Below are 56,499 nucleotides of genomic sequence, written 5' to 3' on the forward strand. Positions count from 1 at the left end.
CCGCGCAAGCCCGTGGACGCAGCGGCCCAGTCAAGCACATCGGGCAAGCGGCTGAGCATGGCGGGGCTGGAGATCAACAGCGCCGGACCCGGTTGTGACAACTGCGCCACCAGTTCCTCCGGGTAGCGCGCGAACTCCACGCCCAGCAACCGCCCCGCCGCCAGCGGCCACAGCACGCGAAACAACAGGCCGTAGATATGCTGGTGCGACACGGTGGCCAGCGTTCGCAGCCCTGGCGCATCCGCCATGGTGCCGAACACGGCCTGCAGCGCATGCACTTCGGCATCAAGCTGCGAGAGGTGTTTGACGATGCGTTCGGGCACGTCCGTAGAGCCCGATGTGAACAGCACCACCCGCGCGTCGCTCAGGGACAAGGGCCGCAGCGCCGCCGCATGTGCAGCGGCTTCCTCCGGCTGCACGGCACCAGGCAACAGCCCCGCGCAGGCCTGCACCTGGGGCAACAAATGCGCCAAGGTGTGCGGCTGCAGGTCGCTGGCGAGCACGGGCGTCTTGCCCGCATGCCAAGCGCCCCAGAGCGCGGCAGCAAACGCCAGCGGGTCATCGAAGTACAACCCGACTTCGCTGCCCTCTATCTTCTGGAACGCCGCGCACCAGGACTGCACTGCACGCACCCAGTCCGCATGCGATACCGTGCGTCCACCGATGGATGCCACCACATGCACAGCAGTACGTGCCTGCGGCAGGGCCACTTCGGACAGCGCTGAGAACGTTTTCACCTTGCTCGATTCCTGATTGTTGGAGTTGTTGGACAGGGACGGAAAAACACCCAATGTCAGGCCACGGCATCACGCCGCTTGACCCACTGGCGCACCAGCCACTCGCTGCCCATCAAGCAACCCATCAGCACATAGGCAATGAGTCCGTTGTACAGCGCCCAGGCGGCATCACTGCTGAATGCCGCGGTGTAGGCCGCTGCAGCGCCGTTAGCCACAAAGAAGATGCACCACACCACCGTCACCTTGCGCGTATAGCGTACCCCGGACGGGGGCAGGTCGGGCTCGCTCAGACGGGCCAACCGCTCGACCGCCGAGGGCGGGTGGCGCAAGCTCACCGCAAACACCACAAGCAGCACGGCATTCACCAACACCGGGTAGAGCTTGACGGCCAGCGCATCGCCCTGCCACCAGGCGGCCAGGGCCAGCACCGCCGCGCCGGAGGCCACGGCCCACCAGAAGCGCTGGCGCGTGGCCACGGCACGCAGCACGGCCAACATGACCAGCAGCACCGCCAGCCACTGTGGCGCTACACGGCCCATGGCCAGGTACACGCCCAGGGGGTACAGCACCGTCAGCACCACCAGCACGGCGGTCACGAGCTTGTGCATGGTGGTTCGTTCACCCCTTCTTAGGCGGCAGGGGCAGCGTCGTTCACCAACTGGTGCAGCGCATCGACCACGTCTTGCACGGTGCGCACCGACTTGAAGGCGTCAGCATTCAGGCGCTTGCCTACCCAGGGTTTGAGCTGCACGATCAGGTCCACCGCATCGATGCTGTCGATGTCCAGGTCGTCGTACAGGCGGGCCTCGGGCGTGATGCGGCTGGCGTCGATTTCAAACGTCTCCTGCAAGATGGCGACGATGCGTTCGTAGATGGCTTCTTTGTTCATGTGAGGACTTCCGTGAATGCAGCCCGGCTCAGTGTGTGCGGCTGGCAGCCACAAAGGCGGCCAGCGCCTGCACGCTGCCAAAGTGCTTGCGCGTCTGCTCAGAGTCGGCCGACATGCTCAATCCATAGCGCTTTTGCAGGGCCAGGCCCAGTTCCAGCGCGTCAATGGAATCAAGCCCCAGGCCTTCGACGAACAGCGGCGCTGCGGGGTCGATGTCCTCGGGCGCAATATCTTCGAGCGCCAGTGAGGAGATGATGATTTCTTTGATTTCTTGCTCAAGTTGAAGCACAGGCAGGCCCCTTGAAAAGTTGTTCGGACAGGTGCTCGGTCACATAGCGCGCAGCCAGGGATTCGCTGGCAGCCGAGGCGCAGAATTCTTCCACCGCAATGTCCGGTCGCACCTCAATGGTGAAGTGCGGCTTGCGCACAGGAACCTTCCACCACGGCGTGCCCTTTGTCAGCATAGGCAGGCTGCTATGGATGTGCACAGGCGTGATGTCGATGCGCCCACGCACCGCCACATGGGCGGCCCCGCGCTGCAGCCGGATCGCGCCCTGCAGCGGGGTGCGCGTGCCCTCGGGAAAGATGATGAGATTGTTGCCACCTTTAAGCGAGCGCACGCAGTCCTCCAGCAACTCCGGGCCATCGCCGTTGGTGATGAAGCCCGCCGCCCGAATGGGTCCGCGCGTGAACGGGTTGCGCGCCAACGCAGCCTTGACGATGCAATCTGCATGGCGCACGAAGGAGATCAGAAACACCACATCAATCAGGGAGGGGTGATTGGCCAGGATCAGCAGGCCCCGGCGCTGCAAGCGCTCCAGGCCATGCACCTCGTACGAAATCACGCCCACAAAGTTCATCAGCCCCACGAACCCACGGAAACAGTGGTGAATGATGGTTTGCGACAGTTGCTGCTGACGCGCTGCTCCGCGCACGAACAGCATGGCCACGGGGCACACAAAAATACCCAGCACGATGCCGCCCAGGCCAAACACGGAAAAACAGAAGCCCGTGGCCACGATGCGCCAACCTCGATTGATCACGTCAAGCATGCACGCGCTCCCACATCCATTGGCCCGATGCATGGCCGTGTACCAAGCTCTGCCGCTTACCCTGCAACAGAAAATGCAACACATCGAGACCATGCGGAAGGGCGTCACTCTCGCCGTGTCGACCATGTTCCCGCGGCACGTCATCGAGTGCCTGCAGCACATAGCCCTCGTCACCCGGCTGCAGGGGCACAAGCAACGCGGCCCAAGCGTACTCGGCCACAGGCTCGTCGTGGAACACCGCATAGTCGGACGGCAACGGCTCGTCATAGCTGACCAGCAGCACCTCGGCCAACTCCTGCTCCACGTCGTTCAAGAGGCCCACGGCTTCGACAACACCCGCCTCGGGCGCGCAATGCGAAGACGCAACGCAGACCGCGTTAGCCCGTATGCCACGCAAAATGGAATGCTGAGCGCCCACGCCGTTGTGTACGGACAGGCCAAAGGCCGTCGGCGACAAGGCTTCATCCAGCGCCTGGGTCTGCAAAAGTGCAATAGATTTCGCCGCATCGCCATAACGCGATGCCCAAACGATCGGAATATCGGCGCTTCGTGCGGACACAAGCGCAGCATCGGCCACAGATACGGCCATCTTGGCCAAATGCCCCAGGCGACGGCGAGCCATGGGCGGAACTTGAGGCAGCTCAACCACCGCCGCGCCCACGGGACACGAAGGCGCGTCTGCCCACCGCAACCACTGCTCTTGACTCTGAAGGCCGGGTGCTACCGCAGCCCACGCCCGAACGGCGAACGCTACTCGCACGGCACTCCCTACCAATTTAATTTATGCAAGCAATTGTCGCAGAATCCCTACGGGCAATAGCAGCACCAATGCCCCATGCAGCCCGCCAACGTAGGCAGCTCAAGAAGCTGAAAAAAAATACAGCCCTTGACCTCAGCCTCCATAAAGGCAGTTCTGTGGCATTTCGTGCCACCCCATGCGCATGGCAGATCGGAATTGCTCTTTGCAATGATCCGGCGGCTCGGCTCGGCTGGACTGACTGACTGAAGCTGCCATACAAGCTTCAACATCGCAACAAAGCAAAAAGCGCTGCAACGTTTTCGTTGCAGCGCTTTACATTTTGGGGTGGCTGATGGGGCTCGAACCCACGACAACAGGAATCACAATCCTGGACTCTACCAACTGAGCTACAGCCACCGTAGCTTTGTATTATAGCCTGGGTTTTTACGCCTCAGGCCAAATTACTCAATTTTCTGCGGCTCCTTGCGCCGCCGCATCAGGGCGAGGCGCCTTGATCTGGGCCTTGAAGCGCTGCTTGAGCAATTCGTAGTATGCGAGGCCTTCGGCGGTGGTTAGCCACTGCGCGTATTGCTGGCGCTCTTGCTGCGCGCGCTGTGCGTCGGGCGCCTGGCGAGGCACCACGCGGTTGACCTTGACCACCATGTAGCCGGCAGTCCCCAGATCCACACCCGTCCAACCTGGCAGGGCATCCGCGGGCGCACGCAGGGCAGCATCGATCACGGGGCGCGGCAGGTTTTGGGTTTGCTCGCGCGACACTTCGATGGAGGCTGCAAGGCCTGTCGCCGCAGCGGGGGTTGCCTTCCAGGCCGCCAGCTTGGCTTCGCCTTCCTTGCGCGCCAGCTCGGCCGATTTTTGGGCGATGTAGAGGGTGCGCACGCGGGCACGGACTTCCTCCAGCGGCAAGGTGCGCGCGGGGGTGTAGGTCGTCACGCGGCCTGCGACAAGCTGGCTGGGGCCCACTTCGACGGCTTCGGTATTGCGCTTGTTTTCCACCGAGTCCGAAGCGAACAGTGCCTCCAGGAACTTGGGGTTGGCCAAAGCACCCTTGGCACCAGGGGCTGGCGTGCGGGTCACACCCGTGGCAGTCTGCACCTTGAGCTTGAGCTTTTCGGCCACTGGCTGCAGGCTGTCGGCCTGCTCGTACACGGTGTTGGAGAAGGCCTCGGCCACTTCGGCAAACTTACGCTGTGCCTGCTGCTGCTTGAGCTCAGCCTCCATCGACGGGCGCAGTTCTTCGAACGTGGGCTGGCGGGGGGTTTTGATGTCAGTCAGTTGGATGATGTGGTAGCCGAAGTCGGTTTCCACCACATCGCTGATGTCACCCTTCTTCATGGCAAAGGCAGCGTCTTCGAAAGGCTTGACCATGGCGCCACGGGCAAAGAAGTTGAGGTCGCCACCGGCTGGGGCAGAGCCCGAGTCTTGCGACGATTTCTTTGCCACCTCCGCAAAGCTCGCAGGCGTCTTGCGCACCTGGGCCAGCAATTCGGTGGCCCGGGCCTTGGCCTTTTCGCGGTCTGCAGCCGGCGCATCCTTGGTGGCATTGATGAGGATGTGGCTCGCGCGACGCTCTTCCTTGGCCGTCATCCGCGCCACGTTTTCCTTGTAATACGTGCGCAGGTCGTCTTCGCTCAGGGTGATACCGGCACGCACACCGTCAAGATCCAGCACAGCATATTCCACCGCTGCCTGCTCCAGTTGCTGGAACTGCGCGGGGTGCGCCTTGTAGTAAGCCTCAAGGTCCGCATCCGTGGGCGTGACCTTGCTCGCAAAATCAGAAGCGTTGAAACGGGCCACCTGGATGTCGCGGCGCTCGTACAAGGCTCCCAGCGCAAGCTTGGTCTGGGCATCCGTGCCAAAAGCCGAGCCCATCACGCCGCCCATCACCTGGTTGACAGAGAGATCACGGCGCACATTGGCCTCAAAGCCCGCGGGCGTGAGGCCCTGGCCAGCTACCAGGGATTTATAGGCTTCGGCATCCAGCGTTCCATCGGCACGCTTGAGCCCTGCAATGGCGGGGATTTCCTCCAGGCTGCGAGCCAGGCGTGCGTCACTGGTGACGAGGTGCATTTTTTGCGCGGCTGCAGCCAGCACGCGGTCACGCACTAGGCGCTCCAGCGTGGCATAGCGCGCGCTGGGCGAATCGAGCAACTTGGGATCGACCGAAGGCGACTGCGCGCGAATGCGGTCCGTCTCCATGCGGTGGGCATTGTCCCAATCTGTCTGCTTGATGTTCTCGCCATCGACACGCGCCACCACTGGGCTCTTTTCAGAGAAGTAGTTGCTGTCGATACCCACCAGCACAAACGAAGGAATGATCAGCAAGAACAAGAAGATCATCACGATCTTGGAGTGCTTGCGGATGGATTCAAACATGGTCGATCTTTCAGAGGCAAAAAACAAAAGGCGAACTCACGTTCGCCTTTGTTCGGTGATGGTGGGTCCTGACGGTCTCGAACCGCCGACCTACTCCGTGTAAAGGAGCCGCTCTACCAACTGAGCTAAGGACCCCACCTAAACTTGATCCTCAGTTCAAGGCATCTTTCAATGCCTTGCCAGGACGGAACTTCGGAACTTTAGCAGCTTTGATTTTAATCGTAGCGCCAGTACGGGGATTGCGGCCTGTGCGGGCAGCGCGCTTGCCTACGGCGAATGTGCCAAAACCGACGAGCGATACCGTGCCGCCCTTCTTGAGAGTCTTCTTGACAGCCTCGATCGTGGATTCCAGGGCGCGAGCAGCAGCGGCCTTGGAGATGTCGGCGTTGGTAGCAATGTGCTCAATCAGTTCGGTTTTGTTCACAAGAAGCCTCTCGGAAAAGAGTTAATGAAATGTCTCGTGGATATCTGGTCTTCCCACGTCTGACGGCGCAGCCGAATGGGCTGTTGGAGAGCAGGCGGGGGAATGACTGGCATACACAGCAGTGGCTGCTGCATCAGATTAAAGCCATCGAGTTTCAGAGTGTCAATACAACACGCTATTTTGACGCAGCGTTGCGGTGAATTCTAGTCGTATTTCACCCAGCGGCAGGGCTCGCAGAATCGTTTTGTCTCATACATGTCGTATGGGCAAGATTCCGTATTGACACCCCAATCTCTGCGCCTCTCAAACGGCCGCCAGGGCGTCGGCGATAGCCCGTCCGACGTCCTGCGTGCTGGATGTTCCACCGAGGTCGGGGGTGCGCGGACCACCATTTTTGGGGTCCAGCACGGACTCAATGGCAGCCAGCACGGCATCGTGCGCAGCCCGGTAACCCAGGAAGTCGAGCATCATCGCGCCGCACCAGATTTGGCCGATGGGGTTGGCGATGCCCTGCCCTGCAATGTCGGGCGCCGAGCCGTGCACGGGCTCGAACAGCGAGGGCATGGTGCGCGTAGGATTGAGGTTGGCGCTGGGCGCAATGCCAATGGTGCCTGTGCAGGCCGGGCCCAGGTCGCTGAGGATGTCGCCAAACAGATTGCTGGCCACCACCACGTCAAAAAAATCAGGGCGCTGCACAAAGTGGGCCGTGAGGATGTCGATATGGAATTTGTCCACTTTTACATCCGGGTACGCCTTGGCCATCTCGGCCACGCGCTCGTCCCAGTAGGGCATTGTGATGGCGATACCGTTGGACTTGGTGGCGCTGGTGAGGTGTTTCTTGGGGCGTGACTGGGCCAGGTCAAAAGCAAATTTCAGCACGCGGTCCACGCCGTGGCGGGACATCACCGTCTCTTGCATCACGATCTCGCGCGGGGTGCCTTCGTACATGCGCCCGCCGATGCTGGAGTACTCACCCTCGGTGTTCTCGCGCACGATGAGCATGTCGATCTCGCCGGGCAGGCGCGGGCTGCCGTCGCGGCGCACCACGGGCGCAATCACGCCGGGCATGAGGCGCGCCGGGCGCAGGTTGATGTACTGGTCGAACTCGCGGCGAAACAGCAGCAGCGAACCCCACAGCGAGACATGGTCGGCGATCTTCTCGGGCCAGCCCACGGCACCGAAGTAGATGGCCTCGTGGCCGCCGATCTGCTCCTTCCAGTTGTCGGGCAGCATCTTGCCGTGCTTTTCGTAGTAGTCCCAGCTCGAAAAGTCGAAATGGTCGAAGTGCAGGTCGATGCCGAATCGGCGTGCAGCCGCGTCCATCACGCGCAGGCCCTCGGGCATGACTTCTTTACCGATGCCGTCACCGGCAACGACGGCAATGCGATGCTTTGCCATTCGAATGCTCCTGAAAATATAGCTGCTAGCGCTTATCCATCAAGCGCAAGAGCCCAAAAGATGTGAAATTATTTCACGCGAGCCCGGATTTCGGGCAGCGCCTTCTGCAGGTAGTACACCATCGACCAGACGGTGAGCACGGCCGATGCCCAGATGAGCCAGGTGCCCCACACGCCGGTGTCGATCACGCCGAACAGGCGCCCGTCGTACAGCAGAAAGGGGATGGCCACCATCTGCACCGTGGTCTTGACCTTGCCGATCATGTGCACGGCCACGCTTTTGCTCGCCCCGATCTGCGCCATCCATTCGCGCAGGGCAGATATGGCGATCTCGCGGCCGATGATGATGAGGGCCACGAACACGTCGGCACGCTGCAGGTGCACCAGCACCAAAAGCGATGCGCACACCAGGAACTTGTCGGCCACCGGGTCGAGGAAAGCGCCGAAGGACGAGGTCTGGTTGAGCTTGCGGGCCAGGTAGCCGTCCAGCCAGTCGGTGGCGGCAAACACCACGAACATCACGGTGGCGATCAGGTTGCGCGTGGCCGGGTCGATGGGCGCATAGAACACCCCCACGATCAAAGGTATCGCGACGATGCGCGTCCAAGTCATCAAGGTGGGGATAGTCCAGAACATGGCGGCGATTGTGTCACGGCCGCCCAGGGATTTGTGGCCCCGATGAAATAAGCCTTGTGGCCCGGCCGCCCTCACCGCAGCGCGCGGTAAATCTCCTCGGCCAGCTCGCGCGAGATACCGTCCACCGTGGCCAGGTCTTCCACGCTGGCGGCAGCCACCCCCCGCACGCCGCCAAAGCGCTGCAGCAGCCGGGCGCGCTTTTTGGGGCCTACACCGGCGATCTCTTCCAATTGCCCGCCACCCACACGCACCTTGGCCCGCGCAGCGCGCATGCCGGTGATGGCAAAGCGGTGGGCCTCGTCGCGAATCTGCGCCACCAGCATGAGCGCGGCCGAATCCTTGCCCAGGTAGACCTTTTCGCGCCCATCGGCAAACACCAATTCCTCCAGGCCCACCTTGCGGCCCTCGCCCTTCTCAACCCCCACGATGCGCGTCAGGTCCAGCCCCAGGGCGGTGAACACCTCGCGCGCCACGCCCACCTGGCCCTTGCCGCCGTCGATGAGCACCAGGTCGGGCAGGCGCGCCTGGCCCTTGGGGCGGGCCGCGGCTTGAGCCTCGGGCGACTTTGTGTAGTCAATGCCCCCCTCTTCGCGCTGGGCCTCGACCACCTTGCTGTAGCGGCGCGTGAGCACCTGGCGCATAGCGGCGTAGTCGTCGCCGCCGGTGATGCCCTCGATCTTGTAGCGGCGGTATTCGCTGCTTTGCATCTTGTGGTGATGGAACACGACGCAGGACGCCTGGGTGGATTCGCCCGCCGTGTGCGAAATGTCGAAACACTCGATGGTGAGTTGGTCCAGGTCTTCGGGCGGCAGGTCGAGCGCCTCGGCCAGCGCCCGCGTGCGGGCCTGCTGCGATCCCTCTTCGGCCAGCAGGCGGGCCAGTTGCAGGTCGGCGTTCTTTTGCGCCATGTCCAGCCAGGCGCGGCGCTGCTCGCGCGGCTGGTGGATGGCGTTTACGCGCAGGCCGCTTTGTTCGGTCAGCGCGTCGAGCAAGGCCTTGTCCACCGGCACGCTGGTCACCAGCAGCGGGGGCACGGGCACGCCGATGTAGTGCTGGGCGATGAAGGCTTCGAGCACCTGCGCCTCTATCGGCCGCGCCGGCGCGGCAGCGCCCTCCCCGCTGTCTTCTGGCTGAAAAACGGCGGCGGCGTCCTCTACATGCACCGGAAAGTACGGCCTGTCGCCCAGGTGGCGCCCGCCGCGCACCATGGCCAGGTTCACGCAGGCGCGGCCGCCCAACACGCGCACGGCCAGGATGTCCACGTCCTTGTCGTCCACGGTTTCGATGGACTGCTGGTGCAGCACGCGCGACAGCGCCTGGATCTGGTTGCGCACATCGGCGGCCTGCTCGAATTCGAGCTTGTCCGAGTGCGCCATCATGCGCGCCTCCAGCGCCTGCAAAAGCTCCTGCGTCTCGCCGCGCAGCAGCGCTTCGGCATGCGACACATCGGCCGCGTAGGCCTCGGGCGAGATCATGTCCACACAGGGCCCTGTGCAGCGCTTGATCTGGAACAACAGGCAGGGCCGCGTGCGGTTGGCAAACACCGTGTCTTCACAAGTGCGCAGCCGAAAGACCTTTTGCAGGAGCTGGATGGTTTCCTTCACCGCCCAGGCGCTGGGGTAGGGGCCGAAGTAGCGGTGCTTTTTATCGACCGCGCCCCGGTAGTAGGCCATGCGCGGAAACACCTGGCCCGGTGCATCGCCCCGCGTGTGGTTGCCGGGCGTGCCGGTGATCTTGAGATAGGGGTAGCTCTTGTCGTCGCGGAACAAGATGTTGAACTTGGGGTTCAGCGTCTTGATGAGGTTGTTTTCCAGCAGCAGCGCCTCGGCCTCGGAGCGCACCACCGTGGTCTCCATGCGCACGATCTTGCTGACCATGTGGCCGATGCGCGTGCCGCCATGGTTCTTCTGGAAATAGCTCGATACCCGGCGCTTGAGGTTGAGCGCCTTGCCCACATACAGCAGCGCATCCTGCGCGTCGAAATAGCGGTACACGCCCGGCAGCGCTGGCAGCGCAGCCACCTGCGCGAGGAGTTCTTCGGAATGCACATCAGACATGGCGCGTATTGTGGCCCTGCGCACAGTCCGACTGAATCACTATCAAATAAATAGCTGCTAGCGCTTATCCAACAAGCGCTAGCAGCCATTTTCATCAAAACACCCGAATACCCCGGATCACTCCGCCTCGATCTTCGAGGTCTTCACCACCGTGGCCCAGTTGGCCAGATCAGCTTTCACCTTGTCGCCCAACTGCTGCGGGTTCTGGTAGTCAGCCGTGGCGCCCTGCTCCTGCACCTTTTGCTGGAACGTGGGGTTCTGCACCACGGTGCGGATGTCGGCGGTGAGTTTGTCCACCACCGGCTTGGGTACGGCGGCGGGCACGAACACGGCAAACCACGAGGTGGCATCGACCTTGGGGTAGCCCGCCTCGGCGGTGGTGGGCACATCGGGCAGGCTGGGCAGGCGCTGCTTGCCGGTCACGGCCAGCACGCGCAGCTTGCCGCTGGCGATGTGGGGCATGAAGGGCGGCGCGGTGCCAAAGGTCAGGTCCACCTGGCCGCCCAGCAGGTCCTGCAGCGCGGGGCCGGTGCCTTTATAGGGCACGTGCACCATCTTGATGGCGCCCTGCTGCTCCAGCATGGCGCCGGTCACATGCTGCAGCGAGCCGTTGCCCGACGAGGCGTAGTTGAGCTTGCCGGGGTTGGCCTTGGCGTAGGCAATGAGTTCGGGCAGCGTCTTCACCGGCAGGTCGTTGCGCACCACGATGATCTGCGGGGCCGAAATGACGTTCGCCACGGGCTGGAAGTCGCCCTGCTCCCACTGCTTTGTTTTGGTGATGTGGGGCGAGATGACGTGGTAGCCCGAGTACTGCATGAGCAGTGTGTAGCCATCGGCCTCGGCACGCTTGACGATGCTGGCGGCGATGTTGCCGTTGCCGCCACCCTTGTTGTCCACCACCACCGACTGCCCCAGCACGGGCGCCAGCGCCTGGGCCAGCATGCGGGCCGAGAGGTCGGTGGTGCCGCCAGCGGCTGTGGGCACAACCATGGTCACGGTCTTGGCGGGATAGGCGCCCTGCGCCCAGGCGTTACCGCCCAGGCAGGTCGCCAGGGCGGACAGCGCCAGGGCCGTGAATTGTTTGCGGGTGGTGTTCATGATGAGATGTCTCCTGTGGATGATTCTGTAATTGATCGGCAATAGAAATCAGGCATCGGCTGCGGGCACCAGGCCTCATCGGGCCTCGGCCCGCTGGCGGATGGCGTCGAAATCGGCAGGCACCGGGTGCAGCGCCAGGCGCGGCCCGGCCTTGGCGATCTGGCTGGGAATGTCGTGGCCGATGAGCGCGGGCAGTTGCTGTGCGGCAGCCACCAGGGCGTCCAAGTCCACGCCGGTGTCGTAGCCCATCAGCGCCAGCGCATGCACGATCTCTTCGCTGCATACGTTGCCGCTGGCGCCGGGCGCATACGGGCAGCCGCCCAGCCCGCCCAGCGAGGCGTCGAACAAATCGGCGCCCGCATCGATGGCGGCCAGCACATTGGCCAGGCCCATGCCACGCGTGTTGTGGAAATGCAGGGTGAACGCCACGCCCGGCCAGCGCGCGCGGGCCGCCGCCGTGAGCTGGTGCACCTGCGTGGGGTAGGCCATGCCGGTGGTGTCGCACAGCGTGATGCCGCACACGCCCAGGTCCACAAAACGCTGCACCCAGCCGAACACGTCGGCCTGCGCGATGTCGCCCTCCATGGGGCAGCCAAACACACACGACAGCGACACGTTCACCGCCACGCTGGCACCCTGCGCCAGGGCCACCACTTGGGCCAGCGCGGCAAACGACTGCGCCTGCGTCATGCGCAGGTTGGCCAAGTTGTGTGTGGCGCTCACCGACATGACGAGGTTGAGCTCGTCCGTGCGGGCCTCGATGGCGCGCTCGGCGCCACGCAGGTTGGGCACCAGCGCGGTGTAGACGGTGCCTGGGCGGCGGGTGATCTCGCGCATCACGATCTCGGCATCTTTCAGCGCCGGGATGGCTGTGGGCGACGTGAACGAGGTCACCTCGATTTTGGCCAGGCCCGCTGCCGACAACGCATTGCACAGCGCAATCTTGTCGGCCGTGGGCACAAAAGCCTTTTCCATCTGCAGGCCGTCGCGCAGGCCGACCTCTTGCATGTGGATACGGCGGTTGCCGCCCTGCCACACGGTGTTGGGTGTACTCATTGAATCACCCCCTTGCTGCGCAGCAGTGCAATCTGCTCAGCCGTGAGGCCCGCCTCGGCCAGCACCGCCTCCGTGTCATCCCCCAGGTGCGGCGCGCTGCGGCGGATGCTGCCGGGCGTGGCTGAGAGCTTGGGCACAATGCCAGGCACTTCCACGCTGTAGCCGTCGCGTGTCTGTTGCGTGAGCAGCATGTCGCGGGCGCGGTAGTGCGGGTCTTCGGCAATGTCCTTGGCGGTATAGACCTTGCCAGCGGGCACGCGGGCGGCGCCCAGGGCGTCGAGCACCTGCTGCACGGTGCGCTGCGCGCTCCACGCGCCGATGGCGGCGTCGATCTCGTCCACGCGCGCCACGCGGCCGGTGTTGTTGGCCAGGTCGGGCGCAACGCCCAGGTCGGGACGGCCGATGGCGTCCATCAGCCGCTTGAAGATGCTGTCGCCATTGCCCGCCACCAGCACCCAGCCGTCCCGGCAGGGGTAGGCGTTGGACGGCGCGATGCCCGGCAGCGCGCTGCCCGCGGCCTCGCGCACCGCACCGAAGGCGCTGTATTCGGGGATCAGGCTTTCCATCACGTTGAACACAGCCTCATGCAGCGCCACGTCGATCACCTGGCCCTGGCCGCCGTTGACCTTGCGGTGGTACAGCGCGGTGAGCACGCCGATGGTGCCGTGTAGCGCCGCCAGCGTGTCGCCGATCGACACCCCCACGCGCACCGGCACACGGCCCGGCTCGCCCGTGAGGTGGCGCAGGCCGCCCATGGCCTCGCCAATGGCGCCAAAACCGGGCAGATCACGGTAGGGGCCGGTCTGGCCGTAGCCCGATATGCGCAGCATCACCAGGCCGGGGTTGATCGCGTGCAGCTCCTCGGGCGACATGCCCCAGCCCTCCAGCGTGCCGGGGCGAAAGTTCTCGACCAACACGTCGGCTTCGGCGATCAACTGGCGCGCAATGTCCTGGCCTTCCTTCTGGCGCAGGTCCAACGCCACCGAGCGTTTGTTGCGCGACTGCACCTGCCACCAGACAGACGTGCCCTCTTTGATGAGGCGCCAGTTGCGCAGCGGGTCGCCCGTCTCGGGCGCTTCGATCTTGATCACGTCGGCGCCAAATTCGCCCAGCGTCTTGCCGCAGAACGGCCCGGCGATGAGCTGCCCCATCTCGATGACGCGCACGCCCTGCAGTGCTGCGGGGGAAGGAATGGAATCCATGGGAATAGGTGTCTCCTGCGGGGTCTGTCGCCAGGTGGCTCAATGCACCCCAACCCGTTCACGCTGAGCTTGTCGAAGCGCTGCGCACGGCGTCGACAAGCTCAGCCCGAACGGTCTTGGGGGACTCGAAAAAGCATGAGCCCTTGGCGTATTGGCGCAAATGATGCGCACAGTCAGCCTGCCTGCAAAACGCTCATGCAACAGGCCACCATCGCAAACCGGCATGGCAAGCGGGTAGCTTGTTACCATCAATGCCCCATGAAACTCGACCCCGTCTCCCTGCGCCTGTTCGTTGCCGTGATGGAAGAAAACACCATCGCCGCTGCCGCCGCGCGCGAGCACCTGGCGGCCTCGGCGGTAAGCCGCCGCCTGGCCGACCTGGAAGAGGCCCTGCGCGTCGCCCTGTTCACCCGCAGCAACAAGGGCACCGAGCCCACGGCGGCGGCCTTTGCGCTGCTGAACCTGGCGCGCGGCGTGCTCAACGACCTGGACGGCATCGCCACCCAGATGCGCGAATACGGCACCGGCGTGCGCGGCCATGTGCGCGTGGTGGCCAACATCTCGGCCATCACGCAGTTTTTGCCCGCCCAATTGCAGAGCTTTTTGGCGCAACACCCGCAGGTGGACGTGCGGCTGCAGGAGCAGATCAGCAGCGCGATCGCCCATTCGGTGGCCGAGAATGCGGCCGACGTGGGCATCTTGAACGAAGGCCACTACGGCGAGCGCGTGGCGCTGCTGCCTTACCGCACCGACGAGCTGGTGCTGGTGGTGCCCACCGGCCACGCGCTGGCGCGGCGCAAGTCCGTGCGGCTGGCCGACGCCCTGCCCTTTGACTTTGTGGGCGCACACCCCAACAGCGCCATCAACAACCAGTTGACCCGCGCGGCCTCCGAGGCGGGCCTGCCGCTGCGCCTGCGCATGCAGGTCACCAGCTACGACGCGCTGTGCCTCATGGTCAACGCGGGCCTGGGCGTGGGCGTGTTGCCGCGCGGCAGCGCCGCGCTGTACCAGGGCACGCTCGCCATCCGCACCATCACGCTGAACGAGCCCTGGGCGCAGCGGCGGCTGGCGCTGTGTGTGCGGTCCGAAGAATCGCTCTCCAGCGTCGCCCGGCTGCTGGTGGAGCACCTGCGCGCGCAGCCGCCGGTGCCGTCGCCATGAGCCACGCCCTTCCCGCCCTGCAATGGGACGTGTTCTGCCGCGTGATCGACAACTTTGGCGACATCGGCGTGTGCTGGCGCCTGGTGGCGCAACTGGCGGGGCAAGGCCAGCGCGTGCGCCTGTGGGTGGACGACGCCTCGGCCCTGGCCTGGATGGCGCCCACGGGCTGCCCCGGCGTGGAGTTGCGCGCCTGGGGATCGCCGCCGCCCGGCCCCCACGAGCCCGCGCCCGACGTGATGGTGGAGGCTTTCGGCTGCGAAATTGCTCCTGAATTCATAGCTTATAGCACTTACCAATCAAGCGCCAGAGGCCAAAATAACCCGAAACCCGTCTGGATCAACCTGGAATACCTGTCGGCAGAGGGCTATGTGGAGCGCAACCACAAGCTGTCCTCGCTGCTCTCATCCGGCCCCGGCGCAGGCAGGACACGCTGGTTTTTTTACCCCGGCTTCACGCACAACACGGGCGGGCTGCTGCGGGAGCCCGATCTGATGGCCCGGCGCGAGGTATTTGACCGCACCGCCTGGCGCGCGGCGCACACAGCGGCTTACGGGCTGAGCGACGGCGACAGCGACGGTAACGCAGGCCAGCGCTGGGTTTCGCTGTTCTGCTACGAACCCGCCGCCCTGCCCGAGCTGCTGCACCACGCCCAGGCGCAGCCCACACAGCTGCTGGTCACGCCGGGCCGCCCCGCGGCGGCGGTGCGGGCAGCGCTGGGTGGCAACGACATTGTTTTAGACAAAAACGGCCCCCAGCGCTTGTTGGATAATCGTGAGCAGCTATCAATTTCATACCTACCCCACCGCCCGCAGCCCGCGTTTGACGAGATGCTGTGGGCCTGCGACTTGAACATGGTGCGTGGCGAGGACTCGCTGGTGCGGGCGCTCTGGGCCGGGCAGGCGCTGGTGTGGCACATCTACCCACAACACGACAACGCCCACCACGACAAACTTTGGGCGTTTCTGGACTGGCTGCAGGCCCCCGCGTCGCTGCGGCAGTTCCATGCCACCTGGAACGGGCTCAACGCCACGCCCCTGCAATGGCCCAGCGACGACACGCTGGCCGAATGGGCCGCCTGCATCGCCGCCGCCCGTGCGCGCCTGCTGACGCAGGACAACCTCGTCGCACAGCTTTTGGGCTTTGTCGCCGAAAAACGGTAAAATCCGAGGCTTTGCGCAAAACAGGTGCGGCGCTTCAGTGCCCCCACACGCGCATTCCCGCCGCGGAACATGCATCGGCACGGCGCGCCTTCTGCCTTCCCCCAAGAGAAATCAGAAAGCCACCTGCCCGCGCGTTGAGCGGCCCCAACCCAAGCAACTCGCTATGAAAATCGCTCAAGAAATCCGCGCCGGCAACGTCATCATGCACGGCAAGGACCCCATGGTGGTCCTGAAGACCGAATACGCCCGTGGCGGCCGCGGCGCCGCCACCGTGCGCATGAAGCTCAAGAGCCTGATCGGCAACTTCGGCACCGAAAACGTGTTCAAGGCCGACGACAAGATCGACAACGTGATCCTGGACAAGAAGGAGTGCACCTACTCCTACTTCGCCGACCCCATGTACGTGTGCATGGACACCGAGTTCAACCAGTACGAAGTCGAAGCCGAAAACATGGGCGACGCGCTGAACTACCTGGAAGACGGCATGGCCGTTGAAGTGGTGTTCTACGACGGCAAGGCCATCTCGGTCGAACTGCCCACCAGCGTCGAGCGCGAAATCACCTGGACGGAACCCGCCGTCAAGGGCGATACCTCCGGCAAGGTCATGAAGCCCGCCAAGATCGCCACCGGCTTCGAAGTGCCCGTGCCCCTGTTCGTCAGCCAAGGCGACAAGATCGAAATCGACACCCGCACCGGCGAATACCGCAAGCGCGTCTGAGGCTGTCGCCTCCGCCCACAAAAAAAGGCTTCCCTCGGGAAGCCTTTTTTATTGGTATTTTTGGGGTCTAGCGCTTGATGGATAAGCGCTACAAGCTATTTAAATAATAGCAAAACCCTGCACAATCACACCGGCACAGCCACCAGATCGTGCCCCTGCGTGCCCACAATGCGCGCCTTGGTGAACTCGCCCACCTTCAATTGTTTGCTGATCTTCTCGGGTGGCAGCAGATGCACCACGCCGTCGATCTCAGGCGCGTCGGCATAGCTGCGGCCCGTGCCGCCCTTGCGGCCCATGGCGGGGGCCGAGTCCACCAGCACCTGCATGGTGGCGCCCACGCGGCGCTGCAGCTTGGCGATGGACACCTCTTCGGCCACAGCCATGAAGCGGGCGCGGCGCTCTTCGCGCACCTCCACCGGCAGCATGCCGGGCAGCTCGTTGGCAGCAGCCCCGTGAACGTCGCTGTAGGCAAAACAGCCCGCACGGTCGATCTGCGCCTCACGCACAAAATCGAGCAGATGCTGGAATTCTTCTTCCGTCTCGCCAGGGAAACCCGCGATGAAAGTGCTGCGAATGACCAGCTCAGGGCAGATCTCGCGCCAGCGCTGGATGCGCTCCAGGTTGCGCTCGCCGCTGGCGGGGCGCTTCATCCGCTTCAAAACGTCGGGGTGGCTGTGCTGCAGGGGCACATCCAGGTAGGGCAACACGCGGCCTGTAGCCATGAGGGGCAGCACATCGTCCACGCTGGGGTACGGGTACACGTAGTGCAGGCGCACCCAGGCGCCATACGGCTCGGCAATCTCGCCCAGGGCCTGCACCAATTCGAGCATGCGGGTCTTGACGGGCTTGCCGTCCCAGAAGCCGGTGCGGTATTTCACGTCCACGCCATAGGCCGAGGTGTCCTGGCTGATGACCAGCAACTCTTTCACGCCGCCTTCAAACAAGGCCTTGGCCTCGCTCAGCACGTCGCCAATGGGGCGCGAGACGAGGTCGCCACGCATCGAGGGGATGATGCAGAAGGTGCAGCGGTGATTGCAGCCCTCGCTGATCTTGAGATACGCGTAGTGCTTGGGCGTGAGCTTGATGCCCGCGATGCCGAAGCCGCCGGGCACCAGGTCCACGAACGGGTCGTGCGGCTTGGGCAGGTTCAGATGGACGGCATCCATCACCTCCTGCGTGGCATGCGGGCCTGTCACGGCCAGCACGCTGGGGTGCATCTGGCGCACCATGTTGCCGCCATCCTCGCCCGCGCGCGCGCCCAGGCAGCCGGTGACGATGACCTTGCCGTTTTCGGCCAGCGCCTCGCCAATCGTGTCCAGGCTTTCCTTGACGGCATCGTCGATGAAGCCGCAGGTATTGACGATGACCAGGTCTGCGCCCTGGAAGGTCTTGGAGGTTTCGTAACCCTCAGCGCTCAGTTGCGTGAGGATGAGTTCGGAGTCGGTCAGCGCCTTGGGGCAGCCCAGGCTGACGAATCCGACTTTGGGTGTTTTCGTGGGGGAGAGTGTTTCGCTCATAACCCCGTATTGTCCCAGTTCCGGCCCTGAACCGGTGGGGTTACCCCTTTACCGCAGCATTTGCCCCGCGCCAAGCCCGCGCAACAGGTGCGAAGCATGCCAGCGCCGCCGTGCGGGGGCCACCACTACTCACCTTACGCGCGGCTCCCCCTCCTGGGGAATGCCGCACAGCGCCTCAAGAAATCATCGCTTGATCCCAAAGGCCCCCAGCATCTGCTCGGTCTGCTTTTGCATCTGCTCTTGCATTTGAGTGAGCATGGACTGCGACTGTTCCACATAGTTGCCCATCATGCCCTTGAGCATGGGCGACTGCAGGTTCACGAACTGCGCCCACATCTCGGGCGTCACGCTCTGGCTCTGTTCGGCCAGCTTGGCCTGTACGTCGGTGAAGGCCTGGACGTTTTTCTCAAGATAAGCGCCCATGAAGCCCTGCATGGCATGGCCATAGAAACGAATGATGTTGGCCAGCACGGCCTCGGTGAACATCGGCGCACCGCCCGCCTCTTCTTCCAGAATGATCTGCAGCAGGATGCTGCGCGTGAGGTCCTCCCCCGTTTTGGCATCGCGCACCACCACGTTCTGGTGGGCCATAACGAGCTGGCGTACCTCGGCCAGCGTGATGTAGGTGGAAGTGTCTGTGTCGTACAGACGGCGATTGGGGTACTTCTTGATGACACGCTGTGCCGACTTGGACGCGGCGCTTTTCTGTTCGGACACGACGAACTCCTCGGGCTCAAAACCCATGTATTGCAGTGCAGCACATTCTATGAAGAGTGCGCCATGGCGGCTGCGAAGGAATACCCTGATGGAGCGCGAACATCCCACCTTGAAACCACGACGTTCATGCTTTGCAAAACGTGGGCAGAAGAGGCTCCCAAAAAAAGACGGCCCGCACAAGGCAGGCCGAACTCTCGCACGATGCAAGAGGGAGGGACGTCATCCAGACAAGAGCCTGACGCTTGAACCTTATGGACGGCTTAAGAGCGCCCCCAGAGGCGCGCCCGTGTTGCGACCTCGGCGAGCACTGGCGATATTCGGGCAGAAAACAAAAAAGCCGCCCAATAAGGCGGCTTGATTTGTTTTTTGCTGCAATTTTTTGCAGAGATTCTTCAAATTTTCCGGGTGTTTGAAAGCTGGTTTCTTTCAAGCAGAAAATTTGGTAGGCGCGATTGGACTCGAACCAACGACCCCCACCATGTCAAGGTGGTGCTCTAACCAGCTGAGCTACGCGCCTGTCGTTGTTTAGACCACGATTATAGCCATAAAAATCAGCCCCTCTGGAAACCGACCCACAATTTGCAGAGGTGCCAGCGGCACGGCTCCTACCGCCGCCGCGCAGAACGCACGCCAGGCACCCCGGCCACAATGCCCAACACCTTGTTTAAGCGCCCCGAGTCGGCCACCTCCACGGTGAACGTCATCCAGGCCGTGCCTTTGACTGACTGAGTCTGCACGCCGATGACGTTGGTTTTTTCACGCGCGAAGACTTCCGAAATGTCACGCAGCAGGCCCTGGCGGTCGGCAGCCTCCACAGCCACATCCACCGGGTACACAGCGGCGAACGCCGCCTGCTTGGGCGCACCCCACTCCACGTCGATGACACGCTCTGCGTTGCGCGCCGCCATTTCACGGAAGTTGCTGCAGTCGGCGCGGTGCACGCTCACGCCCTTGCCGCGCGTGACGAAACCGCGGATGGTGTCGGGGGGCGCTGGCTTGCAGCACTTGGCCAGTTGGGTCATGAGCGAATCGAGCCCCACCACCAGCACCCCGCCCTTGGGGGCAGAGTCGTTGCTGCGCGTCTTTTTGAGCAGCAGGTAGTCGTCGGGCTCCATCACGGGCTCGGGCGGGCGCAGCACCGTTTCGATGTTGCGCAGCGAAAACTCATCCTTGCCCACCACCTCGAACAATGCATCGGCTGACTTGAAGCCCAGTTGCACGGCCAAGTCGTCGAGTTTGATCGCGGTCTTGCCTTCGCGCTGCAGCAGCTTTTCCACCGCCTCGCGGCCACGGGCCACGGTTTCGTGGGTGGCCTGGGCGTTGAACCAGGCGCGCACCTTGGCCTTGGCGCGGTGGCTGGTGAGATAACCCAGCTCGGCATTGAGCCAGTCGCGCGATGGGCGCCCCTCCTTGACGGTGGAGATTTCCACCGTCTGCCCGTTTTGCAGAGGTGTGTTCAATGGCACCATGGTGCCATCGACCTTGGCGCCCCGACACCGATGGCCCAGGCTCGTGTGTACGGCGTAGGCAAAGTCCACAGGGGTGGCCCCTTGGGGCAACTCCACCACCGCGGCATCAGGCGTCAGCACATAGATGCGGTCTTCAAACAGGCCACGGTTGGGCGCAGCCCCTGCCAGGTCGCGCTCCCAAGCCAGCAATTGGCGCAGCACGGCAATCTTGGCATCGTATTCACCGGAAGCCGACACGCCCGCATAACCTTTGGCGCCCGCCTCTTTGTAGGCCCAATGCGCCGCCACGCCATGCTCTGCATGTTCGTGCATGGCCTGGGTGCGGATCTGGATCTCGATGGGCTTGCCTTGGTCATCGCGCACGATGGTGTGCAACGACTGATAGCCATTGGCCTTGGGCTTTGCGATGTAGTCGTCAAACTCTTCCACGATGGGTTTGAACTGCTCATGCACCCAACTCAGGGCTGCATAGCAATCCTTCACCGTAGGCACCACCACGCGCAGCGCACGGATGTCGAACACCTGGTCGAAGTTGAGCGATTTGCCGCGCATCTTTTTGACGATGCTGTAGATGTGCTTGGGGCGCCCTTGCACACTGGCGCTGATGCTGCGCCCGCGCAGGTCCGACTCAAGCCGGGCGCGCAACTGCTCCATGTACACCTCGCGCTCGCCACGCTTTTCATCGAGCAGGCTGGCCACCTCCTTGTAGGTGTCGGGCTCCAGAAAGCGGAAGGATAGGTCCTCCAGCTCCCATTTCACCTGCCAGATGCCCAGGCGGTTGGCCAGCGGCGCAAACACCTGCAGCGATTCGCGTGCCAGGCTGGGCGACACGGGGCGTTTGCTGGCCGCATGAAAGCGCAGCGTTTGCAGGCGCGATGCAAGGCGCAGCATCACCACACGCAGGTCGCGCGAGAAGGCGAGCAGCATCTTGCGCACGTTCTCGGTCTGCACGGCAGGGTCGTCCAGATGCTCGGCGGTGCGGGCCTGCTGCTGCACGCGCATGAGCTTGGTGGTCTCCACCGCCAGCGCCGCAAAATTTCCGCCAAAGGCCTTGGCGATGACCTCCTCGGGCTTGTTGAGGTGAATACAGGCATACACCAGATAACTGGCAGCCTGCATGGCTTCCGAACCGCCAATACCTTTGAGAATGACAGCCACGGCATCCGCATGGGCCAGCGTGTTTTCGCCGGAGTCCAGGGTTTCGCCCGCCATCAGGGGCTCAGCAAAAGCACGCGCGCGCACTAGCGCATCCGCCTGCTCTGGAAGAGCGTTTGCCGTGGCGGCAATGAGCTGCGGAACGGTGTCGGTTTGAAGAGGAAGAGGCGCCAGTGCGAGAGGGTTGGTTTTCATCCGGCGACAACACCTTCCGCCGCCAGCAGGAACTCCATGACGACAGCGACCTGATCTGCCGCAATCAAGGTGGGCGCATGCCCGACACCTTCAAACTCAATCACCCGCGCCTGTGGACCACGCTGCGCCATGGCCTGCGCAGTCGCCCGCGAGAGCAGGTCCGACTGCGCACCACGCAACAGCAGCGTGCGCGCCGTGATGTGGTCATACAACTGCCACAGCGCAACCTCTCCCGCCGCCGCGGCTTCCTGGGTCAAGGCCTTGAACGGGACGGCAATGGCGGGGTCGTAATGCAGCGTGATGCCGCCACCCGCCGATTCGGGCAGTGGGCGCACCATGGCCCGCGACAGTTCCAGCCACTGTGCGGGCGTGTGCGGACCAAAACTGGTGGAGACAGCCCACATGGCGTCGGCCGCCTGCTGCAATGACTCAAACCGCACCGGTTGCCCAAAGTACTGGCCGATGCGCTGCAGCGCCTCCCATTGGATGACGGGGCCCACATCGTTAAGCACCAGCCTGCGCACTGGCACCGGCAAAGGCAGCCCCGGCTGGCCGACAACGCCCATGCCAATGAGTCCGCCCATGCTGGTGCCCACCCAGTCCAGCGTGTGGATGGGGGCTTGCCGATGCAGCTGTGCCAGCAAAGCCAACATGTCGGCGGCGTACTGCGGAATCTGGTAGCCCATCGGGTCGGCCAGCCAGTCGCTCTGGCCGCGCCCGGCCACGTCGGGGCAGATCACCCGTGCATGCGGGCTCAGCGCGCGGGCCAGGGTGTCGAAGTCGCGCCCCTGGCGCGAGAGGCCATGCACGCAGACCACCACATGCGGATGTGCCGGGTTGCCCGTGGCATTCCACTCCCAATAGGCCATTCGGTGCTGCTGGGCCGCCTCGGGTTCGGCATCCGAAGATGCCGGGGAGGCCGCAGGGCCGGGGCACAGTACGTAGTTCAGCGTAGGTTCATTCATGGGTGCGAAATCCGGGATCAGCGCTCGATAATGCGGAGGGAAGCCAATACGCGTCGCTACGCCATGCATGTCGGCTTTCCCTTGCGTGGCATCGTAATTCATTCGGAGAGACTCTCATGCTGAAAGGCAAAACCGCCCTCGTCACCGGCTCCACCAGTGGCATCGGCCTTGGAATCGCAAAGGCCCTGGCCCGCCAAGGCGCCAATATCGTGCTCAACGGCTTTGGCGACGTGGAGGCGCCCCGCGCCGAAGTGCTGGCCGCTGGCGCAGCGGCTGGCGCCCAGGTCGCCTACCACGGCGCCGACATGAGCCGTGTTGCCGACATCGAAGACATGATGAAGTACAGCGCCGCACAGTTTGGGCGCGTGGACATTCTGGTGAACAACGCCGGTATCCAGCATGTCGCCAATGTGGAAGACTTTCCCGTGGAGCGCTGGGATGCGGTGATCGCCATCAACCTGACCAGCGCATTCCACACCTCGCGCTTGGCGCTGCCCGCAATGAAAAGTGCCAACTGGGGCCGCATCATCAACGTGGCCTCCGTGCACGGCCTGGTGGGGTCGGCGCAAAAATCTGCCTATGTGGCAGCCAAACATGGCATCGTGGGACTGACCAAGGTAACGGCGCTGGAAAGCGCCACCACGGGCGTCACCTGCAACGCCATCTGCCCTGGCTGGGTGCTCACACCCCTGGTTCAAAAGCAGGTGGATGCAAAAGCTGCTGAACGCGGCTTGTCAAACGAAGACGCCAAAAAACTATTGCTGGGCGAAAAAGAGCCCTCCATGCAGTTCACCACGCCTGAAGAATTGGGCGAGTTGGCGGTGTTCTTCTGCTCCCCCGCCGCCAACAATGTGCGTGGTGTGGCGTGGAACATGGATGGCGGCTGGGCCGCGCAGTAAAGCAAGCGCCGCTTCGCGCATACCGTCTTGCCTGCGCAGCACAGGCAAGACGGGGCACGCCCTGGCCTTCTCCCCACAAAAGGCAGAGAAACTTTCTAGAATGGCATAGCCTTTCAGGAAGACCTCGGGGTAGGCTGTACCGGCTTGCAGGCTCCTGGACCGCATCCCTGACCCGGGAGGAAATCCACGATGTCTGCAGCTCTGTTTGCCGCCATGTTCTTTACCGTGGCGCTGCTCGTTACCACGGGCTACTTCATCATGGGCTCCATCCCGCTGCTGGTGCTCAAGCACGACACACCGCTGGACGCCCGTTTTGTGCGCGGTTTTTTCCATGTTTACTATGTCTGCGCTTTTGTGGCGGCAACGGCCACTGCGATCAGCTTCGCGCTGGCAGGCTATCCTGGCATAGCGGCAGGCGCTGCAGCACTGGCCTTGATTGCCATCGTGTTGCGCCGCCAGATCATCCCCAAGATGGATGCTCTCGGGGTACAAATCCAGTCCAACTACCTGGATGCGATTCCGGGGTTCCGCAAAACCCACATCATTGCGATCCTGATCAACCTGGCCCAACTCGCGGCGATCGTGTGGGGGCTGATTGCCTTCAGCAAGCCATAGGGCGGCACACGCATGCCGCTTCTTCGCGTGCCCGGCCCTTCACGGCATTCGTATCGCGCACCGGCGGCAAACCAAACAGACGGCCGTACTCGCGCGTGAATTGGGGAACGCTCTCATAACCCACGGCACAGGCCGCGCTGCCAGCGCTGGCGCCTTCCGACTGCATGAGCCTCCGCGCCTCAAGCAGGCGCAACTGTTTTTGGAACTGCAGGGGAGAGAGGGATGTCTCGGCCTTGAAATGCTGGTGAAAAGATGACGGGCTCATGCCTGCCAGTGCGGCCAGGCTTTCCACCGGCAGGGGCTGTGCGAAGTCGGTGCGCAGCACAGCCACAGCGCGCGCCACGCGCTGGGCGTGGCTGCCCGGCCACCCCAGGCGGCGGATAGCGGCGCCATGCCGTCCGGCCAACAACCAGTAGTGCAACTCGCGCACCAGGGACGCCTGGAGCAAGGGCACGGCCTCGGGACGCTCCAGCAAACGCACAAGGCGCAGGGCCACATCAGCCACCTCAGCATCGGTAGAGTCCACGCGCACGGGGACATGGCCGCCCAGGGAGACCACCCCCATCTGGGCCGACAGATCAGCGATCACCGGCAGGTTCAACTCCAGCGTGACAGAAAGGTACGGCTCGGCCGCGCTGGCGTGCGTGATCTGGCTGGCCATGGGCACATCCGCCGTGACCAGCAGCGACTCCCCCGCCGCCGCCGCGAAGGCCCGCCCTCCCGCCGTCACTTGTTTGCCGCCCTGCAGCACCAGGCAAATATGGGGCGGAGTGATGGCGGACCGCAAACCACCGGGCTCGGTGGCACGCTCTGCACTCAACCCGGAAATGGGCGTCTGCACCACGCTATCCCGGTGAATAAGGGATTCGGCATACCGGCTCACAGCCTGAGACAAAGGGGTTGTCATGCTCTCTAGCGTATCGCTTTGCAGGCGTTTTGGCATTGATTTTAGAGAATTAGGCAAGGCCAAATACCTCTTCTGCAAACCACTCCACCCCTCCTATCGCTGCCCAAGCCGGCCTACAAGGCACAAGCAACCGCTGGGATGGGCGAGAAGAAGGATCAGATACCGGGCAAACCGGGCCAACAGGCGTTTGGAGCCAAGGCCAAGAAAACAGCCTGCTGCCGACACTGCCTCAGCGCATCTGCACAGAGCCCGAAACGGTCACGATCACCTGTGCCTTGCCCGCCTCCACCGGCACGGCCGAGTCAGAGAACGAACCGGACTTGGCCTCCATGGCCATCATGCGCGGACGGGGACCTGGCGACATCTCATTGCTGTTCACCGCCACTTCGCGCAGGCTGTAGTTGGCAAAACCGAAGCCCTTGGCCAATTCGGCTGCACGGGCCTTGAACTGGTCGATGGCCTGGGTCTGCGCCTCGCTCTCCACCTTGGCCCGCGCCTCGCGCGAGAGCGCAAACGCCACCTGGCTGATGGTCATCGACGAAATCTTGCCAGCGGTGGCCGTGATGCGCGCAAAGTCACGCCCTTCCATCACCAACTCGGCACGGCCCTGCCAACCGCTGATCTTGCCGTCCTTCGCATAGCGCGGGTACAGCCCGAAAGGCCCTGTGCGCACGTCCAACTGGCCAGGCTGCGCATTGCGCTTGGCCTCAGCCAGGGCGGCATCAAGCGCCTGCTTGAGCTGGGTTTGCACGCCAGCGGCATCCGGGCCGTCCTTGCTGGCCGAGAGGGTGACCACCAGCAAGTCCTGCTGCGCCTCCACAGTGCCCGTCGCTGTCAGTTGCACCACGTTGCGCAGTTCCTGCGGAGCCGCGCCCTGCGCCATGGCGGCGCCAGCGCCTGCCAGCAAGGCAGCGGTAACGATCAAACGGGACGTGATTTTCATGGTGAAAGCCTTCTTCAATAGAGGGCGCCGCCGACACTTCGGCCGCGCAAGCCACCACCTTACCCGCAGCCGTACACCCGCCGATGAATCTGAGACAGCGAGTTTGCGAAGCTCGGCAAAACTTGTAACAGTTGGTCAAACCCACCCCAAAAACCCGAACTTTGCCGCTCCAAGTGATCAGAATCGGCTCTGTTACAAATTGGACTTGGGATCAACATGGCCACAACAACCAACCGCACCGACAAAGTTCTGGTGGTGGACGACGATGCGCGAATCCGCGATCTGCTGCGCCGCTACCTCACGCAAGAGGGCTTTGAAGTCATGGTCGCCGAAGATGGCAAGGCCTTGAACCGCCTGCTGCTGCGCGAGACAGTGGACATCATCGTGCTGGACCTGATGATGCCCGGTGAGGACGGCCTCTCGATCTGCCGCCGCCTGCGCGCCACCAATGACCGCACGCCCATCATCATGCTCACCGCCAAGGGCGAGGACGTGGACCGCATCGTGGGCCTGGAAGTGGGCGCCGACGATTACCTGGGCAAGCCCTTCAACCCGCGCGAGCTGTTGGCCCGCATCCACGCCGTGTTGCGCCGCCGCCCTGCACAAGAAGCGCCCGGCGCTCCATCGGGCGACAACGAAGTCGTCACCTTCGGCCCCTTTACCTTCGACCTGGGTACGCGTGCTCTGCAACGCAATGGCGAGGAACTGCCCCTGACCACCGGCGAGTTCGCCATGCTCAAGGCCTTGGTGCGCCACCCGCGCCAACCCTTGTCACGCGAAAAGCTGGCCTTGCTGGCCCGTGGCCGGGAGTTCGAACCCTTTGATCGCAGCCTGGACGTGCAAGTCTCACGCCTTCGCAAACTGGTAGAGGTGGACGCCGCCGCGCCGCGCTACATCCAGACAGTGTGGGGCGTGGGCTACGTGTTTGTGCCGGACGGCACGAACTGATCCCCCTATGTACAAAACCGAGGGCAAGCTGAGACAGTCGCCCCGGGAGTCCGCTACGGCCTCCGAAGCGACCAGCCCCGCACCGCTGGAGGCCATTCGCCGGGCGCGGGAGCAACGTGCGCGCGTGGGCCTCAACCTCTTCTGGCGCACCTTCTTTCTGCTCGCGCTGTTGCTGGTAGGGAGCATCCTGGCCTGGCTGCAGACCCTGCGCGCGCTTGAGTTCGAGCCACGCACGCTGCAGACCGCGCAGCAAATCGCGTCGCTCGTCAACCTGAGCCGGGCGGCGCTGGTGCACTCCGATGCCATCGCGCGCGTGTCCCTCATCAAGACCATGGCCGACCAGGAGGGCGTGCGCATCCTGCCGCGTGAGCCCAAGGACAAATATGCGCTGCTGGCCCCCACCGCGCTGGGCAACCGCCTGACCGACGAGCTGACCCAGCGCCTGGGCCCCGACACCATCGTGGCCCAAAGCGTCAATGGTGAAAATGGCCTGTGGGTGGGCTTCAATATCAACGGCGACCCCAACTGGCTGCTGATGGACCGGTCGCGCTTCAGCCCGGCCGGCGGACGCACCTGGCTGATCTGGCTGATCACAGCGGCGGCACTCTCGCTGGCGGGCGCTGCCGCCATTGCGCGCCTGATCAATCGCCCGCTCAAACAACTGTCGTATGCCGCCAATCGCGTCAAGGATGGCGACTTCGCTGCCAGCCATCTGGACGAAGAGGTGGTCACCAGTGAAATCCGTGAGGTGAACATTGGCTTCAACCGCATGGCCCAAAAGCTCGCCAAACTGGAGCAAGACCGCGCCGTGATGCTGGCAGGCATCTCGCACGACCTGCGTACGCCACTGGCTCGCCTTCGGCTGGAAACCGAGATGAGCGTGAACGATGAAGTAGCACGCGAGCACATGGTGGCCGACATCGTGCAGCTCGATGCCACCATCGACAAGTTCCTTGACTATGCGCGGCCCGACCACGTGACGCTGACGCCGGTCAACCTGCATGCCGTTGTGTCGTCCTGCGTATATGCCGTGCAAGACCACCGGGAGCTGCAAATCACCATGGCCGTGCCCGAGGACCTGAACGTGCTGGCCGACGAGGTGGAGCTGGCCCGCGTGATCTCCAACTTGCTCGAAAACGCTCGGCGTTACGGCAAAGCCGAAGAGACAGGCATTACCAGCGTGGACATCGTTGCCAAGAGCCGCGAAAGATGGGTACTGGTCAAGGTACGTGACCATGGCGCTGGCGTTCCGCCTGAGCAGCTATCCAACCTGACCAAGCCTTTCTTTCGTGGCGACTCAGCCCGCACGGCTGCCGCAGGGGCTGGCCTCGGCCTGTCGATCGTTGACAAGACGGTGCAGCGCATGGGTGGCATCTTTGCCTTGGCAAACTCCAGCACCGGTGGCTTGGTGGCCCATCTGCAACTACAGCGGGCCTCTGACCAGCCGGATGGCGTGGACCCAAAACAACGCCTGCAGCGCCCCTCCGTCAAGCGGCAGTTGCCACGCCGGCGGGCGGAGGACAAGATCTAGGTCCACGAGCACCCGCCAGACAGTTCGAACCTCCAAAAAGAGATCGCCCCCTGCGCGGGGCGGTCTCTTTTTTTCCTTGGCGCAGGACCGCTGCCTGCGCCGGTCACCTCGCCCCTCAAGCCACTTCGCGCAGCGAAGCCCTGAGGATCTTGCCCACCGGCGACTTGGGCAACTGCTCGCGGAACACGATCTGGCGCGGCACCTTGTAGGCCGTGAGCTGGGTGCGGCAGTGGCGCTCCACGTCTTCGGGCGTGAGCGCGGGGTTGCGCGGCACGACGAAGGCGCGCACGGCCTCGCCGGTAGCCGCGTCGTGCACGCCGATGACGGCAGCTTCGGCGATGTCGGGGTGGGCGGCGAGCACGTCTTCCACCTCGTTGGGGTAGACGTTGAAGCCGGACACGAGAATCATGTCCTTCTTGCGGTCCACGATGCGGATGAAACCGCCCTCCTCCAGCTGCGCGATGTCGCCCGTGTGCAGCCAGCCGTCCCGGATCGCGCTGGCGCTGTCTGCCTGCGCATGCAGGTAGCCGGCCACGACTTGCGGCCCTTGCACCAGCAATTCGCCGCGCTCGCCCTGGGGCAGGTCGCGCCCCTGGTCATCGACGATGCGCACACGGCAGCCCGGCATGGGCACGCCCACGGTGCCCAGGCGCGGCGTGGCCGAGGGCGGGTTGCACGAGACGATGCAGGACGTCTCCGTCATACCATAGCCTTCGAGGATGGGGCAGACCAATGCCTGCCAGGCCTGCGCGGTCGAGGTGCGCAAGGCCGTGCCGCCCGAGAACGCATAGCGCAGCCTGGGTGGATTGGCCTGGAACCAGGGCTCGGCCAGCAGGCCGGCGAACAGCGTGTCCACGCCGGCGGTCCACTGCACATCGAACTGCTCGAAGGTTTTTTGCAGGTTGGCCATGGGGCGCGGATTGGGCACCAGCAGGTTGCGCGCACCCACCTCGAAGAACACCAGAAAGTTCACCATGAACGCGAACACGTGGTACATGGGCAGCACGGTGAGCATGGTCTCGCCCTGCTTCGGCCCGTCGTAGGCGTCCAGGAAATCGCGCGTGATGCGCAAGGTGGCCAGGATGTTGCCGTGCGTGATCACCGCGCCCTTGCTGCGCCCGGTGGTACCGCCCGTGTACTGGTACACCGCCACAGGGTGGCTGCGGTGTTCGATGGGTGCCAGCGCCTGACCACTCACCAGCGCGTCGGCCATGCGCGGCAGCGGCGCTGCGGCGGGGTCGGCAGGCCCGGCCATCTTGGCGCGGATGGCCGATGCCACCGGTTCGTCAAAGAAGTCCCACAGGCTGGCCGTGAGCACGGGCACGCCCAGCGCCTGCGCCACGGGCCCGGCCACTGGCAAGAACATGTCGGCCACCAGCAGCAGCCTGGCGCCGCTGCCTTCGAGCTGCAGGCGCAGCTCGCGCCCGGTGTACAGCGGGTTCACGTTGGTCACGATAAGCCCGGCCTTCCACGCGCCGAACACCGTGATCGGGTAGTGCAGGCAGTTGGGCAACTGCAGCGCGAGCACCTCGCCCGCCTGCAGCCCCTGCTCGCGCACCAGCCAGGCGGCAAAGGCGTCCGACAGCGCATCGATCTCCTTGAAGCTGCACACCACGTTGGCGCCCGCGGGCAGCACGAAGGTGAAGGCGGGCTGGTCCCCGTGGTCGGCTGCGGCCTGCGTGGCCAGGTGCGCGGCATTGGCGGGCAGTGCCGCCAGGTCGAGCTGGTAGTTGCGCAGGGCCTCTGGGTAGGACCCTTCCCAGGGCGAGGACGCTGGCGGTGCGACGGTGGCGGTCATGGGCTTGTCTCCTGTCTCTTTTTTTATGAACGCATCAGGCCTTGGCTTTGAACGCTGGGAGCTTGTCACCCAGGCGGACACCCATCTCGGCACCCAGGGCCTGCAGGCCGCTCAGGGGGCGCACCATGACTTCGAACTCGGTGATCTGGCCAGCCTCGTTGAAGCGCACCAGGTCGATCCCCTTGAGCTGCTTGTCGCCCACGTGGGCGCTGAACTCCAGCACGATGTTCAGGCCGTCGTCGGTGGCCAGCTGGCGGTGGTAGGTGAAGTCCTCGAACACCTGGATCACGGTGGACAGCGCCAGCATCAGCGCCGGGGCCGAGGTGTAGGCCGTGTTCGCCATGGGCGAGCGGAACACCGCATCGGGGTGCACGATGGTCAGCAGGTTCGACAGGTCGCGGCTGGCCACCATGTGGTGCCAGGTAGCCAGCGAGCGGGCGACGGCGGGGTGGATGTTCTTCGGGGCTTCGGTCATGGAATGTCTCCTCTGAGTGGATTGAAAGAAATCAGATGCGGGCTGCGAGCGTCGTGCCCTGCAGGATGGCGCGCTTGGCATCGAGCTCGGCGGCCACGTCGGCGCCGCCGATGAGGTGCGCGCTCTGGCCCGCAGCCACGAGCGCGTCGTACAGTGCGCGCAACGGCTCCTGGCCGGCGCAGACGACGATGTGGTCGACATCGAGCACGCGCGGCTGGCCGTCGATGGTGATGTGCAGGCCGGCGTCGTCCACGCGCTGGTAGGCCACGCCCGAGCTCATGCCCACGTTGCGCGCCTTCAGCGATGTGCGGTGGATCCAGCCGGTGGTCTTGCCCAGCTGGTCGCCCACCTTGCTGGCCTTGCGCTGCAGCAGGTGCACCTGGCGCGCAGGCGCCTCCACCTGCGCGGCGCGCAGGCCGCCAGCCTGGGCATAGCCGGTGTCGATGCCCCATTCGTCGTTGAACTTGGTGGGTGCCAGGGCCCCGCTCTCGCCTTCGTGCGTGAGGTACTCGCCCACGTCGAAGCCGATGCCGCCCGCGCCGATCACCGCCACGCGCTGGCCCACGGGCTGCTTGTCGCGCAGCACGTCCAGGTAGCTCAGCACCTTGGGGTGGGTGATGCCCTCGATGTCGGGCGTGCGCGGCCGGATGCCCGTGGCCACCACCACCTCGTCATAGCCCTGGCCCGCCAGCTCGCTCGCGTCCACGCGGGTGTTCAGGCGCACCTCCACGCCATGCAGTTCGATCTGGCGGCGGTAGTAGCGCAGGGTCTCGTAGAACTCCTCCTTGCCCGGCACCTGCTTGGCGACGTTGAGCTGGCCGCCGATCTCGCTGCCCGCATCAAACAGCACCACCGCATGGCCGCGCTGCGCCGCCGTGACGGCAAAGCTCAGGCCCGCAGGGCCGGCACCGACCACGGCGATGCGCTTCTTCGCCGCCGCGGGCGCGATGACCAGCTCCGTCTCGTGGCAGGCGCGCGGGTTGACCAGGCAGCTGGTGATCTTGCCGCCGAAGGTATGGTCCAGGCAGGCCTGGTTGCAGGCGATGCAGGTGTTGATCTCGTCGGCCCGGCCCTGGCGCGCCTTGCGCACGAAGTCGGCGTCGGCCAGGAGAGGCCGCGCCATCGAGACCATGTCGGCACAGCCCTCGGCCAGCAGGCGCTCGGCCACCTCGGGCGTGTTGATGCGGTTGGATGTGATGAGCGGTATGCCCACTTGGCCCATCACCTGCTTCGTCACCCAGGCATACGCCGCGCGTGGCACCTTGGTGGCGATGGTGGGGATGCGCGCCTCGTGCCAGCCGATGCCGGTGTTGAGGATGGTGGCGCCCGCCGCCTCAATGGCCCGGGCGAGCTCGATCACCTCGGCCAGCGTGGAGCCGCCCTCCACCAGGTCGAGCATGGACAGGCGGTAGATGATGATGAAGTTCGGGCCCACGCGCTGGCGCGTGCGCCGCACGATCTCGACCGGAAAGCGCATGCGGTTGGCATAGCTGCCGCCCCAGGCGTCGTCGCGCTGGTTGCTGCGCGCGGCAATGAACTCGTTGATCAGATAGCCCTCAGAGCCCATGACCTCTACACCGTCGTAGCCCGCATGCTGGGCCAGCGCGGCGCAGCGTGCGAAGTCCTCGATGGTCTGCTCCACCTCGTCGGCCGTGAGCGCATGCGGCACGTGGGGGTTGATGGGCGCGCGCAGCGCGCTCGGGGCCACCAGGTCGCGGTGGTAGGCATAGCGGCCAAAGTGCAGGATCTGCATGGCGATCTTGCCGCCCTCGGCATGCACGGCCTGCGTCACCTTGCGGTGCTGCTCGGCCTCGTGCTCGTTGACCATCATGGCCCCGCCCTGCATGGGCCGGCCGCGTTCGTTGGGCGCAATGCCGCCCGTGACGATGAGCCCCACCTCGCCGCGCGCCCGCTCGGCATAGAAGGCCGCCATGCGCTCGAAGCCGTTGGCCACCTCCTCCAGCCCCACGTGCATGGAGCCCATGAGCACACGGTTCTTCAGGGTGGTGAAGCCCAGGTCCAACGGGGCATGCAGGTGCGGGTAGGGGCTGCCGCGGGTCAGCGGCACCGGGGCAGTTTTCAGGACAGCATTCATCGGGGGTCTCCTTAACGTTTATGCAACCAGTTGCACAAATATAGCCGCGCCACCGCGTTTATGCAACTGGTTGCAAAAACAATGAAAGCGTGCCCCGATTCAGGCAAGATCGGGTGTTCCGAATTCCTGGTTGCCTGCCTGACTGCATCTTTCGTCCGATGTCCCTGCCCCACGCCCTTCTCACCGCCCTGGTCGAACACCCCTGCTCAGGCTCGGAACTCGCCGAGCGCTTCGACAAGTCCATCGGCTACTTCTGGCACGCCACGCACCAGCAGATCTACCGCGAGCTGGCGCGGCTGGAGGAGGCGGGCTGGATCGAGGCCCTGCCGGCCGAGACGGGCCGGGGCCGCAAGCGCCAGTTCCGCCTGTTGCCCGCAGGCCGCAAGGAGCTGCGCCGCTGGATCGCCGAGCAGCAGGACCCCACGCCCCTGCGCGACGAACTCATGGTGCGCCTGCGCGCCGACGCCGCCATCGGCCCCACCGGGCTCGAAAAGGAAATCGCCCGCCGCCAGGCCATGCACCAGGAGAAACTCGCCGTCTACCAGCGCATCGAGCAACGCGACTTCCTGGGCCGCGAACTGAGCCGCGAGCGCCGCCTGCAGCACCTGGTGCTCAAGGCCGGCATCCTGCAGGAGGAGCTGTCGCTGGCGATCTCGAAAGAGGCGTTGGAGATCCTGGGCGATCCCCCCGCCTGAACTCGCCAGGCTCACCCCCAAAAGAAAAGGGCATCCGCGCCCTGTGTGCGGATGCCCCGATGAATGCGATCAACGGACAGGAAAACCGTCGCTCAGCGCACCATACACGGCGCCTTGTTGTTGAACTTCCACCCCGGGATCAGGTACTGCATGGCAATCGCGTCGTCGCGGGCGCCCAGGCCATGCTGCAGGTACAGCTGGTGGGCGCGCTCCACGGCGTCCATGTCCAGCTCCACGCCCAGGCCGGGCTTCTTGGGCAACTCGATGAAGCCGTTTTGGATCTGGAACGGCTCCTTCGTCAGCCGCTCGCCGTCCTGCCAAATCCAGTGCGTGTCGATCGCCGTGACGCGGCCGGGGGCGGCCGCGCCCACGTGGGTGAACATGGCCAGCGATACGTCGAAGTGGTTGTTGGAGTGCGAGCCCCAGGTCAGGCCGAAGGCCTGGCACATCTGCGCCACGCGCACCGATCCGGCCATGGTCCAGAAGTGCGGGTCGGCCAGTGGAATGTCCACCGACTGCAGGGCCAGGCTGTGCGCCATTTCGCGCCAGTCGGTGGCCACCATGTTGGTGGCGGTGGGCAGGCCCGTGGCGCGGCGGAACTCGGCCATCACCTCGCGGCCCGAGAACACGCCCTCGGCACCGCAGGGGTCCTCGGCATAGGCCATCACGCCGTGCAGGTCGCGCGTGATGCGGATGGCATCTTTCAGCAGCCAGCCGCCGTTGGGGTCCAGCGTCACGCGCGCTTCAGGGAAGCGCGCATGCAGCGCGCGGATGGCCTCGACCTCTTCCTCGCCGCGCAGCACGCCGCCCTTGAGCTTGAAGTCGGCAAAGCCGTAGCGCTCGTACGCCGCCTCGGCCAGGCGCACGATGCCATCGGCCGACATGGCCTTCTCGTTGCGCAGGCGGAACCAGTCGTTGTCGGCACCGGGCTCGGTGCGGTAGGCCAGGTCGGTCTTTGCGCGGTCGCCCACGTAGAACAGGTAGCCCAGCATCTGTACCGATTCGCGCTGCACGCCGTCGCCCAGCAGTGCGGCCACCGGCACACCCAGGTGCTGGCCCAGCAGGTCCAGGAAGGCCGATTCCACCGCCGTCACGGCGTGGATGGTGATGCGCAGATCGAAGGTCTGCAGGCCGCGCCCGCCCGCATCGCGGTCGGCGAACTGGGCGCGCATGGCGTTGAGCACGGCATTGTGATGGCCGATGGGCCGGCCCACGATCAGCGGGCGTGCGTCCTCGATGGTCTGGCGGATCTTCTCGCCGCCAGGCACCTCGCCCACCCCGGTGTTGCCCGCGCTGTCGCGCAGGATGATCAGGTTGCGCGTGAAGAAGGGGCCGTGCGCACCGCTCAGGTTCATGAGCATGCTGTCGTGACCCGCCACGGGCACCACGCGCAACTCGGTGATGACGGGGGTGCTGCTGGTAGAAGGGGTAGAGGTGGTCATGGTGGTTTGGCTTTGGGGCACATGCGCCCCGGTCTTTCGTCTCACAGCGGCTCACAAACCTCAGCGAAGCGGTCCTAGCTAGGCGCTACGTCGCAGGCAGTGCGAGTAGCACGACAAGACGGAGCAACAACGCCAGGAGAGGTTTTTGAGTCGCTCTCAATCAGCGGTGATTTTTCGCGTCTCAATCACCGTCTTCCAGCGCGCAAATTCGCGCGCCTGGTACGCGGTGAAGGCTTCGGGCGTGCTCGCCACGATCTCCAGGCCCTGGTCGAGCATGCGCTTCTTCACGGCGGGGTCGTTCATGGCGGCGACGGCGGCGTCCGAGAGCTTCTTCTTGAGCGCGGCTGGCAGCCCCTTGGGTGCGGCCATGCCCTGCCAGGAATAGACCTCGGCCCCGGCCACACCGGATTCAGCCAGCGTGGGCACGTCGGGCAGCACCGGGCTGCGCTTGTCACCGGTGACGGCAATCGCATGCAGCTTGCCGGCGCGGATGTGCTGCAGCACGGCGTTCACGTTCTGGAAAGAGAACTCCACCTGCCCGCCCAGCAGGTCGTTGATGGCCGGTGCGCCGCCCTTGTAGGGGATGTGCAGGCCTTCGGTACCGCTTTGCTGCCAGAACACTTCGGCCGAGAGGTGGTCGGACGAGCCGTTGCCCGAGCTGGCAAAGCTCACCTTGCCGGGGTTGGCCTTGAGCTGGGCGATCACCTCTTTCACGGTGCGTGCCTTCTGGCCGGGGGCGGCCACCAGCACGTTGGGCGCCTGCACGGGCACGGTGATGTAGTCGAAGTCCTTGAGCGCGTCATACGGCACGCTCTTGAGCAGGTGCGGCGCCACGACGAAGGCGCCCAGCGAGGACACCAGCAGCGTGTAGCCGTCGGCCGGCGCACGCTTGACCATGCCGGCCCCCAGCGTGCCCGTGGCACCGGGGCGGTTGTCCACCACGAAGTTCTGGCCCAGTTTCTCGCCCATGTGCAGGGCCATGGCGCGGGCCACCATGTCAGTGGAACCACCGGCCGGGAACGGCACGATGATGGTGACGGGCTTTTCAGGCCAGGCGGCGGGCGTGCCCGTCTGGGCCGATGCGGCGAAGGCCAGGCTGCAGGCGCTGGCAACGAGCAGCAGTTTCTTGAGGAACATGGTGGTTGTCTCCGAAAGGTGACGTTGGGGGTCGATGGCCCTCTTGCGGGGCCTCGTTCAACGGGGTGGTGTGGGGTGTATGGCCGCGTGGCGCTTGCTACTTACTGCGGCCCGAGCTTGTCGATCAGCGCCTTGAGCTCTTCCATCTCACGGGGCTTGAGGTCCGTGAGCGGCGCGCGCACCGGCCCGCCGTCGTGGCCCACGATGCGTGCGCCCGCCTTGATGATGGAGACGCCATAGCCCTCCACCCGGTTGCGGATGGCCAGATAAGGCATGAAAAACTCCTTGAGCAGGCGGTGCTGCGTGGCCATGTCGTCCGCCGCCACGGCCTGGTAGAACTCCATCGCCGTCCTGGGGATGAAGTTGAACACCGCAGACGAATACACCGGCGTGCCCAGCGCCTTGTAGGCGGCGGCATAGACCTCGGCCGTGGGCAGCCCGCCCAGGTACGAGAAACGGTCGCCCATCTTCATGTAGATGGAAGACATGACCTCGATGTTGCCCACCCCGTCCTTGAAGCCGATCAGGTTGGGGCAGCGCTCGGCCAGGATGGCCAGCGAATCGGGGGTCAGCTTGGTGCGGTCGCGGTTGTAGACGATCACACCGAACTTCACGCTCTTGCAGACCTGCTCGACATGGGCGATCAGGCCCTCCTGGCCGGCTTCGGTCAGGTAATGGGGCAAGAGCAGGATGCCATGGGCCCCCAGGCGCTCAGCCTCTTGCGCATGGGCAATGGCGGTGCGGGTGGGGCCACCGGCGCCGGCAATGATGGGCACCTTGCCACGGCAGGTGTCCACGGCGGTTTTGATGACCTGGCTGTATTCCGGGCCGGAGAGCGAGAAATACTCGCCCGTGCCGCCGGCGGCAAACAGGGCGCTGGCGCCATAGGGGGCCAGCCACTCCAGGCGCTCGATGTAGGTGCTGGGGCGGAATTCACCCTGTTCGTCGAAGTCCGTGATGGGAAAGGACAGCAGGCCGGAGCCCATGATGGTTTTGAGGTCTTGGGGGGTCATGGTGTCCGTGGTCAATTCGTGGTGATGCGATGTCAATGCCTGAATGTTAACGTTGTCATTGTCGTACAACATAGGGCAAACCCTAAACATTGAGTATTTTTTGGCAGCTGCTTGAGTGCCCGACAAAGACTTTCAAAACCACCGTTGGCCGAAGCGCCGCGCTCGCCATGGCTCCGCCTTGGACACAGGAGGCGAACAATGGACCGGGCACCGCAACAGCGGGATGGCTTTTGCCGCGCGGCCTGAATTTCGACGCGCCCACATGCCTTGATGAGCGTGTGGTGAGTACGCCCAAAACACCGAGGCCGCACACCACCACAGCCACCTCGTGCGTAGACTTTGCCCCATTGGCGCACTCCCCGATCTCTTACAAAATCCAGGCGGCCGTCTTCCTGCACGAACACCAATGACAATGACCACCGCCTCACTGGACCTCTTCCTCGCCCAATCGTCGTGGACCTCTTGCCTGACCGATGAGGAGGCTGCGCGCATGCGCAAGGCGATCACGGTCCGCAGCTTCCCCGCTGGCAGCGCGGTATTTGCACGTGGCACGCCGACGGCCCACTGGGCCGGGGTGATGGAGGGAATGCTGAAGCTCGACAACATCACCGAAGAAGGCCGCATCAGCACCTTTGCGGGCGTGCCCTCGGGTGCCTGGTTCGGCGAGGGATCGGTGCTCAAGGACGAGCCCCGGCCCTATGCCGTGACGGCGCTGACGGACAGCGTGGTGGCCCTGCTGCCGCGCAGCGACTTTCTGCGGCTGCTGCACGAGAGCCATCCGTTTGCGCTGTGGCTGATCGGGCAGCTCAACGCACGCCTGGCGCACTATGTGGCGCTGGTGCAGACCGACCGGCTGGGCGACACCACGGCGCAGGTGGCGCACAGCCTGTCGGGGCTGTTCAACGATGCGCTGTTCCCCAACACCGCGCGGCGCATCACGCTGTCGCAAGAGGAACTGGGGCGCCTGTCGGGCGTGTCGCGCCAGGTGGCCAACCGGGCGCTGCAGGAACTGCAGGACCGGGGCGCGATCCGCCTGGGCTATGGGTCGATCGAGGTGATCGACCTGAAGGTATTGCAGGCCATCGCGCGAGAAGGCTGAACACTCAGCCTGCAGACTCTGCCGGCAACTGCGCCAGCTTTGTGATGGCCTCGCGGCTGCCCGCGATCTCGCGCAGGCGAAACTTCTGGATCTTGCCCGTGGCCGTGCGCGGCAGCATGTCGAAGACGACCTGGCGCGGACACTTGAAGCGCGCCAGGTGGGCACGGCAGAAGTCGATCAGATCCTCGGCGCTCACGCTGCCCACCGCATCGGGCTTGAGCTCCACGAAGGCGCAAGGCACCTCGCCCCAGCGTTCGTCGGGCTGGGCCACCACGGCGGCCAGCAGCACGGCGGGGTGGCGGTGCAGCACGTCTTCCACCTCCACCGAGGAGATGTTCTCGCCGCCCGAGATGATGACGTCCTTGGAGCGGTCGGTGATCTGCACATAGCCATCGGGGTGCAGCACCGCGATGTCGCCGGTGTGGAACCAGCCGCCGGCAAAGGCCTTGGCCGTGGCGCCGGGGTTCTTGAGGTAGCCCTTCATCACCGTGTTGCCGCGCAGCATGATCTCCCCAGCCGTCACCCCATCGGCCGGCACGGGCTGCAGCGTGTCGGGGTTGAGCACTTGCAGGTGCTCCAGCGCCGCAGCGCGCACGCCCTGGCGCGCCTGCAGCTGGGCACGCCCGGCCTCGGGCAAGGCCGCCCAGCCGGGCTGGCGAACGCAGCTCACGGGCGTGCCCGAGACTTCGGTGATGCCGTACACATGGTCCACATCGAAGCCCATCGCGGCAATCGCCTGCAGGATGGCTGCGGGGGGCGGCGAGCCGGCCGTGAGCACGCGCACCGGGCGCGGCAGCGCGATGCGCTCGTGCGCCGGTGCATTGGCCAGCATGGCCAGCACCGTGGGCGCGGCGCAGAAATGGTCCACCCCGTGCGCGGCAATCGCCTCGAAGATGGCCTTGGCCGTGACCTTGCGCAGGCACACATGCGTGCCCGCCGCCGCCGTGACAGCCCAGGTGAAGCACCAGCCGTTGGCGTGGAACATGGGCAGCGTCCACAGGTACACAGGGTTGCGCGGCATCGCCCAGTCGGTCATCTGCAGCAGGCTCATGAGGTAAGCGCCACGGTGGCTGGGCACCACGCCCTTGGGGTCGCCCGTGGTGCCCGAGGTGTAGTTCAGCGCGATGGGGTCCCACTCGTCTTCGGGCCACAGGCCTTCGAAGGCCGGGTCGCCCTCGGCCAGCAGGGCCTCGTAATCAAGTGCGCCGAAGGCCGGCTGCGCGGGCAGGCCCGCATCGTGGATGGCGATCACCAGCGGCGGCTGCGCCAGGCTGGCGACGGCCTGGGCCGCCAGCGCCGCGAACTCGCTGTCCACCAGCAGCACACGCGCCTCGCCGTGGCGCAGGATGAAGCCGATGGCCTCGGCGTCGAGCCGGCAGTTGATGGCGTTGATGACCGCACCGCAGAGGGGGATGCCCAGGTGCGCCTCCAGCATCGCGGGCGTGTTCGGCGCGAGGATGGCCACCGTGTCGCCGCGCTGCACTCCGCGCCTGGCCAGCGCGCTGGCCAGGCGGTAGGCGCGCTCGCGCGTCTGCGCCCAGCTCTGCGTGCCGCCGCCATGCACGACGGCAATGCCCTGCGGGTGCACCTGCGCGCTGCGGTCCAGAAAGCCCAGCGGCGTGAGCGGCAGGTGGTTGGCGGGGGTGCGTTCCAGGCCCTGCTGGTAGGGGTTGCGGGGCACTCCGGGCGTTGTGGTGGCTTGCATGTGGTTGTCTCCTGTGGTGTTTACGCGTGGAAGGTGGTGAACGACCCAACGCTCTCGCGTTCCGTCACCAGCGTGTTCTCGATGCAGGCGGGGTTGGCATGGCCCAGGCCCATGCCGCAGACCACCATCTCGGTGTCGGGGATGCCCAGTTCGGCATGGATGACCTGGTGGAATTTGGTGAACGCCACCTGCGGGCAGGTGTCGAGCCCACGCGCGCGGGCCGCCACCATCAGGCTCTGCAGGAACATGCCGTAGTCGAGCAGGCTGCCGGCCTGCAGGGCACGGCTCACCGTGAAGATCAGCCCCACGGGCGCATCAAAGAAGCGGTAGTTGCGCCCGTGCTGCGCGTGCATGCGCGCCTTGTCGCCTTTGGCGATGCCGAGCAGGCCATACAGGTCCCAGCCCACCTTGCGGCGCCGGTCCACATAAGGCGACACCCAGTCGAGCGGGTAATAGTGGTAGGGCTCGGTGAGGGTCCCGGCCGCATCCCCATCGTTGTCCACGGCGGCGATGGCGGCGCTCAGCCGCTCCTTGGCACTGCCCGTGAGCACATGCACGCGCCAGGGCTGGGTGTTCATGCCCGAGGCCGCATGGCGCGCCACGTCGAGGATCGCATGCACCTCCCCCAGCCCCACCGGCGTGGGCAAAAAGGCGCGGATGCTGCGCCGCGAGACAATGGCCCAGTCCACAGCCCGTTTGAGCGCAGGAGCGGGAACGGGTGCGGTCGAATCCCGCGGCACGGAGTGTGCAGAGGGCGATGGAAAAGTCGGTGAACAGGTCATGGCGGCATGCTAGGCAGGGATGCCGCTTGTGACTGTCGATGCAAAGACATTTGGCGGGATTCACCCGGCGCCCAGGTCTGAGAACCTGTTCTTATAGACTCCCCGCATGCCTGCTGCCCCGCCCCCCGCCCCCCCATTTACCGCCACGCGCGACCGCCCCGTGGTCACGCTGCGCGAGGTGGCCGAGCGCGCGGGGGTGTCGATGATCACCGTCTCACGCGCAATCCACACGCCGCAGCAGGTGTCCGAGCGCACGCGGGTGCGCGTGCAGGAAGCCGTCTCCGCCATGGGCTATGTGCCCAACCTCGTGGCGGGCGGCCTGCGCTCGGCGCGCAGCCATGTGGTCACGGCGCTGGTGCCCACCCTCACAGGGCCCTTGTTCGGCGAGATGGTGCAGGCGCTTACCGATGCGCTGGAGCTGCGCGGCTTTCAGGTGATGGTGGGCCAGGTGGGCTATGCACACTCGCGCGAGGACGAGCTGCTGCGCGCCATCGTGGGCCGGCGGCCCGATGGCATCGTGGTCACCGGCATCATGCACTCCCCCGAGGGGCGGCGCCTGCTCGCAGCATCGGGCATCCCCATTGTGGAGACCTGGGACTTCACCGACACCCCCATCGACATGCTGGTCGGCCTGCGGCACGAAGCGCTGGGCGCGGCGGTGTGCGAGCACCTGCACGCCCGGGGCCGGCGCCGGCTGGCCCTGCTCAGCGGTGGCGACGAACGCGCCGCTCGGCGCGCGCAGGGCTTTGCGGCGGCGGCGCAGCGCCTGGGCCTGCGCGCACCCACCGTGCGACTGGGCAAATCGCCCACCACCCACGCCGACGGCCGCGAGGGGCTGGCGGCCCTGCTGGCCGACACGCCCGACATCGACGCCGTGTTCTGCAGCTCGGACATGCTCGCCCTGGGCGTGCTGACCGAGGCGCGCGTGCGGGGCATCGCCGTGCCGCAGCAGCTGGCGGTGATGGGCTTTGGCGACATCGACTTCGCGCAGACCGTGAGCCCCAGCCTGTCCACCGTGCGCATCGACGGCACCCGCATGGGGCAGACGGCAGCCCAGTGGATCGCCGACCGCGCCGACGGCAAGGCCGTGGCCGCGCCCGTGGTGGACATCGGTTTCTCGGTCATTGAACGGGAAAGCACGTAGCAGCGCGCAGGCGCTACACCCCGCCCCGCACCACACCCGCCAGCTTCTTCACCAGCGGCTCCATGGCCTGCACCGGCACCTGCGCATAGCCCAACAGAAAGCCACGCCAGGGCTGCGCGCGCAGGCCCACGGCGTGCAGGCTCAGGGCCGGCGCCATGATGCCGTGCCGCGCCATGAGGCGCGCGCTCAGCGCCACGTCGTCCACGCGGCCATCGTGCAGGCGCAGGGCCAGGTGCATGCCGGCCGTGCCGCCGTGTACCGTGGCTACATCGCCCAGGTGCCGGGCCAGCGCGGCCACCAGCGCATCGCGCCGCTGGCGGTACAGGCGGCGCATGCGCCGCAGGTGCAGCGCAAACTGGCCGCTCACGATGAACTCCGCCAGCGCCCGCTGGTCGGCCGTGCGCCCGCGCGGCGCGGCGCGGTCCAGCAGCAGGGCCAGCGCGGGCGCCAGGGCCGTGGGCACCACCATGAACCCGATGCGCAGGCCCGGGAACAGCGTCTTGCTGAAGGTGCCCAGGTAGACCACGGGCGCATCGGGCGCGAGGCCCTGCATGCAGGCCAGCGGCGGGCCGTCGTGGCGGAACTCGCTGTCGTAGTCGTCCTCGATCACCAGCGCGCCGGCCTGGCGCGCGCCGTCGATCAGCGCCAGGCGCCGCGCCAGGCTCATCACGCTGCCCACCGGGTACTGGTGCGAGGGGGTGGTGTAGATCAGCCGGGGCCGCTGGCGCAGCCAGTCGCTGGCGGCCGGTGCCATGCCCTCGCCGTCCACCACGATGCCCACCGCCTTGAGCTGCGCGGCGCGAAAGGCCGCCACCGCGCCCTGGTAGCCCGGGTTCTCCATCCACACCTTGTCGCCCGCGTCGGCAAAGGCGCGGGCACACAGGTCCAGGCTGCCTTGCGTGCCGTCGGTGATGAAGACCTGCGCGGCGTCCACCAGCGCGCCGCGCGCCACGCGCAGGTGGCCGGCAATGGCCTCGCGCAGCGCGGGCTCACCCGCCGGGTCGGCGTAGTTGAGCTCTGCGGGCTTGAGCGTAGCCCAGGCTTTGTCCAACATCCGCCGCCAGCGCAGCACCGGGAACTCGCCCAGCGCCGGCACGCCCGGCGCGAACGCGGCCGAGGTCTCGGAGCCCGGCAGCGCCGGCATGTTCTGCGCGCGCCGCGACAGGCTGGCACGCGGTGCGGGTGCCTCTGGCCGGGGCACGGCGGCCACCAGCCGCCCGGCCAGCGGTGCCACCACGCTGCCGCGCCGGCTGGCGAGGATGAAGCCCTCGCTCGCCAGCTGCTCGTAGGCATACAGCACGCTGTTGCGCGCCACGCCCAGCTCCGCGGCCAACGCGCGGCTGGCGGGCAGGCGTGCACCGCTGGCCAGGGTGCCGCTGCGTATGCCCTGGCGCAGGCACTCGTGCAGCTGGCGCTGCTGCGGCCAGCGGGCGTGCGCCGGTTGCGCCTGGAAGGCCGTGAACAGCAACTGGAATTCCATGGTGTTTCTGTGGCCCTAAAAAATAATGGTGCCGTGGGTCTTATTCTGGCACCACGCAGGTCCTACATTTCGCTCCCTCAGCAACTTCCCAACCGGAACCACGACCCGTGAACGACACCTCTTCCGCCCCCCTGCCCCCGACCGACCGCACCCGCATCCGCCGCGCGGCCGAGAACGCCCGCTACGACCGCGCCACGCTGCACGCCATCATCGACGCGGCCTACCTGTGCCACGTGGCCTTTGCCGACGACAAGGGCACGCACTGCATCCCCACGGCCTGCTGGCGCGAGGGCGAGCACCTGTACATCCATGGCTCCAACGGCGGGCGCCTGATTAAGTGGCTGGGCCAGGGCATTGAGGCCTGCGTGACCATCACCCACCTGGATGGCCTGGTGCTGGCGCGCTCGGCCTTCAACCATTCGATGAACTACCGCTCAGCCATGGTGTATGGCCGTTTCGAGCCCGTGGCCGACAAGCACGCCTCGCTCGCGGCCTTGATGGACCACCTGGCCGTGGGCCGCCAGACCGAGATCCGCGCGGGCAATGACAAGGAGTTCGCGGCCACCACGGTGCTGCGCATCGCCCTCGATGAAGCCGCCTGCAAGGTGCGCAGCGGCCCGCCGGTGGACGATGCCGAGGACATGTTGCACCCGGTGTGGGCCGGCGTGCTGCCGCTGGTGCAGGTGCGCGGCGCGCCCGTGGCCGACCCGCTGAACGCGGTGGCCACGCCGGGCTATGTGGCGGCCTGGGCTGCGCAGACCGCCTGAAGGCTCAGGCCTTGTAGATCAGCGCGGCCGCCCGCGCTTCCATGGCCAGGCCCTGGCCCACGGGGCCCAGGCGCTCGGCTGTCTTGGCCTTCACATTGACCTGGTCGGGCTCCACTTCGAGCGCCCTGGCGATGCACTCGCGCATGCCAGGGATGTGCGCAGCCAGGCGCGGGGCCTGGGCCACCACGGTGCTGTCCACATTGCCAATGGTGTAGCCCGCAGCGCGCACGCGGCGCGCGGCCTCGGCCAGCAGCACGGCCGAATCGGCCCCTCGGAACTGGGCGTCGGTGTCGGGGAAATGCCGGCCAATGTCGCCCAACCCAGCCGCACCCAGGATCGCGTCGGTGATCGCGTGCAGCAGCACGTCGGCATCCGAGTGGCCCAGCAGGCCCATGGTGTGGGGAATGTGAACGCCGCCGATCACCAGCGGGCGCCCCGGCACGAGGGCATGCACATCCCACCCTTCCCCGATTCTGAAATTCATGTGTTCCTTTGCCTCGCTCCCGTCCGGGGCGGATTAGAAAATCGTCTTGCGCCCCGTCTCGCTGGCGCCATGCCCACGCTCGCCGCCAAAACGGGCCAGCGTGGTGCCATAGCCGCGCTGGGCCAGCACGGCCTCGGCCAGCGCGAAGTCGTCGGGGTAGGTCACCTTGAAGTTCTGCGCACCGCCGGGCACCAGGCGCGGGTGCAGGCCCATGGCCTCCATGGCGCTGGCCTCGTCGGTCACATTGGTGCCCACCTTGGCCAGCGCGTCCTGCAGCGGGCCGATGCGGAACATCTGCGGCGTCTGCGCCAGCCATTTGTTGCTGCGGTCCACGGTGGAGGCCACGCGCACGCCGCCCGGGCCGTCGATGGAGGTCTTGAGCGTATCGGCCAGCTGGTGGGCCAGCAGGCCGCCCACGGAATCGTGCACACAAGCGTCGATGAGCCGGTCGATCTGCTCGGCCGTGACCAGGCAGCGCGCGGCATCGTGCACCAGCACCCAGTCGTCGCGGTCAGCGCCGTGCTCCAGCAGGGTTTTGATCCCGCCCTGCACCGTGGCCGCGCGCGTGGGGCCGCCACATGGGGCCACAAAAAACGAGGGATGGGCGTGGGCCTCCAGGAAGTGGTCCCCCGGCGCCACGGCCACCAGCGTGCCTGCGAGCCGGGCCACGCCGGCAAATGCAGCCAGCGTGTGCATGACCATGGGGTGGCCCGCGACCAGGTGGTATTGCTTGGGCAGGGGCGGTGGCGCGGGCTCACCCGCCGCACCGGCCAACGCGCCAAAGGCCGACACCGTGCTGCCTGCGGGTGCCGCAGGCGGCGCGGCCACGGCCCGCGAACCCACGCCCGCACAGGGCACCAGCGCCCACAGGCGCCCCGGCACGGACATGGGCGCATGGGGAGCGGCGAGCGAGGGTTGCAGCAGCGGGTCGATGGTCATGGGGGGCCCATTTTAGGAGGATGCACCTTGCGCGGCGAGCTGGTGCCTGGCTTGGCACCGGCCGCCGGGGGGCGGCATGCAACACGCCTCGCCGTGGATCACTAAAATGCCCCGTTGCCCCCGATCCAGCCCGTGCGCGCTCCGCGCCCCTGGGGATGCGGTGGCCCCGACGACCGACTCCATCCGCATGGAACTGCCCAAACTCTCCCCCGGAAAACGCTTCACCCTGCCCCGCCCCGTGGGCAGCGCCGATTCGCTGCTGCTGGCCCGCCTGGCCGAACGTGACAAGGCCGCCGGCCGCACCACTGCCATCGTCACGGCCGACGCCACCGATGCGCAGCGCCTCATCGAGGAAATGGCGTTTTTTGCGCCCAGCTTGCGCTGCGCCCTGTTCCCCGACTGGGAGACGCTGCCCTACGACACCTTCTCGCCGCACCAGGACCTGATCAGCGAGCGCCTGGCCACGCTGTGGCGCATCAGCCAGAAGGACAAGGACACCGGCGCCGACGTGGTGCTGGTGCCTGCTACCACGGCGCTGTACCGGCTGGCGCCGCCGTCCTTCCTGGCCGGCTACACCTTCCATTTCAAGGTCAAGCAAAAGCTCGACGAGGCGAAGTTCAAGGCCCAGCTCACGCTGGCCGGCTACAGCCACGTGTCGCAGGTGGTGAGCCCTGGCGAGTACGCCGTGCGCGGCGGGCTGATCGACCTGTTCCCGATGGGTTCGCTGGTGCCCTTCCGGGTGGACCTGTTCGACAACGAGATCGACAGCATCCGCACCTTCGACCCCGACAGCCAGCGCAGCCTGTACCCCGTGCCCGAGGTGCGCCTGCTGCCCGGGCGCGAGTTCCCGATGGACGACGACGCGCGTGCCAAGTTCCGCAGCCGCTGGCGCGAAATGCTGGAGGGCGACCCGACCAAGAGCCGCATCTACAAGGACATGGGCAACGGCGTGGCCACGGCCGGCATCGAGTACTACCTGCCACTGTTCTTCGACGACACGGCCACCGTGTTCGACTACCTGGGCGGCGAAGCCACGGTGGTGCTGCACGGCGACCTGGAGCCTGCCTTCCAGCGCTTCTGGCAGGACACCAAAGACCGCTTTCGCCTGGTGCAGGGCGACCCCGAGCGCCCGGCCCTGCCGCCCGAGTCGCTGTTCCTCTCGGCCGACCAGTTCTACACACGCGCCAAGGAGCATGCCCAGCTGTCCATCCGCCCCGGCGTGGAGGACGTGGATGACAACCCGCACTTCCACAAGCTCGGCGACCTGTCGGTGGTGCGCGGGGCCGAGGACCCGCTGGCCCGGCTGCACGCCCACATCCGCAACACGCAGCACCGCGTGCTGCTGCTGGCCGAGAGCGATGGCCGGCGCGAGAGCCTGCTCGACTTTCTGCGCGCCAGCGGGGTGAACCCACCGGCCTTCGACTCGCTGGCCGAGTTCCAGGGCACGGCCGACGAGAAGGTGGGCATCGCCACCGCCGGCCTGACGGTGGGCTTCAGCTGGATCGAGGACGGCATCGACTTCGTGACCGAGACCGAACTCTTCGCCGCCGGCCCCACCACACGCCGGCGCAAGAAGCAGGAGCAGGTGAGCGACGTCGAGGCCCTGATCAAGGACCTGGCCGAGCTCAACGTAGGCGACCCCGTGGTGCACAGCGCCCACGGCATCGGCCGCTACCGCGGCCTGGTCAACATGGACGTGGGCAACAAGAACCCCGACGGCACGCCCGCCATGCAGGAGTTTCTGCACCTGGAGTACGCCGACAAGGCCGTGCTCTATGTGCCGGTGAGCCAGCTGCAGCTCATCAGCCGCTACACCGGCGTGAGCGCCGACGAGGCGCCGCTGCACAAGCTGGGCAGCGGCCAGTGGGAAAAGGCCAAGCGCAAGGCCGCCGAGCAGGTGCGCGACAGCGCGGCCGAGCTGCTCAACATCTATGCCCGGCGTGCGGCGCGCGAAGGCCATGCCTTCCGCTACAGCCCGCAAGACTACGAGACCTTTGCCAACGACTTCGGCTTTGACGAAACGGCCGACCAGAACGCCGCCATCCATGCGGTGATCCAGGACATGATCAGCCCCCGCCCCATGGACCGCCTGGTTTGCGGCGACGTGGGTTTCGGCAAGACCGAGGTCGCCCTGCGCGCGGCCTTCGTGGCCGTCACGGGGGGCAAGCAGGTGGCCTTCCTCGCGCCCACCACGCTGCTGGCCGAGCAGCACTATCAGACGCTGGTGGACCGCTTCAGCAAGTGGCCCGTGAAGGTGGCCGAGGTGTCGCGCTTTCGCTCGGGCAAGGAGATCACCTCGGCCATCAAGGGCATCGGCGACGGCACGGTGGACATCGTGGTCGGCACGCACAAGCTGCTCTCCGAATCCACAAAGTTCCACAACCTGGGCCTGCTCATCATCGACGAGGAGCACCGCTTCGGCGTGCGCCACAAGGAGCAGATGAAGGCCCTGCGCGCCGAGGTGGACGTGCTCACCCTCACGGCCACGCCCATCCCGCGCACGCTGGGCATGGCGCTCGAAGGGCTGCGCGACCTGTCGGTCATCGCCACCGCGCCGCAGCGGCGCCTGGCGATCAAGACCTTTGTGCGCAACGAGGGCACCGGCGTGATCCGCGAAGCGGTGCTGCGCGAACTCAAGCGCGGCGGGCAGGTGTACTTCCTGCACAACGAGGTGGAGACCATCGAGAACCGCCGCCAGAAACTCGAAGAGATCCTGCCCGAAGCGCGCATCGCCGTGGCCCACGGCCAGATGCCCGAGCGCGAGCTTGAACGCGTGATGCGCGACTTCGTGGCCCAGCGCTACAACATCCTGCTGTGCTCGACCATCATCGAGACCGGGATCGACGTGCCCACGGCCAACACCATCGTCATCAGCCGGGCCGACCGCTTCGGCCTGGCGCAGCTGCACCAGCTGCGCGGCCGCGTGGGCCGCAGCCACCACCAGGCCTACGCCTACCTGCTGGTGCCCGACATCGAGGGCCTGACCAAGCAGGCCGCCCAGCGGCTGGACGCGATCCAGCAGATGGAGGAACTGGGCAGCGGCTTCTACCTGGCCATGCACGACCTGGAGATCCGCGGCGCGGGCGAGGTGCTGGGTGAGAACCAGAGCGGCAACATGCTGGAGATCGGCTTCCAGCTGTACAACGAGATGCTCAACGAAGCCGTCAAGTCGCTCAAGGCCGGCAAGGAACCCGACCTGCTCAGCCCCCTGTCGGTCACCACCGACATCAACCTGCACGCCCCCGCCCTGCTGCCCGACGACTACTGCGGCGACGTGCACCTGCGCCTGTCGTTCTACAAGAAGCTGGCCACGGCCAAGAACCCCGACCAGATCGACGGCCTGCTCGAAGAGATCGTGGACCGCTTCGGCAAACTGCCGCCGCAGGCCCAGACCCTCATCGACGTGCACCGCCTGCGCGTGCTGAGCCAGCCCTACGGCGTGGTGAAGGTCGACGCCGCCCCCGGCGTGATCAACATCACCTTCAAGCCCCAGCCGCCCATCGACCCGATGCGCATCATCGAGCTGATCCAGAAGAACAAACACATCAAGCTGGCGGGCAACGAGAAGCTGCGCATCGAACGCGAGCTGAAAGAGCCCAAAGACCGCGCACAGATGGTGCGCGATGTGCTGCGTTCGCTGGGGCAGCCGGTGGCGGCCTAGCACCGCAGAATATGAATCAAATTGGCAACTAGCGCTTATTCAACAAGCGCTACTAGCTATCAAAATCATAGTATTTAGATGGAAACTGCGCTGGCCCTGATCGCCCTTGCTGCTGCATTGGCGGCCCGCCCCTGGCGCCTGCTGGCCAGCCGCCAGCCTTTGGCGCATGAAACGCACGGCGCCCCCGCCGCGCTGTGGACGCCGCTGCTCGCCACCCTGGTTCTGCTGCCTTGGGCCTGGGCCCTGCCCACGCTGCACCACATGCCGCTGCAACTGCAGTGGTCGGGCGCCTGCCTGGTGCTGCTCATGCTGGGCTGGCCGCTGGCCGTGCCCACGCTGCTGGCGGTGGGCGCCATCGCCGCACTGGTATCGCCGGGCCTGGGGTGGCGGGATGCGCTGGGCATGGCCGTCTGGCAGGGCGTGGTGCCCGCCACGCTGGCATTGTTGCTGGGCGTGGCACTGCGCCGCCTGTCGGGCGCACAGGCGCTGGCTGGCGTGCGCGCCTTCGTCTATGTGCTGGGCCGGGGCTTCCTCGGCTCGGCGCTGTGCCTGTTCGTAGCGGGCACGCTGTCGCAATGGAGCGGCCACACGCTGCCGGGCGTGGGCGACCAGCTCTCGCTGGTGGCGCGCTGGTTGATGGCCTGGGGCGATGCGGTGGTCACCGGCATGCTGTGCGCCATATTCGTGGCGTTCAAACCAGAGTGGCTGGCGACTTGGTCAGACGACCTCTACCTGCATTCAAAAAAGGGTTGAAGCGCTTGTTCAGAAAGCGCAAGCAGCTATCAAAAGAGGAGCAATCAGCGGCGAGGTGCATCTAACGCGTGACCAGCGCCGCGCGCGATGGAGCGTGCGATGCGCTCGCAGTCCTTGGCGATCGCAAGCGCTGTGCAGAGGGCTGCGGCAGCGCCTGCCCTTATTCAGCCCAGCGCCAGATCACCAGCATCCAGCGCCGCAGGGCGCAACAGGTCCTCGTCGATGCCCATCACCCGGCTGGCACGCTCGATGGCCTGCCACAACGGCGCGGGCATCTGCAGGATCTCTTCAGGCGAGGCCGAACGTGCGATCCATGCGCTGATCTCCACATGCTGCTCACTCGTCAGCAAATCCAGATTCAGCATCTCATCAATGGTCTTCATCAGGGTTCCGTCTGGTGGTACTCGGGCCAGCCCTTGCGAACCAACCAACCGCCCAAGGCTACCTGAAAAAAGGGTTGGTGTTGCCTGAAGCGTCGATCCCCAAGGTGTTGCTCAGCATCCCTTTATTTGAATATATTAATAGGAATGATTTGCATTTAAAATATCACCTCCCTTGTTGAACCTTCCCTTGACGACCTCCCTATGCTGCCGGTTCCGTTCCATGCGCAGGTGGATCAAATCTTCCGCGAGCACCACGCGTGGCTACACAGCCGCCTGTTGCGGCGCGTCTCCAACCGCAGCGATGCGGAGGAAGTGGCGTCGGAGACCTTCCTGCAGCTGAGCGAGGACGGCGGACGCACCGACATCCGCGACCCCCGCGCCTTTCTCACCACTATCGCCAAGCGCATTCTGTTTCAGCAGTGGCGGCGCCAGGATCTGGAGCAAGCCTATATCGACACCATGCGCCACATGCCACAGGCCATGGCGCTTTCGCCGGAGGAGCACGCCATGCTCATGGGGGCCATTGCGCAGCTCGACCGGGCGCTGGCCGCACTGCCGCTGCCCGTCAAGACGGCCTTCCTGCTGTCGCGGCTCGATGGCTGGACGTACTCACAAATAGCCCGGCACCTCGGCCTTTCGCAGGCCACGGTGGAGCGCCACATGAAGCGCGCCATCCTGCAGTGCGTGAACTGCGCGGCATGAGCACCCAATCCCCTGACCGCGCTGCCCTGGAAGCTGCGGTGGACTGGCGCATACGCCAAGAATCCGCAGCCTTGAGCGCCGCCGAGCAACAGGCATTTGAGCACTGGCTTGCCGCGGCGCCAGACCATCGCGCGGCCTGGGCGCGGGTGGGCAGCGTGCTGGCCGACCCGCTGGCCACCATCCGCCACCTGCAAGCGCGAGAAGAAGGCCTGCACGTGCAGGCTGCCATGCAGGGCTTGTTCCGGGCGCGGCGCAGATCCCTGCTGCGCGGCGCGCTGGCGCTGGGCGGCATGGGGGTGACGGCAGCCATCACGGCGGACCGCTGGTTGCCGCTGCAAGAGCTTGTGGCAGACCTGCACACCGGCACCGGGCAGCGCGAGCAATTCACGCTGGCCGACGGGGGAACAGTGCTGCTCGACGCCCGCTCGTCCGCCAACGTGCACGATGGCGATGGAACAACCACGCTGCACCTGCGCACGGGCGCGCTGATTGCGGCGCCGGCGCCTGCGGATGCCGCCCCCCTCCACATCCGCACCCGCGATGGGCTGGTGCGCCTGGACACCGGCAAGGCCATGTGCCGGGTGCATGCCGCCCACACCGAGGTGGTGGCGATGGAGCAACCCCTGGTGGTGCGGGCGTTCGATGGGCGGCAAGCCATCGTGCCGCCCGGCGGCGGCACACGCGTGACCGCGCAGGCCATCGAGCGGCTGCACGGCAACAGCCTGGGTCGCACGCTGTGGCAACAGGGCATGGTGGCCGCCGAGGACTGGCCGCTTCAGGACTTGATCGCCGCGCTGCAAGCCTACTACCCCGGTTTTCTGCGCCTGTCCGCGCCTGCATCCAGGCTGCGGGTTTTTGGCATCTTCCGCCTGGATGTGAATGACCTGCTCGCTACCCTGGCCCACACGCTGCCCATCCAGATACGCCGCCTGGGCCCTGTCATTTCCATCGACCTCGACCCCCTCCGGCAAACCGGCTCCAACGCCGACGACAAAAAAAGTTGAGGGGTTTTTCCGCTTCGCTCCACAAGGATAAGGACATGAAGACCTGAAGACCGAGCGAAAAGGACCTCTTGAATGACTGCTGCTTCCCGCACCCCATCACCCACCCTCCACAGCCTGGCGTTGGCTGCATTCCTGGCCTGCGCGCTGCCGCCTGCGGCAGCACTGGCCGCCGATGCACCCGCCTCCTCCGCCACTGCCGCTGTCCGGCTGGACATTCCATCGGCACCGCTGGCCGAGGCGCTGATGCGCATCGGGCAAGCCACCGGGCGCAGCATCGTGGCCGACCCCGCCGTGCTCCAGGGCGTGCGCGCCCACCCCGTGCAGGGCACATTCACAGCAGAACAGGCGGTGCGCAAGGCGCTGGAGGGCTCCCCTCTTCTGTCCGTCGAATCGGTGCCCGGCGGCGCCTTGCGCGTGCGCAAGCATGCCGCCGCAACGCCAGCGCCAGAGAGCGCGGCGAACACAGCCAGCGCCAGCGACCCTGCGCCTGCGCCACAAGCCGTCGCGTCGCTGGCCGCCGTGGTGGTGACAGATCAGCGCATGGGCGGCACCCTGATGCAGCCCACGCGGCAGATCTCGGTCATCGAGGGCCAGGAGCTGGACGACCTGCGCGCCACATCGCCCAACCTGGGCGCCTTGCTGGCCAAAAGTGTGCCCGGCATGTCGGATTCAAGCCGCAACCTCAGCGACTTCGGCATGACGCTGCGCGGGCGCAATGTCCTCGTTCTGGTGGATGGCATTCCGCTCAACACCAACCGCGACATGTCGCGCAACCTGGTCAATGTCGAGCTCAGCCGGATCGAGCGCGTGGAAGTGCTGCGCGGCAGCAACGCCATTTATGGCAGCGGCGCCACGGGGGGCATCATCTCCGTGACCACACGGCCCGTGGGCGGTGAATCCGTGGCGCAAACCACCGTGGGCGCGGACGCGGCACTCTCCCATCTGAACCACGAGGGCCTGGGCGGGCATGTGCAGCACCTGATGTCCGGCTCTGGGGAAAGGTTTGACTATGAAATCGACATGTCCGCCCGCCGCACCGGCGGCGCCTACGACGGCCACGGCGACCGCATCGCGCCCGACGCCAGCCAGGGCGACCTGTTCGACTCCAACAACTTCAGCCTGGGCGGCAAGCTGGGGATTCGCATCGACGGCAACCAGCGCATCCAGTTGGCCGCCAGCCACCTGCGCATCCACCAAAAATCCGACTACGCCAACGACCCCAGCGTGAACCGCGCGCCTTTGGGCAGCGTGGCGGCGCGGGCCATCAAGGGGCTGGACCTGGCCGAGCAGAACCAGATAGAGAACACACTGCTGAGCGCCAACTATGAGCACAAAGACCTGGCGGGCAGCACGCTGTCGGCCCTGCTGTACGCCCGGGACAACTTCGTCCGCTTTGCGCCGTTTGACGCACGCAGCAACGTCAACCGGGGCAACAACGTAGACCAGGTGATGCAGAACAACAAGGTGTTCGGCAGCCGCCTGACCCTCACCACGCCCCTGGGCGCGCACAAGGACACACGCCTCGTCTGGGGAGCCGACTACATCCAGGAGCGCAGCAACATGCCGCTGGATGTGTTCGATGGCGCCATCTACGACGCCAGCGGCGGCCTGGTCTTTCGCAAAACTGGCCAGCGGACCTACATGCCTTGGGTGACCGTGCGCAGCGCGGGCGCGTTTGCCCAGTTGCAGCACAAGTGGAGCGAGCGCTGGTCCGCAGAAGGCGGTTTGCGCTACGAAAAGTCGCAGGCCAGCTTTGACGACTTTCAGCCCCTGTCGCAGTCGCGCCTGCCCAAACCTGCCACGGTGCGTGGCGGCAAGGTGGCCTACGACGCAGTGCTCTACAACGCAGGCATCGCCTTCAAGCCGGTCTCCAGCCAGGAGTTCTACACCTCGTTCAGCCAGGGCTTCGACCTGCCCGATGTGGGAGTGCAACTGCGCAACGCAGGCGCCAATTTCAACATCCATTCGTCAGCGCTGGAGCCGGTGAAGACCGACAACTACGAGATCGGCTGGCGCGGCGCGTTCGGCAACACGATGGCAACGCTGGCGCTGTTCCACTCCCGCTCCAACCTGGGCGCGGTGCAATCGTTCAACAACGGCCTGCACCTCACGCGCACACGCGAACGCATCCACGGCCTGGAGGCCACGGCCGACTACTATGGCGACACATGGTCCACAGGCGGCACGTTGACGTGGATGCAGGGGCGCGAAACACCCCCAAATGCCGCCAGCGACCAGATCATGACCGGCTACCGCATTCCACCGCTCAAGCTCACAGGCTACGTGCAATACCAGCCCAGCGAACGCTGGAGCGTGCGCACACAACTCAACTGGTTTGGCGCCAAGGACTACCGGCTGGCCGATGGTGCCAACCGCTTTGCACGCGCCGACGTCAAGAGCTATTACAGCGTGGACATCGTCGGCCGCTACCAGATCGACAAGAAGAACCTGGTGACCGTGGGCGTGCAGAACCTGTTCAACCGCTACTACCTGCCCCTGTACAGCCAGTTGATGCGCAGCAGCAAAAACGACAGCCGCCTGCCCGCTGCTGGCGCCACGCTCACCGCCAGCTACACCCACCGCTGGTAAGAGCGGGGCACACCGCGAGATTTCCACAGTGTGGTGACACGCCCTAGTCGGCCACCACACCTTTGGCCTGCCCCCTAAACCCCCAGTTGTTCTCCGCCCCCACGGTCACGGCCTTGCCGCCGCTCTCGAATTGCAGCTTGACCACGGTGACCTCGCCATCGGCCACCGAGCGTGAGATGAGCTGAAAGGTCTGCGCGTCGAGCCAATGGCCCTTGACGGCGATGACCGCATCGGGCCCTTGCGCGGCGGTGCGGTACAGGCCGTCCAGGCCCAGGGGGCCGGCAACAGGCTCACGGGGCAGACCGGGGCGGCTGCCGTCGAAGCTGACCTCGTAGCGCGGGTGGGAGGGGGTGAGGTCCAGCACCAGGCGCTGGATGCCCAAACCGTTGCGCTCCAGCACCCAGGCCTTGCGCGAGACGGTGGCGGCCAGCTCGGGCGTGGACGCGGGAAGGGCGCTGGGCTTTTCCAGTCCGGCATCGCGGATGCGGGCGGCCAGTTGCTCCTGTGCGGCAGCGTCGGCGGGCAGGGGCTCGCGCGAGCGCGCAGCGGCGGTGATCTGGTCGATGAACGCGGGCAACGGGTAGTTGCGTCGGCCCGTGACGGCCACGACCACGTCGATGTCGGGCAGCACCACGATGAGCTGGCGGTTGAAGCCGGCCGTGAAAAAGGCGCGCTTGGACGGGATGCTCCACCAGCCATTGGCATAGCGGAACGCTGGCCCATTGCCGCCAAAGCCCATGTCCACCACGGGATTGAAGACCTGCTCCACCCAGGCGGCGGGCAGCAGCTGGCGGCCGTTCCACTGGCCTTTGCGCAGGTAGAGGTAGCCGATACGCGCCATGTCGCGCGGGTGCAGGTACAGGCCCCAGCCGCCGACGTCGATGCCCTGCGGGTCCTTGCGCCAGCGCACGTCGCTGATGCCCAGCGGGCCGAACAATCGCTTTTGTGCATAGGCCAGGGTGCTGCCGCCGGTCTTGTGCGCGAGGATGGCCGAGAGCAGGTGGGTGTTGCCGCTGTTGTAGTTGAAGCCCGCGCCGGGCGCCTGGGCCATGGGGCGGTCGAGCACAAAGCCTTGCCAGTCGCGCGCGCGGCCCAGCTGCAGCATGGTCTCGGGCACGGCGTCGCTGAGCGGCTCGATCCAGTGCAGGCCCGAGGTCATGTCGAGCAGGTGGCCCAGGGTCATGGCCTTTTTGGAGGCATCGGCGTTGGCGACCTTGCGATCGGCAAAAAATTCGAGCACGGGCGCGTCGCGCGAGGCGATCAGCCCGTCCTGGATGGCCATGCCAGTGAGCGTGGCGACCACCCCCTTGGTGGTGGAGTTGACGGCATGCTTGAGCCCCTCGCGATACGGGGCGTAGAAGGCCTCGGCCACCAGGGTGCCGTGGCGGGTAACGAGCAGGCTGTCCATGCCCTGCGCCGCGCCAAAGTCGATCAGCCTGGCCAGGGCCGCCGAGTCCATGCCCTGGGCCTCGGGCGTGCTCTCGGCCCAGTCTTCCCCAGGCCAGGTACCCAAGGACTGCGCGGCCGGGGCGTCGGTGGGCGCAGCATCCTGCGCCTGCGCTGCCGTGAGCGGCGCTGCAGCGCTGGCCAGCAACACGGCCGTGGCCTGCCTGCGGTTGATCGGTGCCACAACGGTCTCGGTCGTCTTGCCCTGCATGTGCATCCCCTGCCTCCTGAGCTTGCTGTATGGCAAGAATCATATGCCGCGCCATCACCGCCTGGCCCCAGGTTCATTGCACGGGCGATACCATTGCAGCCTCTGATTTCGCTT

The 56,499-nt window shown here is 65.7% G+C and carries 49 protein-coding genes and 3 tRNA genes (1 of these 52 cut by a window edge); 16 read left to right on the plus strand and 36 right to left on the minus strand.

The features are described from left to right. The 16 genes from Q0105_RS10400 to Q0105_RS10475 form a co-directional block, all read right to left on the minus strand. A protein-coding gene (locus Q0105_RS10400; protein WP_298211450.1) for an AMP-binding protein crosses the window boundary here: on the minus strand, positions 1-737 show its 5' portion. Its footprint begins 976 nt before the window's first position; only the first 737 of its 1,713 coding nucleotides appear in the window; the start codon lies at positions 735-737; the stop codon falls past the left edge of the window. 56 nt (positions 738-793) lie between these two features. Further along, positions 794-1,345, minus strand: coding sequence for a hypothetical protein (locus tag Q0105_RS10405; RefSeq protein ID WP_298211452.1), 552 nt, complete (start codon positions 1,343-1,345; stop codon positions 794-796). A gap of 20 nt (positions 1,346-1,365) precedes the next feature. Then, on the minus strand, positions 1,366-1,626 hold the full coding sequence (locus Q0105_RS10410; RefSeq protein ID WP_298211454.1) for an acyl carrier protein: 261 nt from the start codon (positions 1,624-1,626) through the stop codon (positions 1,366-1,368). Positions 1,627-1,654: 28 nt separating this feature from the next. Then, the gene (locus Q0105_RS10415; protein WP_007855388.1) at positions 1,655-1,915 is read right to left on the minus strand and encodes a phosphopantetheine-binding protein; all 261 of its coding nucleotides are present in this window, start codon (positions 1,913-1,915) and stop codon (positions 1,655-1,657) included. Further along, positions 1,902-2,678 carry a lysophospholipid acyltransferase family protein gene (locus Q0105_RS10420; RefSeq protein ID WP_298211462.1) on the minus strand — a complete coding sequence of 259 codons (777 nt, stop codon included), beginning with the start codon at positions 2,676-2,678 and terminating at the stop codon, positions 1,902-1,904. The genes Q0105_RS10415 and Q0105_RS10420 overlap by 14 nt, the downstream gene beginning before the upstream one ends. Continuing rightward, complete coding sequence (locus tag Q0105_RS10425) at positions 2,671-3,438, minus strand: beta-ketoacyl synthase chain length factor (RefSeq protein WP_366145924.1); 768 nt, start codon at positions 3,436-3,438, stop codon at positions 2,671-2,673. The genes Q0105_RS10420 and Q0105_RS10425 overlap by 8 nt, the downstream gene beginning before the upstream one ends. 320 nt (positions 3,439-3,758) lie before the next feature. After that, positions 3,759-3,834, minus strand: a tRNA-His gene (locus Q0105_RS10430). A gap of 48 nt (positions 3,835-3,882) precedes the next feature. After that, entirely contained in the window at positions 3,883-5,811 is a 1,929-nt protein-coding gene (locus Q0105_RS10435; protein ID WP_298211464.1) for a SurA N-terminal domain-containing protein, read from the minus strand. A gap of 59 nt (positions 5,812-5,870) precedes the next feature. Then, positions 5,871-5,946, minus strand: a tRNA-Val gene (locus Q0105_RS10440). Between the two features lie 16 nt (positions 5,947-5,962). After that, positions 5,963-6,235 (minus strand): HU family DNA-binding protein, encoded by a 273-nt coding sequence (locus Q0105_RS10445; RefSeq protein WP_008906675.1) that lies wholly within the window; start codon positions 6,233-6,235, stop codon positions 5,963-5,965. Between the two features lie 303 nt (positions 6,236-6,538). Further along, the gene (locus Q0105_RS10450; protein ID WP_298211469.1) at positions 6,539-7,633 is read right to left on the minus strand and encodes a tartrate dehydrogenase; all 1,095 of its coding nucleotides are present in this window, start codon (positions 7,631-7,633) and stop codon (positions 6,539-6,541) included. A gap of 68 nt (positions 7,634-7,701) precedes the next feature. Further along, a complete protein-coding gene (gene pgsA / locus Q0105_RS10455; RefSeq protein WP_298211471.1) occupies positions 7,702-8,268 on the minus strand; it encodes a CDP-diacylglycerol--glycerol-3-phosphate 3-phosphatidyltransferase in 567 nt (188 codons plus the stop codon). A 71-nt stretch (positions 8,269-8,339) separates the two neighbouring features. Beyond that, on the minus strand, positions 8,340-10,325 hold the full coding sequence (gene uvrC, locus Q0105_RS10460; RefSeq protein ID WP_298211473.1) for an excinuclease ABC subunit UvrC: 1,986 nt from the start codon (positions 10,323-10,325) through the stop codon (positions 8,340-8,342). Positions 10,326-10,442: 117 nt separating this feature from the next. Then, positions 10,443-11,423 (minus strand): tripartite tricarboxylate transporter substrate binding protein, encoded by a 981-nt coding sequence (locus Q0105_RS10465; RefSeq protein ID WP_298211475.1) that lies wholly within the window; start codon positions 11,421-11,423, stop codon positions 10,443-10,445. Between the two features lie 75 nt (positions 11,424-11,498). Further along, positions 11,499-12,479, minus strand: a complete 981-nt coding sequence (locus Q0105_RS10470; RefSeq protein WP_298211477.1) for a hydroxymethylglutaryl-CoA lyase — start codon at positions 12,477-12,479, stop codon at positions 11,499-11,501. Then, complete coding sequence (locus Q0105_RS10475; RefSeq protein WP_298211479.1) at positions 12,476-13,681, minus strand: CoA transferase; 1,206 nt, start codon at positions 13,679-13,681, stop codon at positions 12,476-12,478. Before Q0105_RS10475 ends, Q0105_RS10470 begins: the two co-directional genes overlap by 4 nt. A 258-nt stretch (positions 13,682-13,939) precedes the next feature. Here Q0105_RS10475 and Q0105_RS10480 point away from each other — a divergent pair, with 258 nt between their 5' ends. The 3 genes from Q0105_RS10480 to efp all read left to right on the plus strand — a co-directional run bounded on the left by Q0105_RS10480 (position 13,940) and on the right by efp (position 16,720). Next, positions 13,940-14,842 carry a LysR family transcriptional regulator gene (locus Q0105_RS10480; protein WP_298211481.1) on the plus strand — a complete coding sequence of 301 codons (903 nt, stop codon included), beginning with the start codon at positions 13,940-13,942 and terminating at the stop codon, positions 14,840-14,842. After that, complete coding sequence (gene earP, locus Q0105_RS10485; RefSeq protein ID WP_298211483.1) at positions 14,839-16,002, plus strand: elongation factor P maturation arginine rhamnosyltransferase EarP; 1,164 nt, start codon at positions 14,839-14,841, stop codon at positions 16,000-16,002. Before Q0105_RS10480 ends, earP begins: the two co-directional genes overlap by 4 nt. A 163-nt stretch (positions 16,003-16,165) precedes the next feature. Next, positions 16,166-16,720 (plus strand): elongation factor P, encoded by a 555-nt coding sequence (efp, locus tag Q0105_RS10490; RefSeq protein ID WP_298211485.1) that lies wholly within the window; start codon positions 16,166-16,168, stop codon positions 16,718-16,720. Positions 16,721-16,845: 125 nt separating this feature from the next. Here the strand turns inward: efp and rimO are convergent, their stop codons facing one another. From rimO to Q0105_RS10515, 5 genes are all read right to left on the minus strand, one after another. Next, a complete protein-coding gene (gene rimO, locus Q0105_RS10495) occupies positions 16,846-18,237 on the minus strand; it encodes a 30S ribosomal protein S12 methylthiotransferase RimO (protein ID WP_298211487.1) in 1,392 nt (463 codons plus the stop codon). Positions 18,238-18,420: 183 nt separating this feature from the next. Next, positions 18,421-18,981, minus strand: a complete 561-nt coding sequence (phaR, locus tag Q0105_RS10500) for a polyhydroxyalkanoate synthesis repressor PhaR (RefSeq protein WP_298211489.1) — start codon at positions 18,979-18,981, stop codon at positions 18,421-18,423. Between the two features lie 413 nt (positions 18,982-19,394). Next, positions 19,395-19,471, minus strand: a tRNA-Val gene (locus Q0105_RS10505). 88 nt (positions 19,472-19,559) lie between these two features. Next, positions 19,560-21,773, minus strand: a complete 2,214-nt coding sequence (locus Q0105_RS10510; protein WP_298211491.1) for a bifunctional (p)ppGpp synthetase/guanosine-3',5'-bis(diphosphate) 3'-pyrophosphohydrolase — start codon at positions 21,771-21,773, stop codon at positions 19,560-19,562. Continuing rightward, a complete protein-coding gene (locus Q0105_RS10515; RefSeq protein WP_298211494.1) occupies positions 21,770-22,738 on the minus strand; it encodes an alpha/beta hydrolase in 969 nt (322 codons plus the stop codon). Before Q0105_RS10515 ends, Q0105_RS10510 begins: the two co-directional genes overlap by 4 nt. A 116-nt stretch (positions 22,739-22,854) precedes the next feature. On the opposite strand from Q0105_RS10515, the gene Q0105_RS10520 reads away from it, so the two are divergent. Both Q0105_RS10520 and Q0105_RS10525 read left to right on the plus strand, forming a co-directional pair. Next, positions 22,855-23,637: a 3-hydroxybutyrate dehydrogenase gene (locus tag Q0105_RS10520; protein WP_298211496.1), complete on the plus strand. Its 783-nt coding sequence runs from the start codon at positions 22,855-22,857 to the stop codon at positions 23,635-23,637. A 189-nt stretch (positions 23,638-23,826) separates the two neighbouring features. Next, on the plus strand, positions 23,827-24,252 hold the full coding sequence (locus Q0105_RS10525) for a hypothetical protein (RefSeq protein WP_298211498.1): 426 nt from the start codon (positions 23,827-23,829) through the stop codon (positions 24,250-24,252). Here the strand turns inward: Q0105_RS10525 and Q0105_RS10530 are convergent. Together Q0105_RS10530 and Q0105_RS10535 are read right to left on the minus strand one after the other, a co-directional pair. After that, positions 24,239-25,159, minus strand: a complete 921-nt coding sequence (locus Q0105_RS10530; protein WP_298211500.1) for an AraC family transcriptional regulator — start codon at positions 25,157-25,159, stop codon at positions 24,239-24,241. The two genes, Q0105_RS10525 and Q0105_RS10530, sit on opposite strands and share 14 nt — an antisense overlap. Before the next feature lie 229 nt (positions 25,160-25,388). Next, positions 25,389-26,102: an SIMPL domain-containing protein gene (locus Q0105_RS10535; RefSeq protein ID WP_298211502.1), complete on the minus strand. Its 714-nt coding sequence runs from the start codon at positions 26,100-26,102 to the stop codon at positions 25,389-25,391. Between the two features lie 216 nt (positions 26,103-26,318). Between Q0105_RS10535 and ompR the strand changes: the two genes are divergently transcribed. Further along, entirely contained in the window at positions 26,319-27,050 is a 732-nt protein-coding gene (ompR, locus tag Q0105_RS10540; protein WP_298211505.1) for a two-component system response regulator OmpR, read from the plus strand. Between the two features lie 7 nt (positions 27,051-27,057). Continuing rightward, complete coding sequence (locus Q0105_RS10545) at positions 27,058-28,581, plus strand: sensor histidine kinase (RefSeq protein WP_298211507.1); 1,524 nt, start codon at positions 27,058-27,060, stop codon at positions 28,579-28,581. 115 nt (positions 28,582-28,696) lie between these two features. Here Q0105_RS10545 and Q0105_RS10550 read toward each other — a convergent pair whose 3' ends face one another. From Q0105_RS10550 to Q0105_RS10560, 3 genes are read right to left on the minus strand one after another with little or no spacing between them, the layout of a single operon-like run. Next, positions 28,697-30,379, minus strand: a complete 1,683-nt coding sequence (locus Q0105_RS10550; protein WP_298211509.1) for an AMP-binding protein — start codon at positions 30,377-30,379, stop codon at positions 28,697-28,699. A 34-nt stretch (positions 30,380-30,413) separates the two neighbouring features. Next, positions 30,414-30,854, minus strand: coding sequence for a nuclear transport factor 2 family protein (locus tag Q0105_RS10555; RefSeq protein ID WP_298211511.1), 441 nt, complete (start codon positions 30,852-30,854; stop codon positions 30,414-30,416). Positions 30,855-30,885: 31 nt separating this feature from the next. After that, positions 30,886-32,949 (minus strand): NADPH-dependent 2,4-dienoyl-CoA reductase, encoded by a 2,064-nt coding sequence (locus tag Q0105_RS10560; RefSeq protein WP_298211513.1) that lies wholly within the window; start codon positions 32,947-32,949, stop codon positions 30,886-30,888. A gap of 158 nt (positions 32,950-33,107) precedes the next feature. On the opposite strand from Q0105_RS10560, the gene Q0105_RS10565 reads away from it, so the two are divergent. Next, entirely contained in the window at positions 33,108-33,644 is a 537-nt protein-coding gene (locus Q0105_RS10565) for a PadR family transcriptional regulator (RefSeq protein ID WP_124510993.1), read from the plus strand. 92 nt (positions 33,645-33,736) lie between these two features. Here Q0105_RS10565 and gudD read toward each other — a convergent pair whose 3' ends face one another. The 3 genes from gudD to kdgD all read right to left on the minus strand — a co-directional run bounded on the left by gudD (position 33,737) and on the right by kdgD (position 37,236). After that, complete coding sequence (gene gudD, locus Q0105_RS10570; RefSeq protein ID WP_298211517.1) at positions 33,737-35,086, minus strand: glucarate dehydratase; 1,350 nt, start codon at positions 35,084-35,086, stop codon at positions 33,737-33,739. 156 nt (positions 35,087-35,242) lie between these two features. Next, positions 35,243-36,223 (minus strand): tripartite tricarboxylate transporter substrate binding protein, encoded by a 981-nt coding sequence (locus tag Q0105_RS10575; RefSeq protein ID WP_298211519.1) that lies wholly within the window; start codon positions 36,221-36,223, stop codon positions 35,243-35,245. Positions 36,224-36,324: 101 nt separating this feature from the next. Further along, complete coding sequence (gene kdgD / locus Q0105_RS10580; protein WP_298211521.1) at positions 36,325-37,236, minus strand: 5-dehydro-4-deoxyglucarate dehydratase; 912 nt, start codon at positions 37,234-37,236, stop codon at positions 36,325-36,327. Positions 37,237-37,648: 412 nt separating this feature from the next. Here kdgD and Q0105_RS10585 point away from each other — a divergent pair, with 412 nt between their 5' ends. Beyond that, positions 37,649-38,335 (plus strand): Crp/Fnr family transcriptional regulator, encoded by a 687-nt coding sequence (locus tag Q0105_RS10585; RefSeq protein ID WP_298211523.1) that lies wholly within the window; start codon positions 37,649-37,651, stop codon positions 38,333-38,335. Positions 38,336-38,339: 4 nt separating this feature from the next. On the opposite strand, the gene Q0105_RS10590 is transcribed toward Q0105_RS10585, so the two are convergent. Both Q0105_RS10590 and Q0105_RS10595 read right to left on the minus strand, forming a co-directional pair. Continuing rightward, complete coding sequence (locus Q0105_RS10590) at positions 38,340-40,040, minus strand: acyl-CoA synthetase (RefSeq protein ID WP_298211525.1); 1,701 nt, start codon at positions 40,038-40,040, stop codon at positions 38,340-38,342. Positions 40,041-40,060: 20 nt separating this feature from the next. Next, on the minus strand, positions 40,061-40,822 hold the full coding sequence (locus Q0105_RS10595) for a nitroreductase (RefSeq protein ID WP_298211527.1): 762 nt from the start codon (positions 40,820-40,822) through the stop codon (positions 40,061-40,063). Positions 40,823-40,928: 106 nt separating this feature from the next. Between Q0105_RS10595 and Q0105_RS10600 the strand changes: the two genes are divergently transcribed. Beyond that, positions 40,929-41,966, plus strand: a complete 1,038-nt coding sequence (locus Q0105_RS10600; RefSeq protein WP_298211529.1) for a LacI family DNA-binding transcriptional regulator — start codon at positions 40,929-40,931, stop codon at positions 41,964-41,966. Between the two features lie 13 nt (positions 41,967-41,979). Here Q0105_RS10600 and Q0105_RS10605 read toward each other — a convergent pair whose 3' ends face one another. After that, positions 41,980-43,446 carry a PLP-dependent aminotransferase family protein gene (locus Q0105_RS10605; protein WP_298211531.1) on the minus strand — a complete coding sequence of 489 codons (1,467 nt, stop codon included), beginning with the start codon at positions 43,444-43,446 and terminating at the stop codon, positions 41,980-41,982. Positions 43,447-43,553: 107 nt separating this feature from the next. On the opposite strand from Q0105_RS10605, the gene Q0105_RS10610 reads away from it, so the two are divergent. Beyond that, positions 43,554-44,213, plus strand: a complete 660-nt coding sequence (locus tag Q0105_RS10610) for a pyridoxamine 5'-phosphate oxidase family protein (protein ID WP_124513057.1) — start codon at positions 43,554-43,556, stop codon at positions 44,211-44,213. Between the two features lie 4 nt (positions 44,214-44,217). Here the strand turns inward: Q0105_RS10610 and ispF are convergent, their stop codons facing one another. Together ispF and Q0105_RS10620 are read right to left on the minus strand one after the other, a co-directional pair. Beyond that, positions 44,218-44,697 carry a 2-C-methyl-D-erythritol 2,4-cyclodiphosphate synthase gene (ispF, locus tag Q0105_RS10615; protein WP_124513055.1) on the minus strand — a complete coding sequence of 160 codons (480 nt, stop codon included), beginning with the start codon at positions 44,695-44,697 and terminating at the stop codon, positions 44,218-44,220. A gap of 33 nt (positions 44,698-44,730) precedes the next feature. Further along, the gene (locus tag Q0105_RS10620; RefSeq protein WP_124513052.1) at positions 44,731-45,636 is read right to left on the minus strand and encodes a 2-C-methyl-D-erythritol 4-phosphate cytidylyltransferase; all 906 of its coding nucleotides are present in this window, start codon (positions 45,634-45,636) and stop codon (positions 44,731-44,733) included. Between the two features lie 187 nt (positions 45,637-45,823). Here Q0105_RS10620 and mfd point away from each other — a divergent pair, with 187 nt between their 5' ends. Together mfd and Q0105_RS10630 are read left to right on the plus strand one after the other, a co-directional pair. After that, a complete protein-coding gene (gene mfd, locus Q0105_RS10625) occupies positions 45,824-49,297 on the plus strand; it encodes a transcription-repair coupling factor (RefSeq protein WP_298211537.1) in 3,474 nt (1,157 codons plus the stop codon). Positions 49,298-49,375: 78 nt separating this feature from the next. Continuing rightward, positions 49,376-50,050 (plus strand): hypothetical protein, encoded by a 675-nt coding sequence (locus tag Q0105_RS10630; protein ID WP_298211538.1) that lies wholly within the window; start codon positions 49,376-49,378, stop codon positions 50,048-50,050. Between the two features lie 164 nt (positions 50,051-50,214). Here Q0105_RS10630 and Q0105_RS10635 read toward each other — a convergent pair whose 3' ends face one another. Next, complete coding sequence (locus Q0105_RS10635; protein WP_298211540.1) at positions 50,215-50,433, minus strand: hypothetical protein; 219 nt, start codon at positions 50,431-50,433, stop codon at positions 50,215-50,217. Positions 50,434-50,634: 201 nt separating this feature from the next. Here Q0105_RS10635 and Q0105_RS10640 point away from each other — a divergent pair, with 201 nt between their 5' ends. The 3 genes from Q0105_RS10640 (at position 50,635) to Q0105_RS10650 (ending at position 54,728) form a co-directional block, all read left to right on the plus strand. Further along, positions 50,635-51,135 (plus strand): sigma-70 family RNA polymerase sigma factor, encoded by a 501-nt coding sequence (locus tag Q0105_RS10640; RefSeq protein WP_298211542.1) that lies wholly within the window; start codon positions 50,635-50,637, stop codon positions 51,133-51,135. Continuing rightward, the gene (locus Q0105_RS10645; protein WP_298211544.1) at positions 51,132-52,139 is read left to right on the plus strand and encodes a DUF4880 domain-containing protein; all 1,008 of its coding nucleotides are present in this window, start codon (positions 51,132-51,134) and stop codon (positions 52,137-52,139) included. The genes Q0105_RS10640 and Q0105_RS10645 overlap by 4 nt, the downstream gene beginning before the upstream one ends. Before the next feature lie 72 nt (positions 52,140-52,211). Then, on the plus strand, positions 52,212-54,728 hold the full coding sequence (locus Q0105_RS10650; RefSeq protein WP_298211546.1) for a TonB-dependent receptor: 2,517 nt from the start codon (positions 52,212-52,214) through the stop codon (positions 54,726-54,728). A 43-nt stretch (positions 54,729-54,771) separates the two neighbouring features. Here the strand turns inward: Q0105_RS10650 and Q0105_RS10655 are convergent, their stop codons facing one another. Next, positions 54,772-56,391 carry a serine hydrolase gene (locus tag Q0105_RS10655; RefSeq protein WP_298211548.1) on the minus strand — a complete coding sequence of 540 codons (1,620 nt, stop codon included), beginning with the start codon at positions 56,389-56,391 and terminating at the stop codon, positions 54,772-54,774. Positions 56,392-56,499: the final 108 nt, after the last annotated feature.

The organism is Acidovorax sp. (genome assembly GCF_027492855.1).
Taxonomy (GTDB): domain Bacteria; phylum Pseudomonadota; class Gammaproteobacteria; order Burkholderiales; family Burkholderiaceae_C; genus Acidovorax.

Bases quoted from the DNA above. Each gene is read 5' to 3' on its own strand.
- Q0105_RS10640 (WP_298211542.1), top strand. From the start codon at position 50,635: ATGCTGCCGGTTCCGTTCCATGCGCAGGTGGATCAAATCTTCCGCGAG.
- Q0105_RS10520 (WP_298211496.1), top strand. From the start codon at position 22,855: ATGCTGAAAGGCAAAACCGCCCTCGTCACCGGCTCCACCAGTGGCATC.
- Q0105_RS10420 (WP_298211462.1), bottom strand. From the start codon at position 2,678: ATGCTTGACGTGATCAATCGAGGTTGGCGCATCGTGGCCACGGGCTTC.
- Q0105_RS10525 (WP_298211498.1), top strand. From the start codon at position 23,827: ATGTCTGCAGCTCTGTTTGCCGCCATGTTCTTTACCGTGGCGCTGCTC.
- Q0105_RS10645 (WP_298211544.1), top strand. From the start codon at position 51,132: ATGAGCACCCAATCCCCTGACCGCGCTGCCCTGGAAGCTGCGGTGGAC.
- Q0105_RS10620 (WP_124513052.1), bottom strand. From the start codon at position 45,636: ATGACCATCGACCCGCTGCTGCAACCCTCGCTCGCCGCTCCCCATGCG.
- Q0105_RS10565 (WP_124510993.1), top strand. From the start codon at position 33,108: ATGTCCCTGCCCCACGCCCTTCTCACCGCCCTGGTCGAACACCCCTGC.
- phaR (WP_298211489.1), bottom strand. From the start codon at position 18,981: ATGGGTTTTGAGCCCGAGGAGTTCGTCGTGTCCGAACAGAAAAGCGCC.
- Q0105_RS10650 (WP_298211546.1), top strand. From the start codon at position 52,212: ATGACTGCTGCTTCCCGCACCCCATCACCCACCCTCCACAGCCTGGCG.
- Q0105_RS10515 (WP_298211494.1), bottom strand. From the start codon at position 22,738: ATGAATGAACCTACGCTGAACTACGTACTGTGCCCCGGCCCTGCGGCC.
- Q0105_RS10530 (WP_298211500.1), bottom strand. From the start codon at position 25,159: ATGACAACCCCTTTGTCTCAGGCTGTGAGCCGGTATGCCGAATCCCTT.
- Q0105_RS10475 (WP_298211479.1), bottom strand. From the start codon at position 13,681: ATGGATTCCATTCCTTCCCCCGCAGCACTGCAGGGCGTGCGCGTCATC.
- Q0105_RS10575 (WP_298211519.1), bottom strand. From the start codon at position 36,223: ATGTTCCTCAAGAAACTGCTGCTCGTTGCCAGCGCCTGCAGCCTGGCC.
- Q0105_RS10545 (WP_298211507.1), top strand. From the start codon at position 27,058: ATGTACAAAACCGAGGGCAAGCTGAGACAGTCGCCCCGGGAGTCCGCT.
- uvrC (WP_298211473.1), bottom strand. From the start codon at position 10,325: ATGTCTGATGTGCATTCCGAAGAACTCCTCGCGCAGGTGGCTGCGCTG.
- Q0105_RS10595 (WP_298211527.1), bottom strand. From the start codon at position 40,822: ATGACCTGTTCACCGACTTTTCCATCGCCCTCTGCACACTCCGTGCCG.
- ispF (WP_124513055.1), bottom strand. From the start codon at position 44,697: ATGAATTTCAGAATCGGGGAAGGGTGGGATGTGCATGCCCTCGTGCCG.
- Q0105_RS10480 (WP_298211481.1), top strand. From the start codon at position 13,940: ATGAAACTCGACCCCGTCTCCCTGCGCCTGTTCGTTGCCGTGATGGAA.
- efp (WP_298211485.1), top strand. From the start codon at position 16,166: ATGAAAATCGCTCAAGAAATCCGCGCCGGCAACGTCATCATGCACGGC.
- Q0105_RS10605 (WP_298211531.1), bottom strand. From the start codon at position 43,446: ATGGAATTCCAGTTGCTGTTCACGGCCTTCCAGGCGCAACCGGCGCAC.
- Q0105_RS10560 (WP_298211513.1), bottom strand. From the start codon at position 32,949: ATGAATGCTGTCCTGAAAACTGCCCCGGTGCCGCTGACCCGCGGCAGC.
- kdgD (WP_298211521.1), bottom strand. From the start codon at position 37,236: ATGACCCCCCAAGACCTCAAAACCATCATGGGCTCCGGCCTGCTGTCC.
- Q0105_RS10410 (WP_298211454.1), bottom strand. From the start codon at position 1,626: ATGAACAAAGAAGCCATCTACGAACGCATCGTCGCCATCTTGCAGGAG.
- Q0105_RS10635 (WP_298211540.1), bottom strand. From the start codon at position 50,433: ATGAAGACCATTGATGAGATGCTGAATCTGGATTTGCTGACGAGTGAG.
- rimO (WP_298211487.1), bottom strand. From the start codon at position 18,237: ATGAGCGAAACACTCTCCCCCACGAAAACACCCAAAGTCGGATTCGTC.
- pgsA (WP_298211471.1), bottom strand. From the start codon at position 8,268: ATGTTCTGGACTATCCCCACCTTGATGACTTGGACGCGCATCGTCGCG.
- Q0105_RS10435 (WP_298211464.1), bottom strand. From the start codon at position 5,811: ATGTTTGAATCCATCCGCAAGCACTCCAAGATCGTGATGATCTTCTTG.
- Q0105_RS10590 (WP_298211525.1), bottom strand. From the start codon at position 40,040: ATGCAAGCCACCACAACGCCCGGAGTGCCCCGCAACCCCTACCAGCAG.
- Q0105_RS10510 (WP_298211491.1), bottom strand. From the start codon at position 21,773: ATGAAAACCAACCCTCTCGCACTGGCGCCTCTTCCTCTTCAAACCGAC.
- Q0105_RS10630 (WP_298211538.1), top strand. From the start codon at position 49,376: ATGGAAACTGCGCTGGCCCTGATCGCCCTTGCTGCTGCATTGGCGGCC.
- ompR (WP_298211505.1), top strand. From the start codon at position 26,319: ATGGCCACAACAACCAACCGCACCGACAAAGTTCTGGTGGTGGACGAC.
- Q0105_RS10470 (WP_298211477.1), bottom strand. From the start codon at position 12,479: ATGAGTACACCCAACACCGTGTGGCAGGGCGGCAACCGCCGTATCCAC.
- mfd (WP_298211537.1), top strand. From the start codon at position 45,824: ATGGAACTGCCCAAACTCTCCCCCGGAAAACGCTTCACCCTGCCCCGC.
- earP (WP_298211483.1), top strand. From the start codon at position 14,839: ATGAGCCACGCCCTTCCCGCCCTGCAATGGGACGTGTTCTGCCGCGTG.
- Q0105_RS10450 (WP_298211469.1), bottom strand. From the start codon at position 7,633: ATGGCAAAGCATCGCATTGCCGTCGTTGCCGGTGACGGCATCGGTAAA.
- Q0105_RS10465 (WP_298211475.1), bottom strand. From the start codon at position 11,423: ATGAACACCACCCGCAAACAATTCACGGCCCTGGCGCTGTCCGCCCTG.
- Q0105_RS10555 (WP_298211511.1), bottom strand. From the start codon at position 30,854: ATGACCGAAGCCCCGAAGAACATCCACCCCGCCGTCGCCCGCTCGCTG.
- Q0105_RS10535 (WP_298211502.1), bottom strand. From the start codon at position 26,102: ATGAAAATCACGTCCCGTTTGATCGTTACCGCTGCCTTGCTGGCAGGC.
- Q0105_RS10585 (WP_298211523.1), top strand. From the start codon at position 37,649: ATGACCACCGCCTCACTGGACCTCTTCCTCGCCCAATCGTCGTGGACC.
- Q0105_RS10655 (WP_298211548.1), bottom strand. From the start codon at position 56,391: ATGCACATGCAGGGCAAGACGACCGAGACCGTTGTGGCACCGATCAAC.
- Q0105_RS10600 (WP_298211529.1), top strand. From the start codon at position 40,929: ATGCCTGCTGCCCCGCCCCCCGCCCCCCCATTTACCGCCACGCGCGAC.
- gudD (WP_298211517.1), bottom strand. From the start codon at position 35,086: ATGACCACCTCTACCCCTTCTACCAGCAGCACCCCCGTCATCACCGAG.
- Q0105_RS10550 (WP_298211509.1), bottom strand. From the start codon at position 30,379: ATGACCGCCACCGTCGCACCGCCAGCGTCCTCGCCCTGGGAAGGGTCC.
- Q0105_RS10405 (WP_298211452.1), bottom strand. From the start codon at position 1,345: ATGCACAAGCTCGTGACCGCCGTGCTGGTGGTGCTGACGGTGCTGTAC.